The 43,999-nt window shown below is 61.9% G+C and carries 35 protein-coding genes; 18 read left to right on the top strand and 17 right to left on the bottom strand.

Features of this window, described 5'->3' with window-relative positions; genetic code table 11:
* Positions 1–258: 258 nt before the first annotated feature.
* The 4 genes from ACNFCH_RS23925 to ACNFCH_RS23910 all read right to left on the bottom strand — a co-directional run bounded on the left by ACNFCH_RS23925 (position 259) and on the right by ACNFCH_RS23910 (position 4,846).
* Positions 259–1,281, bottom strand: a complete 1,023-nt coding sequence (locus ACNFCH_RS23925) for a hypothetical protein (RefSeq protein WP_337159163.1) — start codon at positions 1,279–1,281, stop codon at positions 259–261.
* Positions 1,282–1,667: 386 nt separating this feature from the next.
* Positions 1,668–2,471, bottom strand: coding sequence for a 2,5-didehydrogluconate reductase DkgB (gene dkgB, locus ACNFCH_RS23920; RefSeq protein ID WP_337159164.1), 804 nt, complete (start codon positions 2,469–2,471; stop codon positions 1,668–1,670).
* A gap of 244 nt (positions 2,472–2,715) precedes the next feature.
* Positions 2,716–3,210, bottom strand: coding sequence for a DUF934 domain-containing protein (locus ACNFCH_RS23915; protein WP_196162102.1), 495 nt, complete (start codon positions 3,208–3,210; stop codon positions 2,716–2,718).
* Positions 3,194–4,846 (bottom strand): nitrite/sulfite reductase, encoded by a 1,653-nt coding sequence (locus ACNFCH_RS23910; protein ID WP_337159165.1) that lies wholly within the window; start codon positions 4,844–4,846, stop codon positions 3,194–3,196. The genes ACNFCH_RS23915 and ACNFCH_RS23910 overlap by 17 nt, the downstream gene beginning before the upstream one ends.
* Before the next feature lie 217 nt (positions 4,847–5,063).
* Between ACNFCH_RS23910 and ACNFCH_RS23905 the strand changes: the two genes are divergently transcribed.
* Positions 5,064–6,146, top strand: a complete 1,083-nt coding sequence (locus ACNFCH_RS23905; RefSeq protein ID WP_337159166.1) for an ABC transporter substrate-binding protein — start codon at positions 5,064–5,066, stop codon at positions 6,144–6,146.
* Positions 6,147–6,412: 266 nt separating this feature from the next.
* Here the strand turns inward: ACNFCH_RS23905 and ACNFCH_RS23900 are convergent, their stop codons facing one another.
* Positions 6,413–6,631, bottom strand: a complete 219-nt coding sequence (locus tag ACNFCH_RS23900; protein ID WP_337159167.1) for a DUF2970 domain-containing protein — start codon at positions 6,629–6,631, stop codon at positions 6,413–6,415.
* Between the two features lie 159 nt (positions 6,632–6,790).
* A complete protein-coding gene (gene metH / locus ACNFCH_RS23895) occupies positions 6,791–10,498 on the bottom strand; it encodes a methionine synthase (protein ID WP_337159168.1) in 3,708 nt (1,235 codons plus the stop codon).
* A 173-nt stretch (positions 10,499–10,671) separates the two neighbouring features.
* On the opposite strand from metH, the gene ACNFCH_RS23890 reads away from it, so the two are divergent.
* The 5 genes from ACNFCH_RS23890 (at position 10,672) to ACNFCH_RS23870 (ending at position 16,184) form a co-directional block, all read left to right on the top strand.
* Positions 10,672–12,972 carry a fatty acid cis/trans isomerase gene (locus ACNFCH_RS23890; RefSeq protein ID WP_337159169.1) on the top strand — a complete coding sequence of 767 codons (2,301 nt, stop codon included), beginning with the start codon at positions 10,672–10,674 and terminating at the stop codon, positions 12,970–12,972.
* 214 nt (positions 12,973–13,186) lie between these two features.
* On the top strand, positions 13,187–14,221 hold the full coding sequence (locus ACNFCH_RS23885; RefSeq protein WP_337159170.1) for an acyltransferase: 1,035 nt from the start codon (positions 13,187–13,189) through the stop codon (positions 14,219–14,221).
* 58 nt (positions 14,222–14,279) lie between these two features.
* The gene (nfuA, locus tag ACNFCH_RS23880) at positions 14,280–14,864 is read left to right on the top strand and encodes a Fe-S biogenesis protein NfuA (RefSeq protein WP_043206916.1); all 585 of its coding nucleotides are present in this window, start codon (positions 14,280–14,282) and stop codon (positions 14,862–14,864) included.
* 232 nt (positions 14,865–15,096) lie between these two features.
* Positions 15,097–15,705, top strand: a complete 609-nt coding sequence (locus ACNFCH_RS23875; RefSeq protein WP_070094037.1) for an SCO family protein — start codon at positions 15,097–15,099, stop codon at positions 15,703–15,705.
* Positions 15,705–16,184 carry a copper chaperone PCu(A)C gene (locus ACNFCH_RS23870; RefSeq protein WP_070094036.1) on the top strand — a complete coding sequence of 160 codons (480 nt, stop codon included), beginning with the start codon at positions 15,705–15,707 and terminating at the stop codon, positions 16,182–16,184. The genes ACNFCH_RS23875 and ACNFCH_RS23870 overlap by 1 nt, the downstream gene beginning before the upstream one ends.
* Before the next feature lie 118 nt (positions 16,185–16,302).
* Here ACNFCH_RS23870 and ACNFCH_RS23865 read toward each other — a convergent pair whose 3' ends face one another.
* Complete coding sequence (locus ACNFCH_RS23865; RefSeq protein WP_043206911.1) at positions 16,303–16,530, bottom strand: hypothetical protein; 228 nt, start codon at positions 16,528–16,530, stop codon at positions 16,303–16,305.
* A gap of 474 nt (positions 16,531–17,004) precedes the next feature.
* On the opposite strand from ACNFCH_RS23865, the gene speD reads away from it, so the two are divergent.
* From speD to dinB, 5 genes are read left to right on the top strand one after another with little or no spacing between them, the layout of a single operon-like run.
* Positions 17,005–17,457 carry an adenosylmethionine decarboxylase gene (speD, locus tag ACNFCH_RS23860; protein WP_337159171.1) on the top strand — a complete coding sequence of 151 codons (453 nt, stop codon included), beginning with the start codon at positions 17,005–17,007 and terminating at the stop codon, positions 17,455–17,457.
* Positions 17,441–18,847, top strand: a complete 1,407-nt coding sequence (locus ACNFCH_RS23855) for a coproporphyrinogen-III oxidase family protein (protein ID WP_337159172.1) — start codon at positions 17,441–17,443, stop codon at positions 18,845–18,847. The genes speD and ACNFCH_RS23855 overlap by 17 nt, the downstream gene beginning before the upstream one ends.
* Before the next feature lie 15 nt (positions 18,848–18,862).
* Entirely contained in the window at positions 18,863–20,083 is a 1,221-nt protein-coding gene (locus ACNFCH_RS23850; protein ID WP_337159173.1) for an MFS transporter, read from the top strand.
* Positions 20,061–22,157 carry an ornithine decarboxylase gene (locus ACNFCH_RS23845; protein WP_337159174.1) on the top strand — a complete coding sequence of 699 codons (2,097 nt, stop codon included), beginning with the start codon at positions 20,061–20,063 and terminating at the stop codon, positions 22,155–22,157. Before ACNFCH_RS23850 ends, ACNFCH_RS23845 begins: the two co-directional genes overlap by 23 nt.
* The gene (dinB, locus tag ACNFCH_RS23840; protein ID WP_337159175.1) at positions 22,150–23,238 is read left to right on the top strand and encodes a DNA polymerase IV; all 1,089 of its coding nucleotides are present in this window, start codon (positions 22,150–22,152) and stop codon (positions 23,236–23,238) included. Before ACNFCH_RS23845 ends, dinB begins: the two co-directional genes overlap by 8 nt.
* 16 nt (positions 23,239–23,254) lie before the next feature.
* Here the strand turns inward: dinB and ACNFCH_RS23835 are convergent, their stop codons facing one another.
* The 7 genes from ACNFCH_RS23835 to ACNFCH_RS23805 all read right to left on the bottom strand — a co-directional run bounded on the left by ACNFCH_RS23835 (position 23,255) and on the right by ACNFCH_RS23805 (position 28,593).
* Entirely contained in the window at positions 23,255–24,088 is an 834-nt protein-coding gene (locus tag ACNFCH_RS23835) for an AraC family transcriptional regulator (protein ID WP_337159176.1), read from the bottom strand.
* A complete protein-coding gene (locus tag ACNFCH_RS23830) occupies positions 24,085–24,399 on the bottom strand; it encodes an AzlD domain-containing protein (protein ID WP_070094030.1) in 315 nt (104 codons plus the stop codon). Before ACNFCH_RS23830 ends, ACNFCH_RS23835 begins: the two co-directional genes overlap by 4 nt.
* Positions 24,396–25,097, bottom strand: coding sequence for an AzlC family ABC transporter permease (locus ACNFCH_RS23825; protein WP_070094029.1), 702 nt, complete (start codon positions 25,095–25,097; stop codon positions 24,396–24,398). Before ACNFCH_RS23825 ends, ACNFCH_RS23830 begins: the two co-directional genes overlap by 4 nt.
* A gap of 97 nt (positions 25,098–25,194) precedes the next feature.
* Positions 25,195–25,857, bottom strand: coding sequence for a sel1 repeat family protein (locus tag ACNFCH_RS23820; protein ID WP_337159185.1), 663 nt, complete (start codon positions 25,855–25,857; stop codon positions 25,195–25,197).
* 193 nt (positions 25,858–26,050) lie between these two features.
* Positions 26,051–27,145, bottom strand: a complete 1,095-nt coding sequence (locus tag ACNFCH_RS23815; protein ID WP_337159178.1) for a hypothetical protein — start codon at positions 27,143–27,145, stop codon at positions 26,051–26,053.
* Between the two features lie 39 nt (positions 27,146–27,184).
* Complete coding sequence (locus tag ACNFCH_RS23810) at positions 27,185–27,814, bottom strand: LysE family translocator (protein ID WP_337159179.1); 630 nt, start codon at positions 27,812–27,814, stop codon at positions 27,185–27,187.
* Positions 27,815–27,816: 2 nt separating this feature from the next.
* The gene (locus tag ACNFCH_RS23805) at positions 27,817–28,593 is read right to left on the bottom strand and encodes a YqcI/YcgG family protein (protein ID WP_337159180.1); all 777 of its coding nucleotides are present in this window, start codon (positions 28,591–28,593) and stop codon (positions 27,817–27,819) included.
* Positions 28,594–28,747: 154 nt separating this feature from the next.
* On the opposite strand from ACNFCH_RS23805, the gene ACNFCH_RS23800 reads away from it, so the two are divergent.
* The 4 genes from ACNFCH_RS23800 (at position 28,748) to ACNFCH_RS23785 (ending at position 37,905) form a co-directional block, all read left to right on the top strand.
* A complete protein-coding gene (locus tag ACNFCH_RS23800; protein WP_337159181.1) occupies positions 28,748–29,668 on the top strand; it encodes a LysR substrate-binding domain-containing protein in 921 nt (306 codons plus the stop codon).
* Positions 29,669–30,080: 412 nt separating this feature from the next.
* Positions 30,081–32,441, top strand: coding sequence for a DNA polymerase II (locus ACNFCH_RS23795; RefSeq protein ID WP_337160321.1), 2,361 nt, complete (start codon positions 30,081–30,083; stop codon positions 32,439–32,441).
* Positions 32,442–32,516: 75 nt separating this feature from the next.
* Complete coding sequence (locus tag ACNFCH_RS23790; protein WP_337160302.1) at positions 32,517–37,070, top strand: NEL-type E3 ubiquitin ligase domain-containing protein; 4,554 nt, start codon at positions 32,517–32,519, stop codon at positions 37,068–37,070.
* A 271-nt stretch (positions 37,071–37,341) separates the two neighbouring features.
* On the top strand, positions 37,342–37,905 hold the full coding sequence (locus ACNFCH_RS23785; RefSeq protein ID WP_337160303.1) for a DUF4174 domain-containing protein: 564 nt from the start codon (positions 37,342–37,344) through the stop codon (positions 37,903–37,905).
* Between the two features lie 89 nt (positions 37,906–37,994).
* On the opposite strand, the gene ACNFCH_RS23780 is transcribed toward ACNFCH_RS23785, so the two are convergent.
* Positions 37,995–38,948: a DMT family transporter gene (locus tag ACNFCH_RS23780; protein ID WP_337160322.1), complete on the bottom strand. Its 954-nt coding sequence runs from the start codon at positions 38,946–38,948 to the stop codon at positions 37,995–37,997.
* Between the two features lie 111 nt (positions 38,949–39,059).
* Here ACNFCH_RS23780 and ACNFCH_RS23775 point away from each other — a divergent pair, with 111 nt between their 5' ends.
* Positions 39,060–39,944, top strand: coding sequence for a LysR family transcriptional regulator (locus ACNFCH_RS23775; protein ID WP_337160304.1), 885 nt, complete (start codon positions 39,060–39,062; stop codon positions 39,942–39,944).
* 9 nt (positions 39,945–39,953) lie between these two features.
* Here ACNFCH_RS23775 and ACNFCH_RS23770 read toward each other — a convergent pair whose 3' ends face one another.
* Positions 39,954–40,295 (bottom strand): hypothetical protein, encoded by a 342-nt coding sequence (locus tag ACNFCH_RS23770; protein ID WP_337160305.1) that lies wholly within the window; start codon positions 40,293–40,295, stop codon positions 39,954–39,956.
* A gap of 267 nt (positions 40,296–40,562) precedes the next feature.
* Here ACNFCH_RS23770 and ACNFCH_RS23765 point away from each other — a divergent pair, with 267 nt between their 5' ends.
* Positions 40,563–41,717, top strand: a complete 1,155-nt coding sequence (locus ACNFCH_RS23765) for a GGDEF domain-containing protein (RefSeq protein WP_337160306.1) — start codon at positions 40,563–40,565, stop codon at positions 41,715–41,717.
* 144 nt (positions 41,718–41,861) lie between these two features.
* Here the strand turns inward: ACNFCH_RS23765 and ACNFCH_RS23760 are convergent, their stop codons facing one another.
* The gene (locus ACNFCH_RS23760; RefSeq protein WP_337160307.1) at positions 41,862–42,185 is read right to left on the bottom strand and encodes a DUF2790 domain-containing protein; all 324 of its coding nucleotides are present in this window, start codon (positions 42,183–42,185) and stop codon (positions 41,862–41,864) included.
* A gap of 230 nt (positions 42,186–42,415) precedes the next feature.
* Between ACNFCH_RS23760 and ACNFCH_RS23755 the strand changes: the two genes are divergently transcribed.
* On the top strand, positions 42,416–43,759 hold the full coding sequence (locus ACNFCH_RS23755; protein WP_337160308.1) for an OprD family porin: 1,344 nt from the start codon (positions 42,416–42,418) through the stop codon (positions 43,757–43,759).
* The last annotated feature ends 240 nt before the right edge of the window (positions 43,760–43,999 follow it).

Here is a 43,999-nt window from a genome sequence, read left to right as displayed (position 1 = left end):
CTATAACCCTAAACGCCGACACAGCAGTGCTATGCAGCTGTCTCCAGTAGAGTATGAGAAACGCTATTTCCTGAGCTTGGAGAGTGTCTAGAAAACCAGGGGCGATTCATTTGCTTCGATAGAAAAGTAGCAGTAATGTTAACGCTGTTGCGGGTATTGACCACCATGTGTAGTTCAAGCAGGGAAGGTAAAGTCCCAGGGCGATGACCAAAAAAACGTAGCGTGTTGCATTGAATGTTGAGTAGGGATCCGATGCGATCATAGATTTCTTCCCGTGAGCCTGTTGCCAAGACTTTTGTCTAGGTTGAACTCGTTGAAAAAGTACTGTGCAGCTGTACCGGACAAGTAAGAGGCAATTATCACAAGGACAACTGGAGTGCTTGCCGCTGCCAGCGCAATTGTGACTACCAAACCCACCCCAAACGCCACCGCATTGCCCGATTGGCTATACGCAGACCGCTCAAAAAACTCCCCAATGGAACCGGAAGCCCTGGCATCGGCAACCGCCTGGGGGCCAAACGCCAATGCGGCACCCACGGCGTTACCACCCACGATCTTCCCGAACCCTTGCTTGCCATACATCTTCGGGTCGAGCCCTAAACGGCTGTTGAGCATGCGTTGGGAGCCGTAGGCCGGCACGTGGAGATGGTTACCCACCTGCAAGGGGCCGAAGTTGTAATAGGCGGCGGCCTGCATCGCGGGAATTTGGAACTTGAGGTTGCCGCCGACATTGACGAGCTTGATTCGTCGCTGGAAGGTCTTGCGTGCCGATCGGCTGCCGCTTCGGCCTCGGGTCGCGGCCCAGGCTTTGAGGTCCTTTTTCAGCGGTTCGGGCAGGGCCAGCAGGTCGATCAGGCGTTTGCTCTTGGCGCTTGCGTAGATCAGATTGGCAACCGTGCCAAGGGTGCTGGGCAGGCTGGTGGGCGAAAACCAATGCGGGCCGATTTTCGGAATCGCTTCGGCGCGTTCGCGCAGGGCCTCCAGTGCTTGCGCGGACGCCTGGCCGGTGCGCTCGAGTGTGACGAACAGCTGCAACAGCAAGGCCAATGCCTCGAGACGCTCCTGCTCGGACAGGCCGTTGTCAGGCAGGGCCAATTCATTGGCGAGGAACAGTGCTGCGCTGTAGTCGTCGGTGTCGTATTCCCCTTCGACCTCGATCAACGAGGGAAAGGCGCGCGCCGCCACGGTCTCAGGCCAAGGCTGCTCGCCGTTGTCGAGCAAGCCCTCTGGATGGCGGCCCCAAGGGTTGGTGCGGGTGCAGAGGGGGTACCGGTCATTCATGCGCGGTTACCCCTGATCTATCGGAGGTTGAGAATGACTTCATACAAGCCTACGCGTTTACCTGAGCCTGGAAGTTCCATGAAGTGAAACTTGAGTGGGCGGGATTGATTCTGCGTAGGGAAGTAAAAAGATCCGAGTGATTGGCTGTCAATACAGGGCGGGAGGAATTGCTTTTATAGTTTTTTAGTGCGTATTTCGAAATGAGTGAAGTTGCTGTACTTGTTGTGGGAGGTTTCTGTTTTTATTTTCTGGGGAGGTTGTTTGTCGGCTGTTGATTGACTGTTTATCGAATAAATGGCTGGCCGTCGCATCCAGGCGTCACTGCGAAACGGCGTAAAAAACGCCCACCGATATTTCGGTGAGCGTTTTTTAGGGGCACCTAGGTATCAGTCCCAGGCAGGCGCCAGGCCGTCAGGGCTGACCTCGCGGCCGTTGCGCTCAAGGGTGGCGATGCGCGCCATGTCCTCGTCGTCCAGGCGCAGGTCGCGGGCAAGCAGGTTGCTGGCCAGGTTCTCGGGCTTGGTGGAGGAGGGGATGACCGCATAGCCCAGCTGCATCGCCCAGGCCAGTGCGACCTGCGCGACGGTCGCCTTGTGCTTGGCGGCGATCTCGGCCAGCACTGGGTCCTTGAGCACCTTGCCGTAGGCCAGGGTCATGTAGGACGTGACGGTGATGCCTTGCGCCTTGAGGAACGCCGCGAGCTGGGTGTTCTGCAGGTACGGGCTGAGTTCGATCTGGTTGGTGGCGATCTCGCCCTTGCCGACCACGTCGATGGCCTGGCGGGTCAGCTCGATGTTGAAGTTGGAGACGCCGATCTGACGTGTCAGGCCTTGCTTCTTGGCCTCGGCCAGGGCGGTCATGTACTCGGTGAGCTCAACGCCATTGCCCGGGGCTGGCCAGTGGATCAGCAGCAGGTCGACGTGATCGGTACGCAGCTTCGCCAGGCTCTCGCGCAGGCTCGGGATCAGCTTGTCGGCGGCATAGTTATCGACCCAGATCTTGGTGGTGATGAACAGCTCGTCACGCGGTACGCCGCTCTCGAAGATCGCTTGGCCCACGTCGGCTTCGTTGCCATAGATCTGCGCGGTGTCGATGACGCGATAGCCCAGTTCGAGGGCGGACTTGACCGAGTCGATGACGGCTTGGCCGGTGAGGCGGAACGTGCCGAGGCCGAAAGAGGGAATGCTCATTGATCTGCTCCTGGTGAGTGTGGCGAGGATCGAATCCAAGAACAGTGTGGCTCGGAATCGATCAAGTGAGACCAGTGTGGGGATTTGCCATGGATTGATTAAGACGCTGGTGGGCCAAGGTCATTTGACTTCATGTCATGAATGGCGCGTGGAGCGTGCATGGGGTAGAGGCAATGAAAGCCTCGGATGGAATGGAAACGAGACGGCCCGCCAAAGGCGGGCCGGTCGGTACAGCGTGTGACGATCAGCGGCGGCGGAACAGCGGCAGCGGCTCGTCGGTGGCGCCTTGGTAGGTCACCGAGAAGTCCTTCAGGCTCTGCAGCGCGTCTTCCGGGTCCTTGTCGGCGCGGATGGCGAAGGCGTCGAAGCCGCAGCGGGCCATGTAGAACAGCTGGTCGCGCAGCACGTCGCCAATGGCGCGCAACTCGCCCTTGAACTTGTAGCGGTCACGCAGCAGGCGCGCGTTGGAGTAGTTGCGCCCGTCGGTGAAGGCCGGGAAGTTCAAGGCGATGACCTGGAAGTGCTGCACGTCTTCGCCGATCTCTTCGGCTTCCTCGTCGCTGTCCAGCCACACGCCCAGGCCGCCGTCGCGGGCCTTGAGGGCATGGGCGTGGTCACGCCACATCTGCAGCGGGACGATGTAGTCGTCGCAGTTGGTCAGCTCGTCGAACGAGGTGTCCTTGGGCAGCAGATGCCAGGTTTCGTCGACCAGTTGGTTGTTTTTAATGATTCGCTGCATAGACGCGTTCCTTGAAGGGGTCGATGCCAATACGCTGGTAGGTGTCGATGAAGCGCTCGTCTTCGGTGCGTTGTTCCACGTACACGTCGATCAGCTTCTCGATCACATCGGCCATTTCGTCCTGGGCGAAGGAAGGACCGAGGATCTTGCCCAGGCTCGCATCGCGCGCGGCGTTGCCACCCAAGGAGACCTGGTAGAACTCTTCGCCTTTCTTGTCCACGCCGAGGATGCCGATGTGGCCAACGTGGTGGTGACCGCAGGCGTTCATGCAGCCGGAGATGTTCAGGTCGAGCTCGCCGATGTCGAACAGGTAGTCCAGGTCGTCGAAGCGGCGCTGGATGGATTCGGCGATCGGGATCGACTTGGCGTTGGCCAGCGAGCAGTAGTCGCCACCCGGGCAGCAGATGATGTCGGTCAGCAGGCCGACGTTCGGCGTGGCGAAGCCCTGTTCGCGCAGTTCCAGCCAGAGGGCGTGCAGCTGGCGCTGCTCGACGTCGGCCAGAATGATGTTCTGCTCGTGGGAGGTGCGCAGGAAGCCGAAGCTGTAACGCTCGGCGAGGTCCGCCACGGCGTCGAGCTGCTTGTCGCTGATGTCGCCGGGGGCAACGCCGGTGGGCTTGAGCGACAGGGTGACGGCGACGTAACCGGGCTTCTTGTGGGCGCGGGTATTGCGCGAGCGCCAGCGGGCGAAGCCAGGATAGTCCTGATCCAGCGGAGCGTAGTCGACGTTGTCCAGGGCCAGGTAGGCCGGGTCGACGAAGTGGCGCGAGACGCGCTGCAGCTCGGCTTCGGTCAGGGTGGTCGGACCGCCGCGCAGGTGGGCCATCTCGGCCTCGACCTTCTCGGCGAACACTTCCGGGGTCAGCGCCTTGACCAGGATCTTGATGCGCGCTTTGTACTTGTTGTCACGGCGGCCGTAACGGTTGTACACGCGCAGGATGGCATCCAGGTAGCTGATCAGGTCCTGCCACGGCAGGAACTCGTTGATGAACGAACCGACCACCGGAGTACGGCCCAGGCCGCCGCCGACCAGCACACGGAAGCCCAGCTCACCGGCCTCGTTGTACACCGGCTCCAGGCCGATATCGTGCACTTCGATGGCGGCGCGGTCTTCCTTCGAGCCGTTGATGGCGATCTTGAACTTACGCGGCAGGTAGGCGAATTCCGGGTGGAAGGTGGTCCACTGACGGACGATTTCGCACCACGGGCGTGGGTCGATCACTTCATCGGCGGCAACGCCGGCGAACTGGTCGGTGGTGGTGTTGCGCAGGCAGTTGCCGCTGGTCTGGATCGCGTGCATCTGCACGGTGGCCAGCTCAGCCAGGATGTCCGGGATGTCCTCAAGCGCCGGCCAGTTGTACTGCACGTTCTGGCGGGTACTGATGTGGGCATAGCCCTTGTCGTAGTCACGGGCGATCTTCGCCAGTACGCGGACCTGGCCTGCATTCAGCTGGCCATAGGGCACGGCGACACGCAGCATGGGCGCAAAACGTTGGATATACAGGCCGTTCTGCAGACGCAGAGGGCGGAATTCTTCTTCGCTCAGCTCACCGGCCAGGTAGCGGCGGGTCTGATCCCGGAACTGCTTGACGCGGTCCTCGATGATCCGCTGGTCGTACTCGTCGTATACGTACATATAAGTCCTGTCTCAGGCTGCAGGCAGCTATTCGCGCGCACGGCCGCGCACTCCGCTTCGGAGCCGGAGCACGATATCAGGTTGTGTTTATGCGCTAAAGTGATGTTTTTGCATATGAAAAGAACCAATCGAACTAAGTGAGACCCACTGGCATTTGCTCGCCTGCAGGCCCCGTCCGTTTATACTCGCGCGTTTGTTTTGCAACGGATGTAACCGCATGCTCAAGGCCTTGTGCCAGGGCCTGTGCCTGAGCCTGCTCCTGGCAGCAGGGAGCGCACAGGCCGCCTCCGTGGTGTTCCTCAACCCAGGCTTTTCCAGCGAAGCCTTCTGGGTCGGCTATTCGCGTTTCATGCAGGCGGCCGCCCATGAGCTAGGCATGGACCTGCGCATCCAATACAGCGAGCGGCGCACGGACCTGGCTTTGGCCCAGGCCCGCGCGGTGCTGGCCGGGCCGCAGCGGCCGGATTACCTGGTGCTGGTCAACGAGCAGTACCTGGCGCCGGAAATCATCCGCCTGGCGCGGGGCCTTGGGGTCAAGCTGTTCCTGGTCAACAACGGCTTGACCGAAACCCAGGCGCGCAGCATCCAGGCCCAGCCGGACCGCTATGCGCAGGTGCTGGGTACCCTGACTGCCAACGACGAACAGGCCGGCTACCAGATGCTGCGCCAGATGGTCGCCACGTTGCCGCCGGGATCGGGGCCGGTGGACCTAGTGGCGTTCGCCGGGGTCAAGACCACTCCCGCCTCCCAACTGCGTGAACAGGGCATGCGCCGGGCCTTGGCGGACTTCCCCCAAGTGCGCCTGCGGCAGGTGGTCTATGGTGGCTGGAGCCGCGAGCGCGCCTACGAACAGGCGCAATTGCTCGCCGAGCGTTATCCGGCTACGCAGTTGGTCTGGTCGGCCAACGACGAAATGGCCTTCGGCGCCATGCAGGCCTTCGAAGAGAAGGGGCGCACACCTGGGCGTGACGTGATCTTCGGTGCCGTCAACAGCTCTCCCGAAGCGCTGCGCGCACGTATCGACGGGCGCTTGAGTGTGCTGATGGGTGGGCATTTCACCCTGGGCGGCTGGGCCATGGTGCTATTGCACGACGATGCCTCGGGGCTGGCGATCAACCGTGACGGCCAGCAGGCGCACACGGTGCCGGTATTGCAACCGTTCGACCAGGCCAAGGCTCGGCGCTGGCTCAAGTTGCTGGAGAGCTGCGATGACATGGGCGTGGATTTTCTGCGCTACAGCGCCGAAGGCCGACCGGCAGATTTTCGTTATCCGTTCCTGACCAAGCCGGTCGACTATTGAAAGACCTTGCTTGAGAGAAGGCCATTGCTGGGCTTAACTGCTGGTTGAAGTGCATTCCCATAACCACTACAAGAGGCAATGCAATGGGAAACTCGACCAAGTTGCGCAAAGCTGACAGCAGTGTCGACGCCTGGGCGATCCTCTGCCTGATCATCCTCGTCGTCGTGGCTGCCGTGTATTGGGTCAGCCACCAGTAACGCCAGTCTTCAGACCTTGAGTGAAACCAGAACCGCCCGCGGAAGGGACATCCGCGGGCGGCTTGCGTTCTAGCGGGCGGTCAGGTGCATGGCCAGTTGCACGAGGCCGATCAGCGCCAGGATGAACACCAGGGTGAACAAGGTGCCCAGTGCGATGAAGTGGCTGGCCTTGCCATGGGTGAAGTCGCGCGCGCGGTTCTTGCCGCTCTGCACGCCAAAGGCGGCGGCGAGGATGCTCTGAAGCATCTGCCAGAAGGTGGGTGGTTTGCCGGGGTCGTTGTCATCCATGAAGGGCTCCTGGAAACAGAGACAATCACACAACAGTGTAGGCAGGCCTACGGGCGCTGCGTAGGTCTATTCGCGGGTAAACCCGCTCCCACAAGGATCACTGCTAACCCTGTGGAGCGGGTTTACTCACGAAAGGGCCGCAAGCGGCCGTCTTGCAGATCAGCCCTCGTAACCGAGGTTCGGGGCCAGCCAGCGCTCGCTCACGCTGATGTCCTGGCCCTTGCGCGCGCTGTAGCGCTCGATCTGGTCCTTGTCCACCTTGCCCACGGCGAAATACTGCGCCTGCGGGTGAGCGAAGTACCAACCGCTGACCGCCGCCGCCGGGAACATGGCGAAGTGCTCGGTAAGGAACACTCCGCTCGGGCCGGTCTCGCCGATGGCTGTGCCATCGAGCAGGCGGAACAGCGTGGCTTTCTCGGTGTGGTCCGGGCAGGCCGGATAACCCGGGGCAGGGCGGATACCGCTGTACTGCTCCTTGATCAGCGCTTCGTTGTCCAGGTGTTCGTCCTTGGCATAACCCCAGTACTGCTTGCGCACCTGCTCGTGCAGCCACTCGGCACAGGCTTCGGCCAGGCGGTCGGCCAGGGCCTTGACCATGATCGAGTTGTAGTCGTCGCCGTTGTCCTGATAGGCCTTGGCCACTTCCTCGGCACCGATGCCAGCGGTGGTGATGAAACCACCGACGTAATCGGTCAGGCCGCTGTCCTTGGGCGCGACGAAGTCGGCCAGGGAGAAGTTCGGCTTGCCATCAGGCTTGATGGTCTGCTGGCGCAGGTGGTGCAGGGTGGCGAGCTTCTCGCCGTTGTTGCCGTACACCTCGATGTCGTCGTGCTCGACCTGGTTGGCTGGCCAGAAGCCGAAGACCGCGCGGGCGCTGATGAGCTTTTCGTCGATCAGCTTGTCGAGCATCTCGCGGGCATCGTTGTACAGCGCGGTAGCCGCCTCGCCGACCACTTCGTCGGTGAGGATGCGTGGGAACTTGCCGGCCAGGTCCCAGGAAATGAAGAACGGTGTCCAGTCGATGTATTCGGCCAGCACGCGCAGGTCGATGTCCTCGAGCACCTTGACGCCGGTGAAGGAGGGCGCTGCCGGGGTGTAGCCGGCCCAGTCGTACTTCGGTTTGGCGGCGATGGCCTGGTCATAGCCCAGGCGCTCGGTACGGGCGCTGCGATTGGCGGTGCGCTCGCGGACTTCCACGTACTCCTGGCGCGTCTTCTCGACGAAGCCCGGCTTGAGCTCCTTGGACAGCAACTGGGTGGCCACGCCCACCGCACGCGAAGCGTCGGTGACATAGACCACCGCGTCGTTGGAGTACTTGGGCTCGATCTTGACCGCCGTGTGCGCCTTGGAGGTGGTGGCGCCGCCGATCATCAGCGGCAGCTCAAAGCCCTGGCGCTGCATTTCGCGGGCGACGTGGACCATCTCGTCCAGCGATGGGGTGATCAGGCCAGAGAGGCCGATGATGTCGCACTTCTGTTCGCGGGCGGTCTGCAGGATCTTCTCCGCAGGCACCATCACGCCCAGGTCGACGATGTCATAGCCATTGCACCCGAGCACCACGCCGACGATGTTCTTGCCGATGTCGTGCACGTCGCCCTTGACCGTGGCCATGAGGATCTTGCCCTTGGCCTCGGGCGTGTCGCCCTTTTCGGCTTCGATGAACGGGATCAGGTGGGCTACGGCCTGCTTCATCACCCGAGCGGACTTGACCACCTGGGGCAGGAACATCTTGCCGGCGCCGAACAGGTCGCCGACCACGTTCATGCCGCTCATCAGTGGCCCCTCGATGACCTCGATCGGGCGCGCGCACTGCTGGCGGCACTCCTCGGTGTCCTCGACGATGAAGGCGGTGATGCCCTTGACCAGCGCGTGCTCCAGGCGTTTTTCCACTGGCAGCGAGCGCCACTCTTCGTTTTCCACTTCCTTGGCCGCGCCGCCGCCCTTGTAGTCGTCGGCAATGGCCAGCAGGGCATCGGTGCCGTGCGGGGTGCGGTTGAGCACCACGTCCTCGACCTTCTCGCGCAGCGCAGCGGGGATCTCATCATAGATCTCCAGCTGGCCGGCGTTGACGATGCCCATGGTCAGGCCGTTCTTGATGGCGTGATAGAGGAATACCGAGTGGATCGCCTCGCGCACCGGGTTGTTGCCGCGGAAGGAGAACGACACGTTGGACACACCGCCCGAGCTCAGCGCGTAGGGCAGGTGGTCGCGGATGTAGGCGCAGGCTTCGATGAAGTCCACGGCGTAGTTGTTGTGTTCCTCGATGCCGGTGGCCACGGCGAAGATGTTCGGGTCGAAGATGATGTCTTCCGGCGGGAAGCCCACGTCATTGACCAGGATGTCGTAGCTGCGCTGGCAGATTTCTTTTTTGCGCGCGGCGGTGTCGGCCTGGCCGACTTCGTCGAAGGCCATCACCACCACGGCGGCGCCGTAGCGTTTGCACAGGCGGGCATGGTGTTTGAACTGCTCGACGCCTTCCTTCATGGAGATCGAGTTGACGATGCCCTTGCCCTGGATGCACTTCAGGCCCGCTTCGATCACTTCCCATTTGGAGGAGTCGATCATGATCGGTACGCGAGAAATGTCAGGCTCGCCCGCGATCAGGTTGAGGAAACGGACCATGGCAGCCTGCGAATCGAGCATGCCTTCGTCCATGTTGATGTCGATCACTTGGGCGCCGGCCTCGACCTGCTGCAGGGCGACTTCGAGCGCTTCGGTGTAGTTCTCCTCGCGGATCAGGCGGGCGAACTTGGCGGAGCCTGTGATATTGGTGCGCTCGCCGACGTTCACGAACAGCGACTGGCGATCGATGGTGAACGGCTCCAGGCCCGACAGGCGGCAGGCCTTGGGGATGTCCGGAATTTCGCGCGGCTTGTACTTGGCCACGGCCTCGGCAATGGCCTGGATGTGCGGCGGGGTGGTGCCGCAGCAACCGCCAATGATGTTGAGGAACCCGCTGGCGGCGAACTCTTCGACCACGGCGGCCATTTCAGCCGGGGTTTCGTCGTACTCGCCGAAAGCGTTGGGCAGGCCGGCGTTGGGGTGGGCCGAGACGTGGGTGTCGGCCTTGGTCGCCAGCTCTTCGAGGTACGGGCGCAGGTCCTTGGCGCCCAGGGCGCAGTTCAGGCCCACGGAGATCGGCTTGGCGTGGCGCACCGAGTTCCAGAATGCCTCGGTGGTCTGCCCCGACAGGGTGCGGCCGGAGGCGTCGGTGATGGTGCCGGAGATCATGATCGGCAGCTCGACGCCGTCTTCCTCGAACACCTGTTGAACGGCGAAGATCGCCGCCTTGGCGTTGAGGGTGTCGAAGATGGTCTCGATCAGCAGCAGGTCGGCGCCGCCTTCGATCAGGCCGCGGGTGGCCTCGGTGTAGTTCTCGACCAGCTCATCGAAGGTGACGTTGCGATAGCCTGGGTCGTTGACGTCCGGGGAGATCGAGCAGGTGCGGCTGGTAGGGCCGAGCACGCCGGCGACGAAGCGTGGCTTGTCCGGAGTTTCCAGCGTCTTGGCGTCGGCCACCTGACGGGCGATGCGCGCGCCTTCGACGTTGAGTTCGTACACCAGCGCTTCCATGCCGTAGTCGGCCTGGGAAATTTGCGTGGCGTTGAAGGTGTTGGTCTCGAGGATGTCGGCGCCGGCGTCGAGGTAGGCTTTCTCGATCGAGGCGATGACATCGGGGCGGGTGAGCAACAGCAAATCGTTGTTGCCCTTGACGTCGCTTGGCCAATCGGCGAAGCGCGTGCCACGATAGTCGTGTTCCTCGAGGCGGTAGCTTTGGATCATAGTACCCATGCCGCCGTCGAGGATCAGTATGCGCTCCTTGAGTGCTTGCTGGAGTGCTTGGAAACGAGCGCTGCGGTCGGACATAGGAACTACCTGGTCGGGCGAATTTCAGAAGGTGCTGAATAATAACAAAGCTGCACGGATTTTAGACGTGTCGGCCATTTGCATGAATTTCGTTCATGTTGACGGCGCACCAAAGCACCCAAGGACCGGTCAGGCAAATCGTGATGGCTTTCAGGAATCAGGACATTCGGCACATGGTGCATCGTTTACTTGCTGGCGCCTTCGCCCTGCTCATCAGCGGCGTGGCGTTCGGGCAAGCCCCCCAATCGAGCCCGGCGATTTCGTACACCCGGGACATTCAACCGATCTTCACCGAGAAGTGCGTGGCCTGCCACGCCTGTAACGACGCGGCCTGCCAGCTCAAGCTGGAAAGCCCCGAAGGCGCGGTGCGCGGTGCCTCCAAGACCCCGGTGTACCAGGGCGAACGCAGCAAGGCGGTGCCCACCACGCGGTTGTTCTACGACGCCCACGACGAACAGGCCTGGCGCAAGATGGGCTTCTACTCGGTGCTGGACAACCAGGGCAGCCAGGCCGCGCTGATGGCGCGCATGCTCGAGCTGGGCCACAAGACCCCGCTGACGCCCAACGCCAAGTTGCCGGAAGAGATCGTGCTGGGGCTCAACCGCAACAACATGTGCCCTTTGCCTCACGAATTCGACGCCTACGCCGGTGCCCACCCGAAGGAGGGCATGCCCCTGGCCGTCACTGGCCTCACCGATGCCGAATACCAGACCCTGCAGCGCTGGCTGGCTGCCGGTGCGCCGGTCGAATACCAGCCGATCCAGCCCAGCGCCGCCGAGGCCCGGCAGATCACCGAATGGGAAGAGCTGCTCAACCGTCCGGGTTCCACCGAAGCGCTGGTGGGCCGCTGGCTGTATGAGCATCTGTTCCTGGCACACATCTATTTCACCGGGGGCGAGCCGGGGCACTTCTTCCAGTGGGTCCGTTCGCGCACCCCAAGCGGCAGGCCAGTCGACATCATCGCCACCCGCAGACCCAACGATCCGCCCGGTACCGACTTCTACTACCGGCTGATTCCGGTGCAGGGCGTGATCGTGCACAAGACCCACATCACCTACCCGATGGGGCCGCAGAAGCTCAAGCGCGTCAAGCAGCTGTTCTACAGCGGTGACTGGCATGCCTCCTCGCTGCCCGGTTACGGGCCGCGTCACCGCTCCAATCCATTCGAGACCTTCGAAGCGATTCCGGCGGTAGCGCGCTATCAGTTCATGCTCGACAACGCCGAATACTTCGTGCGCACCTTCATCCGCGGCCCGGTGTGCCGTGGGCAGATCGCCACCGATGTGATCCGCGACAACTTCTGGGCGTTGTTCCAAGAGCCGGCCCATGACCGCTACATTACCGATGCCGAGTACCGCGGCAAGGCGACGCCGCTGCTGGCGATGCCGGGTCAGATCGACGACGTAGGCAGTGTGCTGAGCCTATGGCATGCCTACCGCGACAAGCGCAACGAATACGAGAAGCTGCGCCGCGAAGCCTACGCCGAGATGCCTGCGCCGAGCTGGTCGACCCTGTGGGCGGGCAACGACAATGCGCTGCTGACCATCTTCCGCCACTTCGACAGCGCGTCGGTGAGCAAGGGCCTGATCGGCGACGTGCCGCTGACCACCTGGCTGTTCGACTACCCGCTGTTCGAGCGTACCTACTACCAGTTGGCGGTGAACTTCGATGTATTCGGCAACGTCTCGCACCAATTGCAGACCCGTCTGTACTTCGACCTGATTCGCAATGGCGCCGAGATCAACTTCCTGCGCCTGATGCCGGCCGACCAGCGTGGGGCGATCCTGAGCGACTGGTACCAGAACAGCGGCAAGGTGAAGATGTGGCTCGACTACGAAGACATCGACACCAGCACGGCGAGCGCGCTGAAGCTGGACAAGCACAACCCCAAGCGTGATTTCGGCCTCAAGTTGCTGCAACGCACCGGCAGCCTCAACGCAGCGCCCGATCCGATCAACCGCTGCACAGGGGCCCATTGCTCGCGGCCGCAGATGAGCACGGAGTTCCAGGATGCCGAGCAGAGCCTCAGCCGTCTGGTCTCGCGGCCGGCTGCCGGGCTCAAGGTGATCAACCAGTTGCCCGAGGCGACCATGCTGCGCATCGAAGGGCAGGGTGGTCAGCGCCAGGTCTACAGCCTGTTGCACAACCGCGCCCACAGCAACGTTGCCTTCCTGCTCGGCGAGGCCTACCGCTACCAGCCGGGCCTGGACACCCTGACTCTGTACCCGGGCGTGCTCAGCAGCTACCCGAACTTCATCTTCAACATCCCGACCAAGGATGTGCCGGAGTTCGTCGAAGACATGGAAGCTGCCCGCGACGATGCGGCCAAGTTCGAACGGATCGTCATGCGTTGGGGGGTGCGTCGCAGTCACCCTGAGTTCTGGCGCTACTTCCATGACCTGAACACCTTCATCAAGGAGACCGAGCCGGTGGAAGCGGGTGTGCTGGACATGAACCGCTACGAGAACCTTTGATCGGTCGAGCTGACCTTTCCGGGCACGTTGCGGTCGGACTTGCCGGGTGGTCCTGATCGATTGCAGCGGCTGCAGTGCAGCCCTTCGCGGGTAAACCCCCTCCCAGAGGGCCAGCGCAGGTCTTGAGGGGGCGGGTTTGCCGGCGAACGAGCGCACAGCGCTCGACGCTGCGCGTGGTCGGGGCCTCAATGCACCGAAAACCGCAGGAACCGGCATGCTGTATTCGCTTCAGGCTCTCCGGGCATTCGCCGCCTGGGTGGTGGTCTGCCACCACTTCATGCAGATCTTCTTCGACTTCCACGCCACCGGCCCCATCGGCAGACTGCTCGCCGAACGGGGCGCGGTGGGGGTGGATATCTTCTTCGTCATCAGTGGGCTGGTGATCTACCTCTCGACCCGCGACAAGCCCATCGCGCCCGGGCAGTTTTTGCTCAACCGGGTGCTGCGCATCGTCCCGGCCTATTGGTTCTACACATTGCTGATGGCCTTGCTGTTGTTGGTGGCCAGTCGCTGGATGCCGCATCAGGTCTTCGATTGGCAGCACCTGCTGCTGTCGCTGCTGTTCATCCCGGCGGAAAACCCAGGTGGCTACGGCTTGTATCCAACGCTCAACGTCGGCTGGACGCTGAACTTCGAGATGTTCTTCTACCTGTTGTTCGGGTTGGCTTTTTTGGTGCGCCGACGTCATCACCTGCTGCTGGTGACCGGGGCTTTGCTGCTGGTCAGCGAAGTGCTTGGACGCATGGGTGTGCTCAGCCGCTTCTACAGCAATGGCATCATCTACGAGTTCCTGCTGGGCATTGGCATCGGCGTGCTGTACCGCCGTGGGCTGGTGAGGGAAGGGCTGTGGTTGCCACTGGCGGTGCTGGGCGTGGCGGGGTACGCCCTTTACCAGTTCGATGCATCCGTGCGCCTGCTGCACTGGGGTGTGCCGAGTGCGTTGGTGGTGTTGGCGTTCGTCGCACTGGAGCCGTACTTTCATGGCAACCGGGTGCTCAAGGCGTTGGGCGACTGCTCCTACTCGGTGTACCTGATCCACGTGCTGGTGCTCTACGGCGGCTGGTTCGCCAGTCAGCGCCTTGGGCTGAACCCCTATGGGGTGTTCGCCGTCTGCGTGCTGTCCATTGGACTAATGTCGTGGCTGAGTTTCCACTGGCTGGAGCGCGGCCTGTACCGGCGCATGCAGGCCTGGTTGCGTGAAGACAGGGAGCCAGGCCAGGTGTTGGCGCTTTCCCGAGTCAAATACTAGGACTTTGTTCGAAGGCCAGGTTGGCGTACACTTGCCGACAAGTCTGTGAGGAACTTCCATGAGCGCTATAACCATTACCGACGCCGCCCATGATTACCTGGCCGATCTGCTGTCCAAGCAGAACACCCCGGGCATCGGCATCCGCATTTTCATCACCCAGCCGGGCACCCAGTACGCCGAAACCTGCATTGCCTACTGCAAGCCAGGCGAAGAGAAGCCTGACGACACGGCCGTGGGCCTGAAGAGCTTCACCGCGTACATCGATGCGGTCAGCGAGCCGTTCCTCGAGGACGCGCTGGTCGACTACGCCACCGACCGCATGGGTGGCCAGCTCACCATCAAGGCCCCGAACGCCAAGGTGCCGATGGTCAACGAGGACAGCCCGCTCAACGAGCGCATCAACTATTACCTGCAGACCGAGATCAACCCGGGTCTGGCCAGCCACGGCGGCGCCGTGAGCCTGGTGGATGTGGTCGACGACGGCATCGCAGTGCTGCAGTTCGGCGGCGGTTGCCAAGGCTGTGGCCAGGCCGACGTCACCCTCAAGGACGGCATCGAGCGCACCCTGCTCGAGCGTATCCCGGAGCTCAAGGGCGTGCGTGACGTGACCGACCACAGCAACAAGGAAAACGCCTACTACTGATCAGCGCCGCCTGGCGTTGTTTCATCCGGCGTTCTCTTTGCAAGATGTTGCGCTTAGCAACAAAGTGTTACGGAATCAAGCCCTGCGACAACAGGCCGCAGCCCGGATTTCAAGGGCTGCAGGCCGATCCCTCCTTCGTCGGGTAGATGCCCTTGGGGTGTCATGCCAGAATGCCCCGGTTTTTCGTCGGCCCATCCCAGGGGCCGGCACCTTCCCTATAAAGGATGGTTCCATGACTGATCTACTGACCCGGCGTGCTGTCGTCGCCGGGATGGGCGTTCTGGGGCTTGGCCTGCTGGCCGGTTGCAACCCGGCCCGGGGGCTCGAGTTCAAGTACGGCAAGAACATGAGCAACGAAATCCTCGGGCGCAAGTTCCGCCTTAAGGACACCCAAGGCAACGAGCGCACCCTGTCGAGCTTCTACGGCTCGATGCCGATGATCTTCTTCGGTTTCACCCAGTGCCCGGCTGTCTGCCCGACCGCCATGGCGCGCGCGGCGCAAATCAGAAAGCTGCTCAGGGGGCGCGACCGGGACTTGTTCCAGGTGGTGCTCATCACCCTGGATCCGGAGCGCGACACCCCCGAAGTGCTCGATGCCTACGTCAAGGCTTTCGACCCGTCGTTCACCGCCCTGACCGGCACCCCCGAGGAAATCGCCGAGGTGGCCAGGGAATTCAAGGTGTTCTACGAGAAGGTCCCCGCCGGCGACACCTACACGGTTTCTCACTCGTCCACCAGCTACGTCTATGACACGCGTGGCACCCTGCGCCTGAGCCTTGGCCATTCCCTGACCGCCAAGGAATGCGCCGAGGACCTGGTCACCCTGATGGAGATTTGCTAATGGCTGTTTCACTGCAACCTGCCAAACGTGCACTGGCCGCCCTGGCCATGATGGGGCTGGCCCTGCCGGCGTTGGCCCAGACCACCGTGAGCGATGCCTGGGTTCGCGCCAGCGTGCCGCATCAGCAGTCCACCGGCGCTTTCATGACCCTGACCGCCGACAGCGACAGCAAGCTGCTCAGCGTGGCCTCGCCGGTCGCCAAGACCGTGCAGATCCACCAGATGAGCATGAAGGGCGACGTGATGAGCATGGGTGAAGTCAAAGCCGTCGAGCTGCCTGCCGGTAAGGCGGTGACCCTCGACCCCAACGGCTACCACGTGATGCTCATGGGCCTGACCCAGCAGGTCAAGGAAGGCGAGCAGGTGCCGCTGACCCTGACCATCGAAGATGCCAAGGGGACAAAGCAAACCCTGGAAGTCCAGGCACCGGTTCGCCCGCTGGGTGCTGAAGCCGGGCATGATCACGCGCACATGCACTGATCTGCGGTAGGGGCTGTCGCACAGCCCATTGCGACACAAGGCCGCTCCCATGCTGTGGGCGCGGCCTTGCTACATAAAAGGGGCGCTAAAGCGCCCCGATCGTCATTACGGATACTGCTCAGCTACGAAACCTGGGCAACGGTCGCTCGATGGTCAGCGAGGTCAAGGTCTTGCGTACCTGGGCGTCTTCGGCCTCCAGAGCCTTGAGGCTGGCGCGGATCTTGCCAGCCGCGGGCACATCGCCCTGCCGGTCGATCCAGTCGGCAATCTCCTTGCAGGCACTGCTCAGACAGGCTTGGCGCTGGTTCATCAGCGTCAGGAGGGTGGTGAGCTCTCTATCGGACATGGCAGGATCCTCCGTTCAGCCCTCTCAGTGTAGCAGGGGGTGGGGTTCCTGCCTGACGTGGGGGCTGGGTACCCACTGCGCATCAGCACCCTCACGTATCGCGCGATGCACAACTACTGCTTATCCATTGAATGGCATATACACACGGCTTGGGTAAGACGGTCTTCATCCTCTCTATATTGGTCTTGGTCGGAGTGCAAGGCGTCTGTCGGAGTTGGTATAGAGCAGGCTGTTTACAATATTTTGTGTGCGTGGGAAGTTTCATACAAGTTTGGCTTCATGATATTTCCTGTTACAGGTTCGTTGTGATCTCATGTTGTTTTCATGGGTTTATCAAACTACGGTTTATTTGCCCGGTCATTGCTGGGAAAATAAAAATCATCAAGTGCTAGAGAGGATGTTTGACATGAAATCAGCAATTCATATGTTCAAAGTCGATATCGTTGGTGTAATTGGCAATGGCGTCTGCATGTGGTGAATGCAGCAGAGGCGATCATTGATCGCCTCTCTTTTTCTTCAACGGAGGGAGCTCTGGTCATGGAGGATTTCGGTTATCACACGATCTGGGACATCACGGGTGCCAATTCCGCTGTGTTGCGTGACGAACAGGCGTTGCATCGGTTCTTTCATGCCGTGTTGTTATCGTCAGGCTTTACGGTAATAGACGATCTGGTACACAAATTCGTGTTGGGTGGAGAAGGCGTGACGGGGTTGTTCCTGCTTTCCGAATCTCATCTTTCTTACCATACCTATCCCGAGAACAGTTACATCAGTATCGATGTCTACACCTGTGGTAAGAGCAATGCGTCAATCAATAGTGGTATCAGACGATTCTTTGGCGATCACGTCAATGTCAACTGTCGGACGCTACGGCGCGGGAGTGGTTTAGCGATAGATAAGGAGTGCTGTGATGAGGCTTGTCGATAATGGATTTATCAAGTTTGATTACCAGTTTCCGCTTTATAATTTTTTCTTTCCTTCGCAGGCGTTGAACACTTATTCGCCGTCCCGTCGGCAGTTGGCGACGCTGCTCCAGGGTGCCAATGATCATGCGCGTTCGCGGGCGTTGTACTTCCATATCCCATTCTGCGAGTCGATCTGCACTTTTTGCCCCTTTACCCGTGGCTTGTACAAAGACAGCCAAGCCATCGATCGCTATACCCAGGCGCTTTTACGTGAGCTCGAGTACAAGGCTGAGCTTATGGATTTGCGTGCGATTCCTGTGCGTGCGGTCTTCTTTGGTGGGGGGACGCCGTCGTTACTTTCACCGCGCAATATTTACGAGATCGGAGAGGCGTTGCACCGTCATTTCGACATGGCCGCTGTCGAGGAGTTTTCCTTTGAGTGCCACGTCGGTAGCGTTACCCCCGAACGGGTGAGCGCGCTTGCCGACATCGGTGTGAGCCATGCCCGTGTCGGCTTGCAGACGATCGACCCGCAATGGCGCCGGCTGTTCAATCTGGTGGAAGACATAGGGCAGGTAGAGCAGGCGGTCGGGCGACTGGTCTCAGGCTTCGACCACGTGCTGTGCGACATCCTCTACGGCATGAACGGCAGCAGTGAGCGGCAAACCTTGGCTGACATCGACAAGGCCATCGAGTTGGGAGTGAGCAATCTTGATATTTACCCAATCAACAACGCAGCCACCTCGGTCAAATTACACAAGTCAATCAAGGCGCGTTTTACGGATGTGATGCCGGCTCTGCGCAAGTTGAACATGAAACTCATGTTCGATGAGCACCTGCGGCAAAAAGGCTATGTGCCTTACAACGGCCATGGTTACGTGCGGATGCCAAGCGAGCAGGGACAGTTGTTAAGTCGTCGCTACGCGTTCGTCTATCACGAACATGTGTATGGCTATGCAAGCCACGACATACTTGGGTTTGGTGTCAACGCCATCTCTTCGGTGGCGGGAAATGTCATCACGAATACTTCGTTACGAGAGCAATACATTCACCGGATGTTGGCAGGAGAGTGCGTGTGCCGGGTCAGCGAGCACGATCCTGTGCTGGATGCGGTCAAACCACTAGTGCTGCGCTTGCCATACCACGGCAGGGCCGAGAAGTCTCTGATCGAACTTGACCGGATGCCTGCGGGGTTGATGGCGCGGTTGAGCGCGTTGATCAATGCCGGCCTCGTCGAGGACCAGCCCCATGCGTATGAACTGACCCGGTTGGGTTGGCTCTGGTACAGCAATCTCATGTTCTATCTGATTCCCGAGAGTGAGCAAAATGTGCTCAAGCGCTTGGTCTACGAGCGTCTCGACACGCCAGGGCGGGACATCAGTGAAGACGAACTGATCTATGTGACGGCTTAGGGAAGGCGAAGCGGCATGCGTGGATTGAACTTGAATGCGGGTACCCGAGCGCTGGCGACCGGCTACTTCTTTTCCAAATGTGGTGAATTTGCCTTCGAAACAGCCTTTGCCGTGGTGGTGGTGTCGATGGTCGACGCAGACCTGCTGTTGATTGGGCTGGTGTACTTCTTTCGCTACCTCCCCAGCATGGTTTTTTCACCGATGGGTGGCTGGTTTGCTGACCATACTGAACGCAGACGCACCTTAGTGTGGGTGGAGCTCACCAAAGGGGCTTTGGCATTGGTGTTCTTTGCATTGTTCTCCTTTTCCGAGCCGGCATTGGTTGTAGTTACCCTGGCCGCGATGGTCATGACGGCACTGGATTGCCTCTATGTACCAACGTTTCGTGCCTATTTCCCCGACATCGTCGAGCGGGACGAACTGCCTTCGGTCAACAGCGGCGTACAGGTGGTCGAGGATATGTCGTCGATCCTTGGACCGCTGGTGTTCTCGGCTGTGGCGTTGCTTTACGCCAGTGAGGCGACTTTCCTGTTCTTTGCTGTTTTCCTGCTGTTGTCGGCAGCCAGTCTGGTCAGGTTGCCTGCGGTTGAAAAGCCGAAAGCGGCGGCCTTCGATGGCATGGCGCTGGTGCGTGATGCCGTACGCGGTATCGGTCATATGCGTGCATGCAATGCACCGCTATTTGCAGTGATTTGTTGCACGACCTTTTGCGCGATGTTCGCCACTTCCGTCATACGCTTCATCCTCCCGGCATCGGTACTTGAACGGTTCTCCTCGGAGGCGGCGGTTGGCTACGTTTTCTCGCTGCTGGCCACGGGGACCGTGCTGGGCGGCCTGCTCTACACCAGGTTCAATCGACACACCTCGGCGCGTCTTGTGTTGCGCTATTGGGGGCTATATGGCGCGTTGTTTTTCATCGCTGCCGTGGCGCTTCAGTTCAACACCTGGCTGTTCCTGTTGGTACTGTTCTTTGTGGGGTTCATTGGCGCCTTTGTCGATATTGCCATCGTGACCAATATCCAGTGCTTGTCGAACGAGCAGGAGGTCGGGCGCAACTTCTCGCTGTACTACTTCACTGCGGTAATCGGTGATGCCTTTTCAGGGTTGATTGCCAGCGTCGTCTATTTCCTGGTCGGCCCGGCCACCTTCGTTGGGATGACGTTCATGCTGGTTGTCGCGCCCCTGCGCTGGAATATCAAGAGAGGAGCTCCGGATGAGCATCAGGATCGTGCATAGTGCTGTTATCGATCCAGCGGGATGGGAAGGCACCGAGGTGACTTGCCTGACAGCGCATGAAAACCTGGCCGGTGCGTCTGCACTGGTCCTGACGCCGAAGGATGCATTGACTGAACAGGTCACGCAGGCGGTAAGGCGGTGGCAACTGCCACTTTTCCTGGTTGGTGAGCCAGATGGTCCAACCTTTGATGATCTTTATAAGGACCTGGAAGCGATTTGGTTGTCACAGCCCTTGTCCATCCACGATCAAAAGCGAGTGAGAGCCTTGGCCGAGGCCTACGAGCAACGGTCGCTGCCACCGTTTACCCGGGCAGTTGCCGCGTTCGGCGCCAGGCGCAGGCCTACGTTCGCCTGTCCTGGGCACCAGGGGGGCAGTGGCCTTGAGTTGCACCCGGCAGGGGTGCGTCTGCGGCGTTTGCTAGGTGACGGTATTTTCAGCGTGGATGTCCCTCACGCCGCACCTGAGCTTGGCGACGTGTTGTGTCATCAGGGGCCGGTCCTTGAAGCGGAGCAATTAGCGGCGAAGGTTTTTGGCGCTGACCAAACCTGGTTCGTGCTCAATGGAACCTCGACGGCCAACAAGGTTGTTGCCAGCGCCCTGCTAACGAGTGCGGACTTGGTGCTGATGGACAGGAACAACCATAAATCGGTATTTCTTGGCGCTTTGGTACAGTGCGGGGCGGTGCCTGTCTACCTGGAAAACGTCCGGGACGAGCAGGGCATTCTGGGCGGTTATCGCCCTGGTACACTGAATGAGACGCTTCTGCGGCGCAAGGCGGCAGCCATCGACAAGACGCGGGCCAGACAAGCCCGACCGTTTCGCCTGGCAATTGTCCAGCATGCCACCTGTGATGGGGTGATCGTCGATGCCGCAGCATTGCTGGAGCGCATCGGCCACCTTTGTGACTACGTCCTGTTCGATGCCGCCTGGTCGGGCTATGAGCTTTTCGTTGCGCAGCTGGCCCGACTTTCACCTTTGGCCGTGCCTTTGCGCGAGGACTCACCGGGAATCTTGGTGACGCAGTCGGTGCATAAGCAGATGGCTGGGCTTTCCCAGACCTCGCAGATCCATAAGAAAGACCGCCACTTGCTGGGCCAGTCCCGGTACTGCTCGAGCCAGGTCTTCAATAGCGCCTTCATGCAACACGCATCGACCAGCCCTTCGTACCCTCTCTTCATGTCTCTGGAGGTCAACGCGGCAATGTTGGCCGACGGGGAAGGTGAGCGGCAATGGCAGGAGGTGACACGAGTCGCCGAAGCGTTGCGCTATCAGGTGCTGCGTCAGTGCCGATTGTTCAAGCCTTTGTTCTTGCTGGGCAAAGACGATGCACCGCAGCCGTACAGAGGCATGGGTCGCGCCGGTGAGGGGGGCCTGGAGCCGGGTCTACACTATCTGGACCCATGCAAGGTGATCTTGCTGACCCGTGATCAGGTCGGTCCAGGAGGTCCAGGTATCGATGTGCCAGCCTGCATCGTGACTCAGTACCTTCGAGAGAACAACTTTACGCCGGAAAAAGCAGATTTCTACAACTTCACCCTATTAATGACACCCTCCAGCATGAGGGCTGACCTGAATAGGTTGGTCCACTGCCTGGAGGCGTTCGAGGCTCATTTGCTTGCCCGCACACCTGTGTGGGATGTGCTGCCATCGTTGCGTGGTGAAGGGCTGCGATATGAAGGAATGTCGTTGAACGGGCTGTGTGAAGCGATCAATAGGCTATACAGGTCGTTTGAAGTTGAACAACGGCAGGCAGATATTTTCAGCGCCGTTGACCTGGTCATTGCTGACCGCTCTCCCCAGGCGGCGAACCAACAGTTTGTAAGGGGCGAAGCCGTGTTGCAGAAGGTGTTGGATGTGCTCGGAAAGGTCGCGGCCGAAGGTGTCATACCTTATCCGCCAGGTGTGGTCTGCATCGCCCCTGGCGAGCGTTGGACGGCTGCGTTGATCGATTACCTGCTTGCGGTCGAAACCTTGACCAACCAGCATCCCAGTTTTGCGCCACACATACAGGGTGTGCACCCAATCGAAAACGCCGACGGGACTATCTCGTTTGGGGTGTTCATTCTTGATTGATACCGATGAAACTTTCGCTCCCTCGGTGCGCAAGTTCATTCATGTCGATATGGACTCGTTCTTTGTCTCGGTGGAGTTGCTTGACGCACCCTGGTTGTCCGCACGTCCGGTTGCGGTGGGTGGTCGGGCGGCTGAGCGGGGAGTGATCAGCACGGCCAGCTATATCGCCAGGCAGTTCGGCGTAAAGAGCGGCATGGCGACGGCCACGGCCCAGCGTCTGTGTCCTGAGCTGATATTGCTTCCGGTGCGTTTCGAGCGTTATGAGGCGGTGACGCGCAAGCTGGACGGGATCTTTCGTCGGTATACGTCGAGCGTCGAGTTTCTTTCCCTTGATGAAGCCACGCTGGATGTTTCTGGCCAACCTCATTGCAATGGCTCGGCTACCTACATGGCCGAGCAGATCAGGTCGAGCATTCGGCGTGAACTCGGGCTGACTGCCTCGGCAGGCGTCGCTCCGTTGAAGTATCTGGCCAAGATAGCCTCCGAAATCAACAAGCCCAACGGGCAGTTTGTCATTGCTCCGGAACAGGTGGATGGCTTTCTCGCGACCCTCGACATTCGCAAGATTCCCGGTGTCGGCCCCAAGACATGGGCAATTCTGGAGAGCCTTGGGTGCTATCAATGTGCAGACGTGACTGAGGAGCAGATTCCTTCGTTGTTGCGCTATCTGGGCTTGCATGGCTTTTATGTATGGGAGCGCTGTCAGGGCCGGGAGACGCATGAGGAAAAGTCCAGTGAAATTCGTTCACTGGGCGTGGAGCATACCCTGGCAAGTGATTGCGAAGACTTCGCTGTGTGTGCCGATGAGCTCGATGCGTTGATGAGTGCACTTCGATTACGCCTCGCGGAGCTCGATGAAGGCGACCATATTGTCAAGAACCAGGTCAAGCTCAAGTTCTCCGATTTTTCCATCTCAAGTACCGAAACCCCTGCACAAGGCCTGGAGCCAGAGGTCTTCTTGGGGCTGTGCAGACGGCTTTGGGAGACCAAGCGCCAGGGGCGTGCAGTGCGTTTGGTGGGCATTGCCGTCAAGGTGCGACGCAAGGTATTGACCCGCCTGCAGTTGGAGCTGCCTTTTTGAGCTATTTGACCGGGTGCTAAACGAACCGACACGCCTGCCGATACGCCCCCGGCGTCACGCCATAGGCCTGCTTGAACTGCCTGCTGAGGTGGCTCTGGTCGGCAAAACCCAGGGCGAAGGCGACTTCTGAGGCGGGGAGGCCGCTCTTGAGCAGCTCTCGGGCGCGGGACAGGCGGCGCTGCTTGAGCCAGGCGTGGGGCGGCAGGCCGGTGGCCTGGCGGAATACCCGGGCGAAGTGGAAGGGGGAGAGATTGACCGCTGCGGCCAGGGCTTCGAGCGAGGGCGGGTCGGCCAGCTGGCTTTCGAGCAGTTCGCGAGCGCGGGCCACGGCGAGCGGTTCGTTGCCGGGGAGGGGTGGCTCGGCGATGTGGCCATGGCGTTGTACCAGCGCCAGGACCGCCTGGCGCCAGGCGGTTTGTTGCTCCAGGGCGCTGGCGTCGGACTCCGAGAGCTGGTGCAACTGGCTGAACAGGGTGGCCAGGGCAGGGTCCTGGATCACGCTGTCCTTGAAGTGCGGCATGCCATGCCGGCTCAGTTCCAGCTCATCGAGCACGCCCGTGACCCGCTCGTGCTCGGGATAGAAGCCGCGATATCGCCAGCCCGCCTCGTGGGCCGTGGCGCCGGTATGCAGCTCGTCCGGGTTGATCAACACCATGCTGCCCACCGGGGCCAGGTGCTCGCTGCCGCGATGCCAGAAGCGCTGGGCGCCGGATTCGATCACGGTGAACACATAACCTTCGTGCACGTGGGGGGCGAAGCGCTGCTGGAAATACCGCGCGTGCAGCATTTCGACGTCGCCCAGTGCCGGGGCCTGCCAGAGGTGGGTTTGTTCGCGCAGGGGTGTGCTCATGCCAGCCAGCTGCGCAAGATGAAGAAGATCAACATGCTCACCAGCATGCTCAGCAATACGCTGCGGGTCAACAGCACCAGGGCGATGGCCACCAGCGAGCCGAGCAGGTAGGGGTTGGTGACGCTCAGGTCCAGCTGATGCCCCGGCAGGAAGATGATCGGCCCGCAGATGGCAGTCAGCATGCCCGGTACCGCGAAACCGAGGAACTGCCGCGCATTGGAGCTCAGGCGCAGGGGCAGACGGGGTTCCAGGAAGGCGTAGCGGTTGAGGAACACCACCAGGCCCATGGCGAAGATCAGTAGCCAGGTCATGGGCGACCTCCGCTGAGTTTCTGGCACGCGAAGCCGGCGGCCATCCCCAGCAGACCGGCGGCGACCAGGGCGGTTTCCCAATGCCAGTAGCTGAACAGCACTGAGCACAGCAGCGATACCGCCACGCACACCACTGTCGGCAGGTTACGTACCAAGGGGGCGATCAGTGCGACGAAGGTGGCGACAATGGAAAAGTCCAGGCCCAACTGGTCCAGGTGCGGGATGTTCTGGCCGAGCAGTATCCCGGCCAGGGTGAAGAGGTTCCAGGCCACATAGAACGTCAGACCGACGCCCAAGGCGTACCAGCGGTTGAACTGCTGCTGGTCGTAGCGGCTGGTCAAGGCGAAGAATTCGTCGGTGAGCAAAAAGCCCAGCCCCAGGCGCCAGCGCAATGGCTGGCCGGACAGCACCGGGCGCATGGTCAGCCCATAGAGCAGGTGCTGAGAGGTCAGCAGCAAAGTGGTGAGCAGGATCGAGAACAGATTGGCTCCACCCTTGAGCATGCCGATCGCAACCAACTGTGCGGCCCCGGCGAAGACGATGGCCGACAGCCCCTGGCCCTCCCAGGCACTGAGGTTGGCCTCGATGGCCATGGAACCCGCGAGCAGGCCCCAGGGGGCTACGGCCAGGGACAGGGGCATGATGGCGATGGCGCCATGGAGGAAGGCTTGGCGGGCGACAGGTGGGCTGCAGGGCATGGTGGTGACTATGAGTCGACAAGGTAGGCCAGCATGCCAGAGCGCAGAGGGCGTGGCTTGAACGTTCTTGCTGCCCGGCCCTCGTTGCCCGCTCGGATCAGCGCTTGCTGGTCAGGTGGCGCTGGGCCGCTGCGCAGCCGTTGATGTCCACCGCCTTTTGCAGCAAGGCCTGGCGATGTTGGGGGTCGAGATCGCCGAGCAGGCGATAGACCTCGGCCTGGTAGTCCCGCTGGCGCCCCCATTGCATTTCCAGCCCCTGGGGGTGGCTGCGATTGCAGGCCAGCCGTACCGCAGGCTGCGGGTAATAGGCGGCATAGCGGGTGGCCATGCTTGGGATCGCTTCCAGCGCCTGGCGGTAGGCGGGGCTTGCATTGTAAGGCGGGCACCAGGTCGCGATCGCGGGTGCCGGTGGCGCGAACCCTTGTTGCAGGCTGGCTTCGAGCAGCGGGCAGGCCGCGTCGGGGATCTGCGCCGCCGGTAGGTAGGTCATGTAGTACAGCGCCAAGCGGTACTGAGCGACCGGGTGGTCGAGTGCCACCGATTTTTTCAGCAGGGCCACGGCGGTCGGCAGGGTCCGGGCCATGGCCTGGCCCTGGCGGCTGAGCTCCGGGTCGCTACCGGCCGAGGTGCGCAGGGGGCTTGGGCTGTCGTCTTGAAGGTCAGCTTGCTCCAGCAGCGGCAGGGCCTGGCGGTAGAGCAGATCGGCATGGGGGTCGATCTGTACTTCCAGCGCTTGCGCGTCGAGCGCCAGCGCCGCCATGAACAAAGGCGACCAGAAGAAGGCACGGTTCACAGGCGTGCCTCGCAGGCGGACTGGCCAGGGTGGGCAGCCAGATACGGCAGGACGGCTTCGATCATCATGGCAGTTACGCATGTACCTCAAGCGAATCAGGAGCGACGACGCCGTATTCTAGCCACCCTACGATGCCTGCCGAAAGGCCAATGCTGATTTGTCAGACGAGCCTGACGGGTGGTGTCCGATAATTGGCGTGCTTTTCCTGGGCCAGCCCGAGCTTGGCAGTGATGACCTTGGCCAGGGCATTGTTGCCCAGGTCGTTGAAGTGCAGGCGGTCGACGAATAGCGGTTGGTCGAACATCGCGCAACTGCTGAGCATGCAGTTCATGTCATAGCAGGGCACATCCGCGGCCTGCTGCTTGATGCGCCGAAAGAAGTCCGTGTGCAACTGGCTGTCGAAGACGTCGGCCAGCAGCCGGTCGAAGTTCGTCGGCTGGCGTTGCAGACTCTGGAGCATGAGCTGCTCGTCTTGAGGGATGGCCTCCCGGCACCAGGGCAGCAGGGGCTGGAGAATGAACGTGAGGGTGGCATAGCCGCCGCCCAGCAGGCGATCCCACTGCTGCAGGCTGCGGCCGATGGTGTCAGCCGCACGGGCCAGGCGTTTGTCGGGCGCGGACAGCGTCCAGGCGGGGGCCGGTGGCACCCTGCGAGGTGCCAGCGCCTGGCCCAGGCGGCGCCAGAACGGCGTGCCGCGCGGTGGATGAGCGGTGTGAACGCCTTCGTTGAAACTGTTGAGCAGGTCTTGGTAGGCCAAGGCGTGCCCGTGCTCGTGATCGCCAGCCAACACTTCGCCCAGCGCCTCATGTGCCACGGTGTTCAGACCACTGAGCACGACCACGTGACCGACTTCCGTGAAGCGATGCTGGTGAGTCAGGAACATCAGCAGTTCCTGGGTGGCATTGAGGCCGCAGCCGGCCAGGCTCAGCCAGACTTCGCCGGTCAGCGCCGACAGGTTGGAAGCGACGGTGTGCTTGTCGGAACTGGCGCCGATGCCCAGGGTGGTCGAACCACCGACCAGCAGGTTGACCCGCTTTATGCCGCTGTGCTCGGTCACCGAGCAGCGTTTGTCGGCGCAATGGCTGTAGCGCATGCCATGGCTGTCGGTGTTGATGGTGCTGGAGCGATAGCCCCGCTCGTGCATGTAAAGGGTATGCGGTGCGCGGCGGCTGCCCAGGAGCAGGAAGCGTTGATAGTCCTGCTGCAGGGGAAGAGGGCTGCCCTGGACGTTCGTGTCATGGTCGATCGGTCTCATGGGCGCTCCTTTGGCACGCGAGGTCGAAGGTGGCGCGGCTCAGCCGGCCAGCTCCTTGATGTTGTACGCCAGCCCAGCGAGAGCGATCAGCAACAGGGCAACGCCCGAGGCGAGGGTGATGATGCGGTTGCTGCGTTGCGAGGCGATCTTGCCGATGGCGAAGATGTACAGGCTGAGCACGGCGAAATCGATGGCGATCCACAGCAGCGACAGCACCACCATGCTCTTGCCGAACGATTCGGTGATCTGGATGAACTGCGGGAAGAAGGAAATGAAGAAGATGATGTCCTTGGGATTGGAGATACCGACCATGAAACCTTGGAGCAGCCCACCGCGCCCAGGTTGTTCAGCGGTGGGCGCTGGCGCATCGGCGGCCGGTGCCTGCAGTGCTTCGCGCAGGGTCGTGATGGCGATGTAGGCGATGAACAGGCAGCCCAGCAGGCTCAGGCCGCTGAGCCAGGCCTTGTCGATGGCGGCGCTGGTCATGATGATCCAGGCAGCGGCGCCGATCAGTACCAGCGAAGCCCAGTTGGTTCCGACGGCAGTGGACAACGCCTTGCGCGAGCCTGAGGCCGCCGCGGTGTTGACGATCAATGCCACGACGGGGCCAGGGGTGGCGATCAGCAGCAGGACGGTAAGGGCGTAGGTGGCGGTGAGTGCGGTATTCACGGTCAGTTCTCGATCAGGGTTTCAGGTGTTGCCTGGGCATGGAACGGGCAACGCGAAGGGTTGAGCGAGCCCGGCTCCTGGAGTTGGTACTGGCGCCATTCGAAGTTGTCGCCCTGGCCGAAGAAGCCAAGGGTGTCGGGAACGATGCCGTCGTTGTAACGGCTTACCCGCTCGCGAATGCGTGCGCGGATGCGCCGGCCACTCTCGGTGGCGGCGCTGGCGACTTCATCGAAGCTTTCCCTGGGGTTGATGACGAAGGCGATGTGCTCGCCAAGGTTGCGGCTTTTCATCTGCCGGTGCGCCGGGAAATTCATGTTGATGAACAGCGGCATGCCCGCGAAGCAGAACGACCAGTCACTGTCGTGGGGATCTGTCGGCAGCGTGTGGGGCCAAGGGTGCGGGTCGAGCTCATGGACCTGCTGCAGCACCGACCAGGCCAGCGCTTGCTGTTCGGCCAGCGTGCCGCCCGGGAGAGTTTCGAGAAACACCAGCAGCGGGTTGCCGATGCGCTGCCTGAGTGGAATCGGCTCCAGGGTGTTCACGTAATCGGCAAGCCCCCGGGCGATGTCCACCGCCAGGTGGGTCGCGCGGGCGAACACCAGATGGCAGGTGCCGGCAGCGACGGCCTTGCGTCCGAACAGGCAGGGAAAGTCGGGATGGGCGAGCAGGGCGCGAAAGTGAGCGATGGTTCGGTAGGTCCAATGTTGGTTGTTCTGGATATGTTCAGCGGCCAGCTCTAGCGCATCCAGGCGATAGCAGTTTCCATAACCCGTAAACATGGTGTCCCCAGGGATTCAATGACATCTGTGCAAGATGTATGCGGTTTCCGTTATAAATTTGTGATTTAACAGCATTTTCTGAGATGCCCCTGACGTTGTAAAACGTGTGGAACTATGACCTACTATTAGTTTCACTCATGCTTAGGGCGCGATCATGTCGGAACGGATTCAAGCACTGCACGCCTTGCGCGCTTTCGAAGTGGCCTCACGCTATGGTTCCTTCACCCGGGCGGCCCAGGAACTGGCCCTGACCCAAGGCGCGGTCAGTCATCACGTCAAGACGCTCGAGGCCATGTTCGGCTGCGACCTGTTCGAACGGCGCGGGCCCAAGCTGCGCCTGACCGAGCATGGTCGGTTGCTGGCCCAGGAGCTCAAGGTCGGTTTCAAGATCATCGAGAACGCCTGCGCCTTGTTGCGCCAGGATCGCTATGCCTTGCGCCTGAAGGCGCCTTCGACCCTCACCGTGCGCTGGCTGCTCAAGGCGCTGGATGGTTTCAAGAAGGTCGACAACAGTTGCAGCGTGCAGTTGTCGAGTGTCTGGATGGACATCGACAGCGTGGATTTCTACTCCGAGCCTTATGACTGCGCGATCCTGTTGGGCAATGGCCGCTTTGCCGCCGATGTGGAGAGCCTCAAGTTGTTCGATGAGTGGTTGATTCCGGTGTGCCATCCGGACTACTTGCAGGGCGCTGAGCCAACGTTGTCGGCACTGCAGCACTGCGACCTGCTGCACCCTTCGCCGGATCGGCGCGACTGGCGTCGCTGGCTGGCACGGCTGGACGCCCAGGACATCAGCATCGACCAGGGTCAGGTCTTCGATACGCTCGATCAAGGCATTTCGGCGGCCCAGCAGGGCCTGGGCATCTCCGTGGTCGACCTGGTGCTGGCCAGCGCCGACCTGGCTGCTGGCCGGTTGGTGACACCGTTCAAGCACGCCGTGGCCACAGGCGACGGCTATTACATGACCTGGCTCAAGGCCAGCCCCAAGGCGCGGCAGATGCAGCGGCTGCGTGATTTTCTGCTCGGCCAGGTGCCACCGCTGGCGTACAAGGACATCGACTACCTCTACGGCTGATGATCGGCGTACGCCCCTCCCGAGACGGGCAAGGCCCGTCCAGCCATCGCGTCGCCTGTTTCGCGGGTAAACCCGCTCCCACAAGGACCGCGGTGTCCTCAAGAGCACCGCAGAACCTCTCACAAGGACCGCGGTGTCCTCAAAAGCACCGCAGAACCTCCCACAAGGACCGCGGTGTCCTCAAGAGCACCGCAGTACCTGTGGGAGCGGGTTTACCCGCGAATTGGCCTGTACAAACGACACAAGACTGCGGCTTGCACGGTGCTCTCAACGGCGCCGCTGCGCCTGCAGGGGCCGTTTATCTGAAACGCCGGAGTCCAGCGGCGCCTAGGTAAGTGGACACCACGCAAGACAGTCGCTCCCGGCGCGGTAGAATGACGCTTTGCCAACGAACATCATCGAGGTCGACGCAGTGCAGTTGCAGCAGGGCTTTGTCCTCACCCGCCATTGGCATGACACGCCCGAAGGCACCTGCGTGGAGTTCTGGCTGGCTACCGACCAGGGGCCGCGGCAGTTGCGCCTGGCGCCGCAGGTGTCGGTGGCCTTCGTTGCGGCCGAGCAGGCCGAGCGGGTTCGGGCGCTGCTGGGGGCCGAGCAGGGTGTGGAATTGCGGCCCTTGGGGTTGCGCGATTTCGACCAGCGCCCGGTACTGGGCCTGTACTGCCGCCAGCATCGCCAACTGATGCAGCTCGACCAGCGCCTGCGCGGCGCGGGCATCGACGTTTTCGAGGCGGACATCCGTCCACCGGAGCGTTACCTGATGGAGCGCTTCATCACCGCCCCGGTGCTGTTCAGCGGCCAGGCCGATGCCCAGGGCGTGATCTGCGATGCCCACCTCAAACCCGATCCTGACTACCGCCCGGCGCTGCGCCTGGTGTCGCTGGACATCGAGACCAGCGAGCGCGGCGAGCTCTACAGCATCGCCCTGGAAGGCTGTGGCCAGCGCCAGGTCTACATGCTCGGCCAGGCCAACGGCGATGCCAGCGCCGTGGACTTCGATCTCGAATATTGCGATGACCGCGCCCAGTTGCTCGAACGCCTGAACCAATGGTTCGCCCGCCATGACCCTGACGCGATCATCGGCTGGAGCCTGATACAGTTCGACCTGCGCCTGTTGCATGAACATGCCACGCGCCTGCAGGTGCCGCTGGCCCTGGGGCGCAACGGCGCGCCCCTGACCTTGCGCAGCCATGGCAGCCGCAACCACGTGTTCGCCGATGCCCCGGGCCGGCTGTTGATCGACGGCATCGAATCGCTGCGCTCGGCCACCTGGAGCTTTCCTTCGTTCAGCCTCGAGAGCGTCGCCCAGACCCTGTTGGGCGAAGGCAAGGCCATCGACTCGCCCTACCAGCGCATGGACGAAATCAACCGCATGTTCGCTGAGGACAAGCCCGCGCTTGCGCGCTATAACCTCAAGGACTGCGAGCTGGTCACGCGCATCTTCGCCCACACCCGGCTGCTGGAATTCCTCCTGGAACGCGCCACGGTCACCGGCTTGCCGGTCGACCGCAGTGGCGGCTCGGTGGCGGCGTTCTGTCATCTGTACATCCCCCCCATGCACCGGCAGGGCTATGTGGCGCCGAACCTGGGCAGTCGCCCGGATGAGGCCAGCCCTGGCGGCTTTGTCATGGACTCGCGCCCGGGGTTGTATGACTCGGTGCTGGTGCTCGATTACAAGAGCCTGTATCCCTCGATCATCCGCACATTCCTGATTGATCCGGTGGGGCTGGTCGAGGGCCTGGCTCAGCCGGACGACGCGCATTCGGTCGAGGGTTTTCGTGGTGCGCGGTTTTCCCGTACCCGGCATAGTCTGCCGGCGATCGTCGAGCGAGTCTGGCAGGGCAGGGAGGCGGCCAAGCGCGCCGGCAATGCGCCGTTGTCTCAGGCGCTGAAGATCATCATGAACGCCTTCTACGGCGTGCTGGGCTCCAGCGGCTGCCGGTTCTTCGACCCCCGGTTGGCGTCGTCGATCACGATGCGCGGCCACCAGATCATGCGTCAGACCCGAGCGCTGATCGAAGCCCGTGGCTTCGATGTGATCTATGGCGACACCGATTCAACGTTCGTCTGGCTCAAGGGCGCGCACAGCGAGGAGGCCGCCGCGCGTATCGGGTGCGAGCTGGTGAACGAGGTGAACCACTGGTGGCGCCAGCACCTGAAGGCCACCCTGGGCCTGGACAGTGCCCTGGAATTGCAGTTCGAAACCCATTACCGGCGCTTTCTCATGCCGACCATCCGTGGCACCGACGAGGGCAGCAAGAAGCGCTACGCCGGCCTGGTACGCCGCGCCGAGGGTCAGGAGGAAATGGTCTACAAGGGCCTGGAGTCGGTGCGCACCGATTGGTCACCGCTGGCGCGGCAGTTCCAGCAGGAACTCTATGGGCGTATTTTCCGCGGCCAGCCTTATCGGGACTATGTGCGCGATTTCGTGCGCCGCACCCTGGCTGGGGAGCAGGATACGTTACTGATCTATCGCAAACGCCTGCGGCGCCCCCTGGCCGATTACCAGCGCAATGTGCCCCCTCATGTACGCGCCGCGCGCCTGGCCGATGAGTACAACAGCCGCTTGGGGCGACCGCAGCAATACCAGAACGGCGGCTGGATCAGCTATGTCATCACCACGGCCGGTCCCGAACCTTTGGAAAACCAGCACTCGCCAATCGATCACGAGCACTACCTGTCACGTCAATTGCAGCCGGTGGCCGACGCGATCCTGCCCTTCGTCGGTGATGACTTCGGCACATTGACCGATCGGCAACTGCTGCTGTTCTGAGGTAGTAGCTATCTAGCGTCCACATGCCAAACCAGGCGCCTAGCCTCGTCGCTCCCAGACAACCAGGAGATGGACATGGACGGCGAGCAAGACAGCCAAGGCGTGAACGAAACAGCGCTACTGCAAGCGGAGCGCGCCTTTCAGGACGGCTTCATCGCCGAACGCCTACCGCAGTGGATGAAGTCAGCAACGCCCCAGCAACTGCGACTGCTCGGTGAGGCAATGGGCGAAAGCATCGCGCTGCGTTCGGACCTCAAGCGCGTGCTGGCGCGGATCGACGCGCTGGACGACTTCGTCAGATCCAAGCTGCAGGCAGCCTTGCGAACGCGTTACTCGGCTCAGTTCAACCTTCATCAATGGAGCTTTATCGGCGGGCACCCGGAGCCTGTGATCAACGCCCAGCCCGTCGGTGCTCACCTCACCAAGCTGCAGTACGACAAGCATTCACTGCTGGAGGCAGCGGTGCGCAATTTCACGGTCGAGCAGACCAAAGCGGACGGGCAACCGCGCGGCAATCGCCTGACCAGTGCCAGGCAGGGCAGGATCAAGGCGCCGTCTGCAACCGAGTTTGCCACGCTGTGTCGTGAGTTGGATCTGGGCAGCGCGTATCAACAGCATCTGGACCAGGTGCTGAACGGGCCTGTGACAGATGACAAACCGGCGTGGACCGTCCCGTCCTTGCTGGCTGACTGGAGCCGTCATGCCATGCTGCTCGATGCCTACAAGGCCCGTTACAGCGCCGGACTGAACGAGCAAGAGCTGGCATTGATCGCCAAACTGTGCGCGAAGGATCAACCGCAAGACAAGGCTTCCCCCGTGAAGCCGCAGCGCCTGAGCCTATTGGAGTGCGACCTGCAGCAGATCGTGGTCATCGATGAATCGCCCAACGAGGGACGGTTGCTGCTCTATGTGCCTGGCGACCCCAACGGAGCCTGGAGTGCATTCTCCAGCCTGCGCAAGCTCGCCAACGAACTGGGCAGGCGCCTGCGCAGCCAGGCATACCAGACGTTCTTTCGCCGCTTCGTGCGCAGGCGCGACAGCCATGGCTTCTATTCAATCGTGGTCCCGGCGTACGAGGACCTGGCAATCTGGGCCAACATCAGCCTGGATGAAAGCCTCGAGCCCTATGCCACGCCGTTTTTTCCAGGCCTGGCCAATGCGCGCATCGAGCAGATCAAAGACGACGCGAAGATGATCGTGGCGCCGGTGGCCGAGCTGGACCGTGCGCTGCAGCGCGAGCATGACGAGCGCCTGGCCGCCGAAGGCCAGGCATTGTTGTCTGCGGCGGGCCTGTTCGTGCCGGTCCTTGGCGAGGTACTTCTGGCCGTCAGCGCCTGGCAAGTGCTCGATGAGGTCTATCACGGCATCGAGGCCTGGCAGGACAACCACACCCGCTTGGCTGGCGAGCACCTGCTCAATGTCGCCACCGCACTGGCCGTGGCCGGCGCGACCACTGCGGCTGTCGATGGGGTCAAGACACTGACGACGCGCTCGAGCGTGGTGGACAACCTGCTACCGGCCCATCTGGAGGACGGCTCGACAAAGCTTTGGGACCAAGACATCACGGCCTTTCGCAGCGAAGCACCTCCCTCGAACGCGACGAGTGACGCAGCCGGCATCTTCCGACGGGGGGAGCAGGCGTGGATCGAAATGGACGGGCACTACTATGGCGTTCGCCAGCGAACCCAGGATGGACCATGGCAACTGCTGCCCCAGGCCGGGCACGGGCCGCTGCTGCGACACAACGGTGCTGGCGCTTGGCGATTGTGGTGCGAGCAGCCGGCCCGCTGGGACGATGTCCATTACCTGTTCCGTCGCCTGGGTGGGCACTTTCGCGAACTCGATGATGAGCGGATCGGCTGGGTCCTGAGCTTCCATGGGCTGGGGGCGGATGATCTGCGGGGCTTGCACGTGTATGGCCGGGCGCCGGATGCCGGGTTGCTGGACAGCACGGTCCGCGCCCATCTGGATCAGCGCATCCGCGACATGGTCAAGCGGCTGCGCTCGGGGCAGCAGGTGGAGGATGCCTTCGCCTTGCAGGGCGCTCAGCGCCTTCCCGGCGCGGCGCAACTGCCAGATCAAGCATTGGCCGAGGTGGTATGGCAGGCCCGGCGGGATTTGCTGCAGGATCTCTACGAGCACATGCCCAGCGACGAGAGCCTCGCCAGTACGATGTTGCGGCGCGTGTTTCCCAGCCTGCACTGGCGTGCGGCGCAAGAGGTGGTGGATGCGGCGACGACCACGGACCGCCAACGCCTGCTCGACAGTGGGCGTGTGCCGCTGCAACTGGCTGAATCGTCCAGGACGAGCGTGCGCAAATTGCGTGTCACGCGCGCCTATGAAGCGCTGTACCTGGACACGCCGCAAAACGCTGATGTCGCCAAGGTAGCCATCGGCATGCTCAGGCACTTGCCCGGTGCTAGCACGGGTATCCGCTTGCGCTTGCTCGAGGGCACTGTGACCGGGCCCTTGCTCGTGGCGAGCGAAGAGGGCGCCACAGCCTGCGACCTGATACACGTCGATGGCAAGTTCCTGGTGGTCGACCCGCAAACGAACCTGCTGGGCGAGCCGCGTGAGCTGTTCGACGCGATGGCCACGGCCCTCGAAGGCCAGCAAGCGGCAATGGACATCGCCGATCCCTTTGCCCATAACCTGCGCGTGCTGCTGGCCCGCCAGGCTATCGATCGGCCCGATGAAGTCAGGGACCTGTTGAGCAAAGGGCAAGGCAAGGGTCGCTGGCTGGCCCCGCTGCGCCAGGACGATGGCCGGCTCGGCTACCCCTTGAGTGGGCGGCTACCCGGCAACAGCCGAAGCCGAAGGGGGCCTTGGATGATCCAGGTGGAACTGCGGCGGATCTATCCCACCTACACCGACGCTCAGGTCAGCGCCTGGCAAGTGGCGATGCAACGCGCCGGCCGGGAGATGGCGGTCGAGATTCGTCAGCTTCGCCATGAGCTGCAAACCCTGGAGCAGTCGCTCAATACCTGGCTTGCCGCTACCACCGCGCTGTTGGCAAGGTCAGATCGCAGGAGGGTCATGGCGCAATTGCTGGCGTGCTGGAAACGCGTCACCGACGACAGTCCGCAACTCAACCCGCTGGTGACGGAGTATCGGTTGGAGCTCAACGGCCTGAGGCCGGGGACCTTGCCGCCGTTGCCTACCCGAAGTTTCTCCCATGTTTATGAGTTGGCGATTCTGGACATGGATCTGGGGCATGTGCCGGAGTATTTCCTGCAGGCGTTTCCCAACCTTCGGATACTGCGCATCAGCGGCAACCGGCTTTCCCGGCTGCCGGCACGCCTGCACCAGCTGCCGCGCCTGCGCGAGCTGAACCTGTACGACAACCGGATCGTCCTGGATGACGTTCAGGTCTCGGAACTGACCCGCTGCTCACGCCTGGAGTACCTCAACCTGTCGCACAATCCGCTGGGTCGCTCGTTTTCCGTCAGCGGCTTCGCCAGGCTCAGGCGATTGCTCCTGCGCAATACCTTCATCGATGTGCTGCCCACTGGATTGCTGGAGTGCGCGGACTTGGACTATGCGGACCTGAGCGACAATCGAATCAGTCGGATTCCGCCGATATTCCACCAGGCGCCATTGTGGCTCAGGCATCGCGTGTTGTTGATGGGCAATCCGCTGGCCGAGGACGATGTGCAGGCCTTGCGTGTGGCGTTCCAGTCGGTCCGAGGCGCCAATACCCATGCCGCGGCCTGGAGTGGCGCCGCTGCAGGCCCCGACCGGGACCGGATGCTCGAGCTGTGGCACTCGATCGAGGCTGTCGAGGGCTCGGGTGGGATGATGACGCTCCTGCGCAGGCTGCTCGATACCGCGGACTTCCAACAGCAACCGAAGGTACTGGCCTCGCGTGTGCTGGACATGCTGCAGAACATGCACGAGCAGACTGATCTGAGGGCGGAGTTGTTCACCCATGCCGACGATGACCTGACCTGCCAGGACAGCGTGGCACTGCGTTTTACCAACCTCGAGGTGCGGATGTTGGCGATCCAGGCCAAGGCCCAGGCTGGCACCGAGGAGGGCGCCACGACGCAGGCATTGCTTGGGCTGGGGCGGCGGCTGTGGCGCCTGGCCCAGGTCGAGCATCATGTCTTCAGCTTTCTGCGGGCCCAGGCCGACAGCGGTACCCCGCTTGATGAGGTGGAGGTGATGCTGGGCTATCGACAGGCGTTGCGTGGCTCACTGGATTTGCCCATCGCGGCGAGCGAAATGGCGTTCCCTGAGTATGCCCACTTGGATCCGGCACGGGTGGACCGAATCCGCACCCAAGTACGCGCCGCAGAACAGCAGGAGGCATTGGTCAGTTGGATGGTGGATCAGGATTTCTGGCGCGAACATGTGTTGGTGGTCAATCGTGCGCATTTCGACCAATGCAACGCGCGGCATCATCAGCAGCTCGAGCGACTGACGGCACAACGGGATGCGTTGACGCAGCGCGATGCCCAGGCGCAGGGGGTGTCGGCCCAGGCGCTGCAACGACAGGTGAAACAGATCGAAGCCAAGATGGAGCAGACCCAGACATTGCAGAAGGCTGATGAGCGATACGAGATGCGTGTCCTGACCAACCGGGCGCTGGACACGGCCCCGGCCGATGCCAGTATCGATGTTCGTTGAAACATGCATTGCCAAATGGTGGGCTGCGCTGCAGCCCTTCGTGGGTGTTGCCAGCGCCTGCAGGTGCCGCGCTGCCGGGGTGGCTTTGGACTATGCTCAGTTCGGGGGGCGGCGTTTTCTGCAGAAGTCGCAAGCCTGGTTTGACGCGTTGCTGGTAATGGCCAGTTACCTTTCGCCTTGTCACCTGGCTTGTGAGGTGGTTTAGGCTCGCACGTCGGATCTTTCTCCATGATCTGTAGTCTTTGAATTATCGAGAAGTAAGGAGATGCGCATGCTCGTCCGGTCACTGACCCTCGCCACTCTGCTTGTCCTCGCAGGCCCTGTGTTTGCCGCGGACAGTGATGCTCCGCTGGCCAAGGAACTGGGCAAGGCAAGGCCCTTGGTCATCATCGCCCCCAGTAGTGCCGACCCGACGTTGCGCGGCTTGAACGAGGCTCTCCAGGACCCGGCCACCCAGGCTGCCTTCAAGGAGCGCAGCCTGGTGCTGTACAGCGTGGCCAACATGATGGGCAAGCGCGAGGACAAGAACCTCGAACAGCAGACCACCATGGCCTTGATTCGCGAGCTCAAGCTCGGCGCCAGCAAGGGCACCAAGGTGATCCTGGTGGGCAAGGATGGCGAGCGGCATGTACTCAAGGATGACGACAGCGGCGAGAAGATCGATCCGCAGGTGATCATCAAGGCGGTGGATGAGCTGCCGGCCAGCGAGAAGGCCGTCAGCGCGCCGGAGCCGGTGGCCGCCTCCACGCCTGCCGAGCCCAAGTCCAAGGGCAAGGACAGCAAGCCGGCCAAACCCGCCAAGCCGGCGGCGCCGCCCAAGCCGTTGGAGGACTGATCGGCATAGACTAGGTGCCAGAGGGTCTGAACCCTAGTCTGTGATCCTGCGCATCGCCTCAACGCCATCCAGCCTCATTTCCCATCACACTAAGCTTCGGCCTGCTTGGGCTGCGCCGAAGCGTCCTGCTTCTTCGCAGGCTTCAGGCGCGTCACGCCGTACAGCACCAGCGCCAAGCCCAGCAACTGATACCCCGAAATCTGCTCGCTGAGGATCGCCCACGACGCCAGCATCGTCAGCACCGGCCCCAGATTGCCCACTGCCGCGGTATGGGTGGGCCCCAGGCGCTGGATGGCCAACGCCACCCAGTAGATCGGCAGGACCGTGGAAAACACCGCCATCAGCCCCGCGTGCACCCAGATCGCCAGTGGCTGCTGCCACAACTGGTCGATGTCGGCCACCAGCAGGTAGTGCGCCAGCACCATCAATGACGAGGCGATGCCGCACAGACCGGCCAGGCGCATCGAACCCATGCGCTTGAGCATGATGCCGGTGCCCGAGTAATAGAGCGCGTAGCTCACCGCACTGGCCACCACCCACAACGACCCCAGCACCACCTGCTCGCCGACCCCGGCCACGCTGACGTCGTGCACGAACGCGATGCCCAGGCCCAGATAGCACAGGCCCATGGCCGTCAGGGTCCGCAGGGTAGGGCGCTCGCGCAGGGCGATGGCCTGGAACACCAGCACGAGCGTGGGGTAGGTGAACAGGATCAGCCGCTCGAGCCCGGCACTGATGTACTGCAGGCCATAGAAATCGAACAGGCTTGCCAGGTAGTAGCCCAACAGGCCAAGTCCCGCCACGCGCAGGCCATCCCCAAGGCCCAGCTTCGTACCCGACTGACCACGGCTGAGCCAGGCCAGCCAAGCGAACAGCGGCAGCGCCAGGCCCATGCGCATGGCCAACAAGGTGATGGCATCCACCGGACCTGCGGCATAGGCCAGCTTGACGAAGATGGCCTTGAAGCTGAATCCCAAGGCCGCCAGCACGGCATAGAGACCGCCGTTCTGGATCGCAATCTGAAGGCGAAGGTGCAAACGCATCATGGCAAAGTCCACGGCAATTGAAGGCAGGCCTTATTCTGTACAGAACGCGATGTGGCTAGAATCGCTTTTTATCGAACATCGCTTTCGCTTTTGGAGAACGCCTCGAGCATGCACTTCGACCTGCCCGACCTACGCCTGTTGGCTACCATTGCCGCCACCGGCAGCCTGAGCAAGGCGGCTGCGGCCATCCCGGTGGCAGTGTCGGCCGCCAGCACCCGTCTGCGGCTGTTCGAGTCGCGCTGTGGCTTTGCCCTGTTCGTGCGTAAAGCCGACGGTATGCAACTGACCCCCGCTGGCCGCCTGGTACTGGAGGCCGCCCGTGGTGTGCTGGGCGAAGCGCAAAAGCTGCAGGACACGTTGAAGGAGTTGGCTGGCCAGCGGCGCATCACGCTGCACCTGGCGGCGTCCACGGTAAGCAACAGCACGCTGCTGCCGGCGGTGCTCGGGCCGTTTCTGGCCGACTACCCCGAGGTCGACCTGCAACTGGTCGAGCACAAGAGCATCGATGTATTGCGCGTGGTGCTGGCCGACGAATGCGAAATCGGTGTCTATGACGGCAACCTGATCAACGATGGCATCGTCTCGCTGCCGTTTCGCAACGAGCGCTTGGTGATGCTGGTGCCTGCGGATCATCCCCTGGCCGGACGCGAGCAACTGCGCCTGGCCGATGCTTTGGGTTACCCGTTCGTGTGTTTGCCGGCAGAGCGTGCGATGCAGCGCTTCGTCGAGGAGCTGGCGATGAACCTGGCCATGCCCCTGAAAGTGCGTGTCCGTGCGCCGAGCTTCGAGGCCATCGCCCAATTGGTGGCCCAGCGCGCAGGTATCGCCATGCTGCCGGAAACCGCCGCCGTGCGCGCCGAGCAGGAGCTGGCGGTGCGCAGGGTGGTCCTGGAGGAGCGTTGGGCCACCCTGGAGCTGCGCATCTGTTTTCGCGACTGGGAGCGCCTGAGCTCCCATGGCCGGCAACTGGTCAGCTACCTCTCGACGCAGTGACCTGGGGTATCAGTGGGCCGGGGCCAGGCGGATGCCCTGGACCTGCACCGAGTCACCTGGCTGGAACGATGCCATGGGGGAACGGAACCGCTCGGTCGAACCATCCTCCCGACGAACCAGGTAGGCCTGTTCGCTATGGCCGGTGCCTTCCTGGACTGCCGCGCCGCCAAAGGCTCCTATTGCGGCGCCGGCCAGCGCGCCGAATGGGCCGCCCAGCGCGGCGCCGACCATCAGGCCCGTGACGCCACCGGCGCCATAGCCTGCGGTGTTGTCCGGGCTTTCGGAAATGACTTCGGCGGCCTGCAATGGCAAGGCGATTGCAAGGCCGATGATCAGGCATGTTGTTTTCATGACAGTGCTCGCAAGGCAGTTGAGAACTGTCATCCATCACGTTTCGTGCCACTGCGCAGGCCAGCTGAATCAGGGTCGGAAAATGGATTGATGTCATTTCGACATGCCTTGGTGAAGTCGTTGTGACTCTTTTGTGGTCGATTGGACCTGGAAAACGCTCGCAAGCCTTTATCCATGGGCAATCCGGCCGATGCGCGAGCTGCGAAAAAGTCACTCGAACGCTTACACCCCACGCCATTCAAACGAATCATTCAGGCTTGTCCGCCCATGGCATTAGACCCCCTTACGCTGTTGACCATCAGCATTGCCCTCGCGGCGGCCGCTGCTTTGTACCTGGCGATCGAGTGGCGCACCGTGCGCGCCACGTCGCTGTTGTTCTGGGCGGCTGGGTTCGCCACCATCAGCGTCGGCTCGACATTGGCCTTGCTGCGCGTCAGCGGCCTGATGCTCATCGGGGTGTGGTTCGCCAATGGCTTGCTGGTGCTGGCGCATTGGTTCTTTTTGGTGGGCGTGTCGCGGTTTACCGAGACGCGGCTCTCCCGTGGCTGGTACCTGATGCCCGCGCTTTGGCTGATGCTGTTGCTGCTGCCGGAAGGCCCGCAGTGGTCGAAGGTGATGCTGCTGGCCAACTCGCTGCTGGTGGCCTTGCCCACCCTGTGGGCCTGTGTGCTGCTGCGTCCCCATGGCAAGTCGCTGCGCGTGGGGGCGGTGCAGCTGCGTTACGTGCTGTTGGCCCACGGCATCTTCTATCTGGTCAAGATGGTGCCCCCGTTGGTGCCGGGCACGTTGATCGACCTGACGGTTTTTCGTGGCGCGATCATCCAGGTATCGCTGGTCGAGGGGACCATGGCAATCATGCTCATCGCCTTGTCCATGACCGGTACCGAACGCCACCGACGCGAACGGCAGATCGCCCGGTTGGCGGCGCGTGATCCCTTGACCGCACTGTACAACCGGCGGGCCCTGGAGGCGCGCGCCCCGCGCCTGCTCGAGGACGTGGCGGTGGACCGCCCCGGTGCGCTGCTGCTGATCGATATCGACAATTTCAAGATGGTCAACGACCTGCACGGTCATACCGCCGGTGATCGCCTGCTCGTTGCTCTGGGCGAGATGATTCGTGGGTTGACCCCGGCCAGTGCCTTGGCCGCCCGGCTGGGCGGCGATGAGTTCGTCATCCTGCTGGGCAATGCGACCCGTGAAAAAGTCGAAGCGCTGGGAAACGCCTTGCGCGAGCAGTTCCATCGGCTCACCGCGCAGACCTTCGCCACGCCCGCCGCGGTCACCCTCAGCATCGGCGCCAATCTGTTCGACCAGGCGCCTGCCGACCTGGCGGCCCTGATAGAGCAGGGTGACGTTGCGCTGTACGAGTCCAAGCGGGGCGGGCGTGACAGCATCCGCTTGGTCGATCGCACGCGAAGCTAAGGTCTGTACGAAATGTGTTCGCGCGACGGCCAGACAAGGCGAAACGGAGCGAGGAAGCGCAGTGTACTGGCGTACATGAGCATTCCGAGCTCCGTTTCAACGCAGTATGGGCGAGTGCGGATATATTTCGTACAGAGCTTAGCGCTACTTGTTGTTGATGCATTGGGACTGCACCGAATAGCGGATCGTCTGCAAGCGCCCTTGGCTGTCCTCGAAGGTCATCAGGCGCGGGATGACGTTGCAGGTCCAAGGGTCCTTGGACTGGCGCACGACCTTGGCGATGTCCAGCTTCATGTCATACCGGTAGTCCTCGATGTCCGGCATCGGCTTGGCGCGTTTGGCGGCATAGTCCGCGATCACGCGCTGGTGTTCGGCCAACGATTGCTGGACGCGGTCTTGGGAGTGGGTACTGGCTTGGGCGCTCAGCGAAAGCAGCAGTGCCGCACAGCTGATGGCGAGCGTTTTCATGGGTCGTTACCTGCAGAGGGGATGGGTTCGACATCCACCCTAACGACGGCCAGCCAACGCAGGCATGACGGCAGATTTACAATTTGGCAAGGCAGCGGCAACGCCTGTGGTTGCATGACACAAGTGTAATCCTGCGATCACCTCCTCGTTATCTTCGAACGGCAACCCTATGGGCGCGTCCGCAATGTGGGCGCTCATAACAATAATTGCCCAACTCGAAGGACCTGCAGATGCGAAACAGACCCTCTCTCGCCCTGGTTGCATCGCTCGCTGTATCGAGCGCCGCACCGCTGGCCCTGGCCGATGATGACCTGGCCGATGGCTTTATCGAAGGCAGCCGCCTGAACGTGCTCAACCGCAATTTCTATTTCAATCGTGACAACCGCGACAGCGCAGCCCCCACCTACAACAGCGCCAAGGGTGATACCAACGGCTATTCCGAAGCCTGGGCCCATGCCGTGATCACGCGTTTCGAGTCTGGCTTCACCCAGGGTACGGTGGGTTTTGGCCTGGACGCCTTCGCCATGGTCGGGCTCAAGCTCGACACCGGTGACGGGCGTAATGGCGGGCGCAGCTCCTTCGACGTACTACCGGTGGACCGGGATGGCCAGGCGCGCGATGAATACACCAAGCTCGGCGGGGCGGCCAAGGTTCGGTTGTTCGATACCGTGGCGCGGGTAGGGGATGTGTTTCCGGCCAACCCGGTGGTGGCTGCCGGCGATTCGCGCCTGCTGCCCGAAAGCTTTCGCGGCCTGACCCTGGAGAACACCAGCATCAAGGACCTCACGCTGCAAGCTGGGCGCTTGCATGCGATGAGCCAGCCGATGTCCAGCGACCTGCGGGAAAACTTCGTGACGTTCTATGGCGGCTCGGTGGATTCGCCGTGGATCGCCTATGGTGGGGGCGACTATGCGGTCAACGAGAACGTCACCGTGAGCCTGTTTGGCAGCCGCCTGAAGGATGTCTGGAACCAGTACTACGCCGGCACCAGCGTGACCTGGCCGCTGAACAGCGACCTGGCATTGATCGGTGGGTTCAACTACTACAAGGCGGTCGATGAGGGGCGCCAGCGGTTGGGCGCGTTCGACAACGATATCTGGAGCGCCAAGCTTGGCGTGCGCTACGGCGCCCATACCTTGGCGCTGAGCCATCAGCGCAACCAGGGCGATGATGACTTCGATTACCTGCGCCAGTCCGATTCGATCTTCCTCGACAACTCCATCCAGTACAGCGACTTCAACTCGCCCAAGGAGCGTTCCTGGATGCTGCGCTACGACCTGAACATGGCGGCTTATGGCGTGCCCGGGCTCTCCTTCATGACCCGTTACGCCAAGGGCACCGACGCCGACTATTCCAACGCCAACGCCTTCTACATGCGTCGCGACGCAGACGGCAACCCGCTGACCGACCAGAAACGCTGGGAGCGCGACATCGAGGTCAAGTACGTGGTGCAGACTGGCGCCGCCAAGGACTTGTCGCTGCGTGTGCGCCAGGCCACGACCCGGGCCACGGCCTTCGAGTCTGACCTGGAGGAGGTGCGCTTGATCGTCGAGTACCCACTGTCGATTCTCTGAAATCCATTCTCTGTATTCACCTGCGTGGTCCTTTGGTTGAGGTGAATACCTTTGCGCCCCGGATGTGCGAATGCTCGTCAGTCGGCCCTGAAGGCGACCGACGAGCATTTGCCGCCGGGGCTTTTTTTCGGTTCTTCACGGAATCCCGGGAAAGACAGAAACAAGAACGCCGGTTTGATGGATGATGTTCGTGCGAGCAAACACATCTACAAACCGGCGTTCTTGTGCACGATATTAATA

It is taken from the genome of Pseudomonas sp. NY15354, from assembly GCF_048068075.1.
In the GTDB taxonomy this organism is placed as follows: domain Bacteria; phylum Pseudomonadota; class Gammaproteobacteria; order Pseudomonadales; family Pseudomonadaceae; genus Aquipseudomonas; species Aquipseudomonas guariconensis_C.
This window is presented reverse-complemented; position numbering and strand designations above follow the sequence as displayed.

Excerpts from the sequence above, each read along its gene's own strand:
- ACNFCH_RS23925 (WP_337159163.1), bottom strand. The coding sequence starts at position 1,281 with ATGAATGACCGGTACCCCCTCTGCACCCGCACCAACCCTTGGGGCCGC.
- dkgB (WP_337159164.1), bottom strand. The coding sequence starts at position 2,471 with ATGAGCATTCCCTCTTTCGGCCTCGGCACGTTCCGCCTCACCGGCCAA.
- ACNFCH_RS23915 (WP_196162102.1), bottom strand. The coding sequence starts at position 3,210 with ATGCAGCGAATCATTAAAAACAACCAACTGGTCGACGAAACCTGGCAT.
- ACNFCH_RS23910 (WP_337159165.1), bottom strand. The coding sequence starts at position 4,846 with ATGTACGTATACGACGAGTACGACCAGCGGATCATCGAGGACCGCGTC.
- ACNFCH_RS23905 (WP_337159166.1), top strand. The coding sequence starts at position 5,064 with ATGCTCAAGGCCTTGTGCCAGGGCCTGTGCCTGAGCCTGCTCCTGGCA.
- ACNFCH_RS23900 (WP_337159167.1), bottom strand. The coding sequence starts at position 6,631 with ATGGATGACAACGACCCCGGCAAACCACCCACCTTCTGGCAGATGCTT.
- metH (WP_337159168.1), bottom strand. The coding sequence starts at position 10,498 with ATGTCCGACCGCAGCGCTCGTTTCCAAGCACTCCAGCAAGCACTCAAG.
- ACNFCH_RS23890 (WP_337159169.1), top strand. The coding sequence starts at position 10,672 with ATGGTGCATCGTTTACTTGCTGGCGCCTTCGCCCTGCTCATCAGCGGC.
- ACNFCH_RS23885 (WP_337159170.1), top strand. The coding sequence starts at position 13,187 with ATGCTGTATTCGCTTCAGGCTCTCCGGGCATTCGCCGCCTGGGTGGTG.
- nfuA (WP_043206916.1), top strand. The coding sequence starts at position 14,280 with ATGAGCGCTATAACCATTACCGACGCCGCCCATGATTACCTGGCCGAT.
- ACNFCH_RS23875 (WP_070094037.1), top strand. The coding sequence starts at position 15,097 with ATGACTGATCTACTGACCCGGCGTGCTGTCGTCGCCGGGATGGGCGTT.
- ACNFCH_RS23870 (WP_070094036.1), top strand. The coding sequence starts at position 15,705 with ATGGCTGTTTCACTGCAACCTGCCAAACGTGCACTGGCCGCCCTGGCC.
- ACNFCH_RS23865 (WP_043206911.1), bottom strand. The coding sequence starts at position 16,530 with ATGTCCGATAGAGAGCTCACCACCCTCCTGACGCTGATGAACCAGCGC.
- ACNFCH_RS23855 (WP_337159172.1), top strand. The coding sequence starts at position 17,441 with ATGAGGCTTGTCGATAATGGATTTATCAAGTTTGATTACCAGTTTCCG.
- ACNFCH_RS23850 (WP_337159173.1), top strand. The coding sequence starts at position 18,863 with ATGCGTGGATTGAACTTGAATGCGGGTACCCGAGCGCTGGCGACCGGC.
- ACNFCH_RS23845 (WP_337159174.1), top strand. The coding sequence starts at position 20,061 with ATGAGCATCAGGATCGTGCATAGTGCTGTTATCGATCCAGCGGGATGG.
- ACNFCH_RS23835 (WP_337159176.1), bottom strand. The coding sequence starts at position 24,088 with ATGAGCACACCCCTGCGCGAACAAACCCACCTCTGGCAGGCCCCGGCA.
- ACNFCH_RS23830 (WP_070094030.1), bottom strand. The coding sequence starts at position 24,399 with ATGACCTGGCTACTGATCTTCGCCATGGGCCTGGTGGTGTTCCTCAAC.
- ACNFCH_RS23825 (WP_070094029.1), bottom strand. The coding sequence starts at position 25,097 with ATGCCCTGCAGCCCACCTGTCGCCCGCCAAGCCTTCCTCCATGGCGCC.
- ACNFCH_RS23820 (WP_337159185.1), bottom strand. The coding sequence starts at position 25,857 with ATGGCGGCGCTGGCGCTCGACGCGCAAGCGCTGGAAGTACAGATCGAC.
- ACNFCH_RS23815 (WP_337159178.1), bottom strand. The coding sequence starts at position 27,145 with ATGAGACCGATCGACCATGACACGAACGTCCAGGGCAGCCCTCTTCCC.
- ACNFCH_RS23805 (WP_337159180.1), bottom strand. The coding sequence starts at position 28,593 with ATGTTTACGGGTTATGGAAACTGCTATCGCCTGGATGCGCTAGAGCTG.
- ACNFCH_RS23800 (WP_337159181.1), top strand. The coding sequence starts at position 28,748 with ATGTCGGAACGGATTCAAGCACTGCACGCCTTGCGCGCTTTCGAAGTG.
- ACNFCH_RS23790 (WP_337160302.1), top strand. The coding sequence starts at position 32,517 with ATGGACGGCGAGCAAGACAGCCAAGGCGTGAACGAAACAGCGCTACTG.
- ACNFCH_RS23785 (WP_337160303.1), top strand. The coding sequence starts at position 37,342 with ATGCTCGTCCGGTCACTGACCCTCGCCACTCTGCTTGTCCTCGCAGGC.
- ACNFCH_RS23780 (WP_337160322.1), bottom strand. The coding sequence starts at position 38,948 with ATGCGTTTGCACCTTCGCCTTCAGATTGCGATCCAGAACGGCGGTCTC.
- ACNFCH_RS23775 (WP_337160304.1), top strand. The coding sequence starts at position 39,060 with ATGCACTTCGACCTGCCCGACCTACGCCTGTTGGCTACCATTGCCGCC.
- ACNFCH_RS23770 (WP_337160305.1), bottom strand. The coding sequence starts at position 40,295 with ATGAAAACAACATGCCTGATCATCGGCCTTGCAATCGCCTTGCCATTG.
- ACNFCH_RS23765 (WP_337160306.1), top strand. The coding sequence starts at position 40,563 with ATGGCATTAGACCCCCTTACGCTGTTGACCATCAGCATTGCCCTCGCG.
- ACNFCH_RS23760 (WP_337160307.1), bottom strand. The coding sequence starts at position 42,185 with ATGAAAACGCTCGCCATCAGCTGTGCGGCACTGCTGCTTTCGCTGAGC.
- ACNFCH_RS23755 (WP_337160308.1), top strand. The coding sequence starts at position 42,416 with ATGCGAAACAGACCCTCTCTCGCCCTGGTTGCATCGCTCGCTGTATCG.